The organism is uncultured Microbulbifer sp., assembly GCF_947498635.1.
Lineage (GTDB): Bacteria > Pseudomonadota > Gammaproteobacteria > Pseudomonadales > Cellvibrionaceae > Microbulbifer > Microbulbifer echini.
The window spans coordinates 1-57,671 of the sequence record NZ_CANMKV010000026.1; the positions used below are offsets into that span (position 1 = coordinate 1).

At 52.6% G+C, this 57,671-nt stretch carries 45 protein-coding genes (1 of these 45 running past the window's edge); 16 read left to right on the top strand and 29 right to left on the bottom strand.

The window, feature by feature from the left end; all coding sequences use genetic code 11:
• Window positions 1-389: 389 nt before the first annotated feature.
• Window positions 390-1,370 (top strand): integron integrase, encoded by a 981-nt coding sequence (locus tag Q1A69_RS13700; RefSeq protein ID WP_299586341.1) that lies wholly within the window; start codon window positions 390-392, stop codon window positions 1,368-1,370.
• A 90-nt stretch (window positions 1,371-1,460) separates the two neighbouring features.
• Here Q1A69_RS13700 and Q1A69_RS13705 read toward each other — a convergent pair whose 3' ends face one another.
• From Q1A69_RS13705 to Q1A69_RS13760, 12 genes are all read right to left on the bottom strand, one after another.
• Window positions 1,461-1,907 carry a GNAT family N-acetyltransferase gene (locus Q1A69_RS13705; RefSeq protein ID WP_299586344.1) on the bottom strand — a complete coding sequence of 149 codons (447 nt, stop codon included), beginning with the start codon at window positions 1,905-1,907 and terminating at the stop codon, window positions 1,461-1,463.
• 88 nt (window positions 1,908-1,995) lie between these two features.
• Window positions 1,996-2,460: a thioesterase family protein gene (locus Q1A69_RS13710; RefSeq protein ID WP_299586347.1), complete on the bottom strand. Its 465-nt coding sequence runs from the start codon at window positions 2,458-2,460 to the stop codon at window positions 1,996-1,998.
• Window positions 2,457-3,854, bottom strand: coding sequence for a Si-specific NAD(P)(+) transhydrogenase (gene sthA / locus Q1A69_RS13715; RefSeq protein ID WP_299586350.1), 1,398 nt, complete (start codon window positions 3,852-3,854; stop codon window positions 2,457-2,459). The genes Q1A69_RS13710 and sthA overlap by 4 nt, the downstream gene beginning before the upstream one ends.
• A gap of 145 nt (window positions 3,855-3,999) precedes the next feature.
• Window positions 4,000-4,242 carry a (Na+)-NQR maturation NqrM gene (nqrM, locus tag Q1A69_RS13720; RefSeq protein ID WP_299586455.1) on the bottom strand — a complete coding sequence of 81 codons (243 nt, stop codon included), beginning with the start codon at window positions 4,240-4,242 and terminating at the stop codon, window positions 4,000-4,002.
• Window positions 4,242-5,300 (bottom strand): FAD:protein FMN transferase, encoded by a 1,059-nt coding sequence (locus tag Q1A69_RS13725; RefSeq protein WP_299586353.1) that lies wholly within the window; start codon window positions 5,298-5,300, stop codon window positions 4,242-4,244. The genes nqrM and Q1A69_RS13725 overlap by 1 nt, the downstream gene beginning before the upstream one ends.
• 14 nt (window positions 5,301-5,314) lie before the next feature.
• A complete protein-coding gene (gene nqrF, locus Q1A69_RS13730; RefSeq protein WP_299586355.1) occupies window positions 5,315-6,538 on the bottom strand; it encodes an NADH:ubiquinone reductase (Na(+)-transporting) subunit F in 1,224 nt (407 codons plus the stop codon).
• 17 nt (window positions 6,539-6,555) lie between these two features.
• Complete coding sequence (nqrE, locus tag Q1A69_RS13735) at window positions 6,556-7,164, bottom strand: NADH:ubiquinone reductase (Na(+)-transporting) subunit E (protein WP_020413086.1); 609 nt, start codon at window positions 7,162-7,164, stop codon at window positions 6,556-6,558.
• Between the two features lie 3 nt (window positions 7,165-7,167).
• Window positions 7,168-7,824, bottom strand: coding sequence for an NADH:ubiquinone reductase (Na(+)-transporting) subunit D (locus tag Q1A69_RS13740; RefSeq protein ID WP_299586358.1), 657 nt, complete (start codon window positions 7,822-7,824; stop codon window positions 7,168-7,170).
• Window positions 7,825-7,826: 2 nt separating this feature from the next.
• A complete protein-coding gene (locus tag Q1A69_RS13745) occupies window positions 7,827-8,609 on the bottom strand; it encodes a Na(+)-translocating NADH-quinone reductase subunit C (RefSeq protein WP_299586361.1) in 783 nt (260 codons plus the stop codon).
• Window positions 8,602-9,813: an NADH:ubiquinone reductase (Na(+)-transporting) subunit B gene (locus Q1A69_RS13750; RefSeq protein WP_299586363.1), complete on the bottom strand. Its 1,212-nt coding sequence runs from the start codon at window positions 9,811-9,813 to the stop codon at window positions 8,602-8,604. Before Q1A69_RS13750 ends, Q1A69_RS13745 begins: the two co-directional genes overlap by 8 nt.
• Before the next feature lie 2 nt (window positions 9,814-9,815).
• Window positions 9,816-11,156, bottom strand: coding sequence for a Na(+)-translocating NADH-quinone reductase subunit A (locus tag Q1A69_RS13755; RefSeq protein ID WP_299586365.1), 1,341 nt, complete (start codon window positions 11,154-11,156; stop codon window positions 9,816-9,818).
• 393 nt (window positions 11,157-11,549) lie between these two features.
• Window positions 11,550-13,013, bottom strand: a complete 1,464-nt coding sequence (locus tag Q1A69_RS13760) for a glyceraldehyde-3-phosphate dehydrogenase (RefSeq protein ID WP_299586458.1) — start codon at window positions 13,011-13,013, stop codon at window positions 11,550-11,552.
• A 303-nt stretch (window positions 13,014-13,316) separates the two neighbouring features.
• Between Q1A69_RS13760 and mfd the strand changes: the two genes are divergently transcribed.
• Both mfd and Q1A69_RS13770 read left to right on the top strand, forming a co-directional pair.
• Entirely contained in the window at window positions 13,317-16,796 is a 3,480-nt protein-coding gene (gene mfd / locus Q1A69_RS13765) for a transcription-repair coupling factor (RefSeq protein ID WP_299586367.1), read from the top strand.
• A gap of 152 nt (window positions 16,797-16,948) precedes the next feature.
• Window positions 16,949-17,809: a CsiV family protein gene (locus Q1A69_RS13770; RefSeq protein ID WP_299586369.1), complete on the top strand. Its 861-nt coding sequence runs from the start codon at window positions 16,949-16,951 to the stop codon at window positions 17,807-17,809.
• Window positions 17,810-18,455: 646 nt separating this feature from the next.
• Here Q1A69_RS13770 and Q1A69_RS13775 read toward each other — a convergent pair.
• From Q1A69_RS13775 to Q1A69_RS13795, 5 genes are all read right to left on the bottom strand, one after another.
• Entirely contained in the window at window positions 18,456-18,671 is a 216-nt protein-coding gene (locus Q1A69_RS13775; RefSeq protein ID WP_020413094.1) for a cold shock domain-containing protein, read from the bottom strand.
• Window positions 18,672-18,970: 299 nt separating this feature from the next.
• A complete protein-coding gene (locus Q1A69_RS13780) occupies window positions 18,971-20,077 on the bottom strand; it encodes a mechanosensitive ion channel family protein (RefSeq protein ID WP_299586371.1) in 1,107 nt (368 codons plus the stop codon).
• A gap of 92 nt (window positions 20,078-20,169) precedes the next feature.
• The gene (gene nagZ, locus Q1A69_RS13785; RefSeq protein WP_299586374.1) at window positions 20,170-21,186 is read right to left on the bottom strand and encodes a beta-N-acetylhexosaminidase; all 1,017 of its coding nucleotides are present in this window, start codon (window positions 21,184-21,186) and stop codon (window positions 20,170-20,172) included.
• A gap of 34 nt (window positions 21,187-21,220) precedes the next feature.
• Window positions 21,221-21,853, bottom strand: a complete 633-nt coding sequence (locus Q1A69_RS13790) for a TetR/AcrR family transcriptional regulator (protein WP_299586376.1) — start codon at window positions 21,851-21,853, stop codon at window positions 21,221-21,223.
• Window positions 21,854-22,264: 411 nt separating this feature from the next.
• Window positions 22,265-22,903 (bottom strand): TIGR00730 family Rossman fold protein, encoded by a 639-nt coding sequence (locus Q1A69_RS13795; protein ID WP_299586378.1) that lies wholly within the window; start codon window positions 22,901-22,903, stop codon window positions 22,265-22,267.
• Between the two features lie 164 nt (window positions 22,904-23,067).
• Here Q1A69_RS13795 and lexA point away from each other — a divergent pair, with 164 nt between their 5' ends.
• The gene (gene lexA, locus Q1A69_RS13800) at window positions 23,068-23,673 is read left to right on the top strand and encodes a transcriptional repressor LexA (protein WP_299586381.1); all 606 of its coding nucleotides are present in this window, start codon (window positions 23,068-23,070) and stop codon (window positions 23,671-23,673) included.
• A gap of 99 nt (window positions 23,674-23,772) precedes the next feature.
• On the opposite strand, the gene Q1A69_RS13805 is transcribed toward lexA, so the two are convergent.
• The 4 genes from Q1A69_RS13805 to Q1A69_RS13820 form a co-directional block, all read right to left on the bottom strand.
• On the bottom strand, window positions 23,773-24,027 hold the full coding sequence (locus tag Q1A69_RS13805; RefSeq protein WP_299586384.1) for a hypothetical protein: 255 nt from the start codon (window positions 24,025-24,027) through the stop codon (window positions 23,773-23,775).
• A gap of 101 nt (window positions 24,028-24,128) precedes the next feature.
• The gene (locus Q1A69_RS13810; RefSeq protein ID WP_299586387.1) at window positions 24,129-24,614 is read right to left on the bottom strand and encodes a DUF6586 family protein; all 486 of its coding nucleotides are present in this window, start codon (window positions 24,612-24,614) and stop codon (window positions 24,129-24,131) included.
• Entirely contained in the window at window positions 24,615-27,299 is a 2,685-nt protein-coding gene (topA, locus tag Q1A69_RS13815) for a type I DNA topoisomerase (RefSeq protein WP_299586389.1), read from the bottom strand.
• A 214-nt stretch (window positions 27,300-27,513) separates the two neighbouring features.
• Complete coding sequence (locus Q1A69_RS13820) at window positions 27,514-28,038, bottom strand: hypothetical protein (protein WP_299586392.1); 525 nt, start codon at window positions 28,036-28,038, stop codon at window positions 27,514-27,516.
• Between the two features lie 146 nt (window positions 28,039-28,184).
• On the opposite strand from Q1A69_RS13820, the gene Q1A69_RS13825 reads away from it, so the two are divergent.
• Window positions 28,185-28,628 (top strand): universal stress protein, encoded by a 444-nt coding sequence (locus tag Q1A69_RS13825; RefSeq protein ID WP_299586395.1) that lies wholly within the window; start codon window positions 28,185-28,187, stop codon window positions 28,626-28,628.
• 61 nt (window positions 28,629-28,689) lie between these two features.
• Here Q1A69_RS13825 and Q1A69_RS13830 read toward each other — a convergent pair whose 3' ends face one another.
• A complete protein-coding gene (locus Q1A69_RS13830; RefSeq protein WP_299586397.1) occupies window positions 28,690-30,555 on the bottom strand; it encodes an ATP-binding cassette domain-containing protein in 1,866 nt (621 codons plus the stop codon).
• Window positions 30,556-30,718: 163 nt separating this feature from the next.
• Here Q1A69_RS13830 and Q1A69_RS13835 point away from each other — a divergent pair, with 163 nt between their 5' ends.
• Window positions 30,719-32,713, top strand: a complete 1,995-nt coding sequence (locus Q1A69_RS13835) for a transglycosylase SLT domain-containing protein (protein WP_299586399.1) — start codon at window positions 30,719-30,721, stop codon at window positions 32,711-32,713.
• 195 nt (window positions 32,714-32,908) lie between these two features.
• Here the strand turns inward: Q1A69_RS13835 and Q1A69_RS13840 are convergent, their stop codons facing one another.
• Entirely contained in the window at window positions 32,909-33,166 is a 258-nt protein-coding gene (locus tag Q1A69_RS13840) for a glutaredoxin family protein (protein WP_299586402.1), read from the bottom strand.
• Window positions 33,163-34,038 carry an FHA domain-containing protein gene (locus tag Q1A69_RS13845; RefSeq protein ID WP_299586404.1) on the bottom strand — a complete coding sequence of 292 codons (876 nt, stop codon included), beginning with the start codon at window positions 34,036-34,038 and terminating at the stop codon, window positions 33,163-33,165. Before Q1A69_RS13845 ends, Q1A69_RS13840 begins: the two co-directional genes overlap by 4 nt.
• Before the next feature lie 328 nt (window positions 34,039-34,366).
• On the opposite strand from Q1A69_RS13845, the gene Q1A69_RS13850 reads away from it, so the two are divergent.
• Both Q1A69_RS13850 and Q1A69_RS13855 read left to right on the top strand, forming a co-directional pair.
• Window positions 34,367-35,299 (top strand): protein phosphatase 2C domain-containing protein, encoded by a 933-nt coding sequence (locus Q1A69_RS13850; RefSeq protein WP_299586407.1) that lies wholly within the window; start codon window positions 34,367-34,369, stop codon window positions 35,297-35,299.
• Between the two features lie 17 nt (window positions 35,300-35,316).
• Complete coding sequence (locus Q1A69_RS13855; protein WP_299586410.1) at window positions 35,317-37,725, top strand: bifunctional serine/threonine-protein kinase/formylglycine-generating enzyme family protein; 2,409 nt, start codon at window positions 35,317-35,319, stop codon at window positions 37,723-37,725.
• A gap of 453 nt (window positions 37,726-38,178) precedes the next feature.
• Here the strand turns inward: Q1A69_RS13855 and rlmKL are convergent, their stop codons facing one another.
• Window positions 38,179-40,380 carry a bifunctional 23S rRNA (guanine(2069)-N(7))-methyltransferase RlmK/23S rRNA (guanine(2445)-N(2))-methyltransferase RlmL gene (gene rlmKL, locus Q1A69_RS13860; protein ID WP_299586414.1) on the bottom strand — a complete coding sequence of 734 codons (2,202 nt, stop codon included), beginning with the start codon at window positions 40,378-40,380 and terminating at the stop codon, window positions 38,179-38,181.
• Between the two features lie 461 nt (window positions 40,381-40,841).
• Here rlmKL and Q1A69_RS13865 point away from each other — a divergent pair, with 461 nt between their 5' ends.
• Window positions 40,842-41,093 carry a ribosome modulation factor gene (locus tag Q1A69_RS13865; RefSeq protein ID WP_299586416.1) on the top strand — a complete coding sequence of 84 codons (252 nt, stop codon included), beginning with the start codon at window positions 40,842-40,844 and terminating at the stop codon, window positions 41,091-41,093.
• Between the two features lie 108 nt (window positions 41,094-41,201).
• Here Q1A69_RS13865 and Q1A69_RS13870 read toward each other — a convergent pair whose 3' ends face one another.
• Together Q1A69_RS13870 and Q1A69_RS13875 are read right to left on the bottom strand one after the other, a co-directional pair.
• Window positions 41,202-42,239 (bottom strand): quinone-dependent dihydroorotate dehydrogenase, encoded by a 1,038-nt coding sequence (locus Q1A69_RS13870; protein ID WP_299586419.1) that lies wholly within the window; start codon window positions 42,237-42,239, stop codon window positions 41,202-41,204.
• A 150-nt stretch (window positions 42,240-42,389) separates the two neighbouring features.
• A complete protein-coding gene (locus Q1A69_RS13875; RefSeq protein WP_299586460.1) occupies window positions 42,390-47,306 on the bottom strand; it encodes an NAD-glutamate dehydrogenase in 4,917 nt (1,638 codons plus the stop codon).
• 315 nt (window positions 47,307-47,621) lie between these two features.
• Here Q1A69_RS13875 and Q1A69_RS13880 point away from each other — a divergent pair, with 315 nt between their 5' ends.
• The 6 genes from Q1A69_RS13880 to Q1A69_RS13905 all read left to right on the top strand — a co-directional run bounded on the left by Q1A69_RS13880 (window position 47,622) and on the right by Q1A69_RS13905 (window position 54,873).
• Complete coding sequence (locus tag Q1A69_RS13880) at window positions 47,622-48,593, top strand: MoxR family ATPase (protein WP_299586422.1); 972 nt, start codon at window positions 47,622-47,624, stop codon at window positions 48,591-48,593.
• The gene (locus Q1A69_RS13885) at window positions 48,593-49,564 is read left to right on the top strand and encodes a DUF58 domain-containing protein (RefSeq protein ID WP_299586425.1); all 972 of its coding nucleotides are present in this window, start codon (window positions 48,593-48,595) and stop codon (window positions 49,562-49,564) included. The genes Q1A69_RS13880 and Q1A69_RS13885 overlap by 1 nt, the downstream gene beginning before the upstream one ends.
• A 100-nt stretch (window positions 49,565-49,664) precedes the next feature.
• On the top strand, window positions 49,665-50,216 hold the full coding sequence (locus Q1A69_RS13890) for a DUF4381 domain-containing protein (RefSeq protein WP_299586428.1): 552 nt from the start codon (window positions 49,665-49,667) through the stop codon (window positions 50,214-50,216).
• Window positions 50,209-51,249 (top strand): VWA domain-containing protein, encoded by a 1,041-nt coding sequence (locus Q1A69_RS13895; protein WP_299586430.1) that lies wholly within the window; start codon window positions 50,209-50,211, stop codon window positions 51,247-51,249. The genes Q1A69_RS13890 and Q1A69_RS13895 overlap by 8 nt, the downstream gene beginning before the upstream one ends.
• Window positions 51,246-53,102 carry a VWA domain-containing protein gene (locus Q1A69_RS13900; protein ID WP_299586432.1) on the top strand — a complete coding sequence of 619 codons (1,857 nt, stop codon included), beginning with the start codon at window positions 51,246-51,248 and terminating at the stop codon, window positions 53,100-53,102. The genes Q1A69_RS13895 and Q1A69_RS13900 overlap by 4 nt, the downstream gene beginning before the upstream one ends.
• A gap of 127 nt (window positions 53,103-53,229) precedes the next feature.
• Entirely contained in the window at window positions 53,230-54,873 is a 1,644-nt protein-coding gene (locus Q1A69_RS13905; RefSeq protein WP_299586435.1) for a BatD family protein, read from the top strand.
• Window positions 54,874-55,065: 192 nt separating this feature from the next.
• Here Q1A69_RS13905 and Q1A69_RS13910 read toward each other — a convergent pair whose 3' ends face one another.
• Both Q1A69_RS13910 and Q1A69_RS13915 read right to left on the bottom strand, forming a co-directional pair.
• On the bottom strand, window positions 55,066-56,166 hold the full coding sequence (locus Q1A69_RS13910; protein WP_299586437.1) for a glycosyltransferase family 1 protein: 1,101 nt from the start codon (window positions 56,164-56,166) through the stop codon (window positions 55,066-55,068).
• A complete protein-coding gene (locus tag Q1A69_RS13915) occupies window positions 56,166-57,284 on the bottom strand; it encodes a glycosyltransferase (protein ID WP_299586439.1) in 1,119 nt (372 codons plus the stop codon). The genes Q1A69_RS13910 and Q1A69_RS13915 overlap by 1 nt, the downstream gene beginning before the upstream one ends.
• Before the next feature lie 98 nt (window positions 57,285-57,382).
• Here Q1A69_RS13915 and Q1A69_RS13920 point away from each other — a divergent pair, with 98 nt between their 5' ends.
• On the top strand, window positions 57,383-57,671 hold the 5' portion of the coding sequence (locus Q1A69_RS13920) for a glycosyltransferase (RefSeq protein WP_299586441.1). The gene runs 956 nt beyond the window's last position; 289 of the gene's 1,245 nt are visible here — the first part of the coding sequence; it begins with the start codon at window positions 57,383-57,385; its stop codon lies beyond the right edge, outside the window.

The following is a 57,671-nucleotide window of genomic DNA, read 5'->3' on the forward strand; positions in this document are numbered from 1 at the left end:
TACCCGGTTATGCATTTTCTAAAATGCCTCTTATAATTTAAAAGTGGCACCACTCCCGCGCAGCGGGTTTGTACAACATTTACATAGTGATCATCATGACCACTATCACCCTGATTACTATCCCAAAAACAATTCTACGTCAAAACACTCAAATTATTAAGACAATCAATTAGTTACGAATCTTTGGTACGGCCGTAACTAGTAGAAAAATGATCATCGTGACCACTATCCCAGAATTTACCACCATATGTAACCCACTGTATTTGTTCATTTTTTGGGCGCAATTCTCTTCCCTGCCAAAATAACAGTCACGATGATCAAAATTTCGGCTCGCATCTGGTCACATTTCCCGTAAACTGTATATATATCCACCCTGCAGGTATGTTTAAATGGACGACATTCCTATACCAGTCCCGAAAAACTCATCTCGCTTTATGGATCAATTGCGGATCTTTATGCGATCGAAGTACCTGGCTTTCAAGACTGAGAAAACTTATTGTTATTGGGTTAAAGACTTTATTCGTTTTAATCGAATGCGCCATCCAAAAGAGCTTGGCAAAGCAGAGGTGAATAACTGGTTAAGCTATTTGGCTACCAATCGATCTGTATCGGTCAATACCCAAAGAACAGCTTTGAATGCCGTTGTGTTTTTATATAAGCAGTTTATGAGCATTGAACTGGGTGAGTTAGAATTTAGCAACAGTCACCGCCCACGAAAGTTACCCGTGGTTTTCAGCCATGAGGAGGCTACAAATATTTTGGAAAGGCTTACAGGTCCAGCAAAAATTGCCGCATCACTAATGTATGGATCTGGCCTTAGGGTCATGGAAACGGTAAGGCTTCGGATTAAAGATATTGATTTTGCGGAGCAGTGCCTATTCGTACGAGAGTCCAAGGGGGAAAAATGGAGAAGAACACTGCTCCCCAAATCCCTAATCGGACCCCTGAAAACTCAAATTCGCTATACGCTCTCAGTGCATCAGCAGGATCTCGATGAGGGATTTGGAGAGGTCTATCTACCCTTCGCATTGTCCAAAAAATACCCAAAGGCCGCGACCAGTCCCTCCTGGCAGTATGTATTCCCGGCCAAGGAGCGCTCTCGTGATCCTCGTAGCAATGTCATACGGAGGCATCATATTGGAGAGCAACAGATACGGCGGGCAGTTACCAGTACTATTTCTAGTTTGGGAATACGAAAAAAGGCAAGCTGTCATACCTTTCGCCATTCATTCGCTACCAACCTACTGCGATCGGGTACAGACATTCGGAATATTCAAGAATTGTTGGGCCATAGTGATATTAATACTACGATGATCTACACCCATGTTATTGGTGTACATGAGCGCGGAATTAGCAGCCCATTGGATTAGATTGGAAAGTAGGCAATACCTCGGTTCACAAGCTCTAGGCAAGTGGGCGATGCTTCCTGCCCCATTTGGCTCTAGCGGGGTGGTAGATCTTTAAAAAGGCACTCTGTAATACACATTATCATGATCAACTTCAAAGCCTAAAGACTGGTATAGCTGCCGCGCGCGAACATTTCTTTTCTCTGTTTTTAGCTCAATACGAACAGCTTTAGTTTCCTCAGCAAAATTCATCGCAGCCTGAATCAGCTTTTTAGATACCCCCCTCCCCCTAAAGCGGCTTGATACCCCTAGATCATTAAGAATCCACAGGCGTGTAAGTGCAAGAGAGGAAAAACATGGATAGAGGTTTACAAACCCCATTACCTCACGACTCTTCGAGTCCACCGCTATAAAAAGTGTAGAGAGTTGGCTACCAACCAAATTGTTGAGAAATTTTTCAGTTTTCTCTAAATCTGACTTATAGCCGCAGAATACCCTGTATTCATCAAACAACAGAGCGACCTCAGGAATATGGCTGTCTTCACAGTGAATTATTTGCATTCTGTGATACCGGGATATTGCCAAGCCTAATACAGAGTTCAGCCGCTTTCTTTGCAGACTATGTTAAACCGTTAAGTACAAAGCATGATTAATAGAGAAAAGTCGCCGTGCCGGTAGCAATAAGCTCTTCTTTGTCATTGCTCAACTCCATTCGGGCAACCACCAATTTGTTGCCAGTGCGTAAAATAGAACCCTCACAAAGAAAGTGCTCCCCCCTGCCCGGCTTTAGGTAGTCCACGCGCATGTCCACTGTACCGAGTTTCGATAGGCGATCGGCCTTTTCTTTCCAGTGCATATCTCCCATACGCTGGTAGGCCGCCACCATCGCAGTGAGACCCCCGACAGTATCGAGGGCGGTGGCGATCACGCCACCATGAAGAATATTCTTCCAGACATTGCCGATCAACTCTGGCCGTAAATCAAATCCGGCAGAAAGCGTAAGCGCTTCCAGGTCGAGAGAGCGCATCTCAAGGCCGATTTGCTGGTTGAAAGGGATTTTTTCAAAGAACCCCTTTACCAGCTCCTGGAATTCACTCGGTGAGGGTTCTGTCATAGTCGTGCAACCCGATTGAGCCCATCCAGGGCGGCACTACGATAGGCCTCTGCCATGGTGGGATAATTGAAGGTGGTATTCACGAAATAATCGATCGTATTGTTAGGTACGGGTTGTTTCATAATGGCTTGGCCAATATGTACAATCTCGGCAGCTTCAGCACCAAAACAGTGGATACCGAGAATTTCGCGGGTCTCAATGTGGAAAAGAATCTTGAGCATACCCACTCGCTCGCCAGAAATCTGTGCGCGCGCCGTGTGCTTGAAGAGTGCGCGCCCTACCTCATAGGGCACTTTCGCCGCTGTCAGCTCGGATTCAGTTTTACCGACTGAGGAAATTTCCGGTAGTGTGTAAATCCCGGTTGGAGCATCCTCAATAACACGGTGGCCACGACCGGCAAGAGCAGCAGCTACCGCCCTCCCCTGGTCATAAGAGGCGCTGGCAAGACTGGGCCAACCAATCACATCACCAACCGCAAATATATTTTCCACTTCAGTGCAGTAATGCTCATCGACGCTGAGTTGGCCGCGGTGATTTGCTTCCAAGCCAACATTATCCAAGCCGAGCGAATTGGTATTACCCGTACGGCCGTTACACCATAGCAGCGCATCGGCATGGATGCGCTTGCCAGACTGCATCTCCATGATCACACCCTGATCATTAGGAACTACACGGGCATACTCTTCCTGGTGGCGGACGGTAACGCCCATATCCCGCAAGTGATAGCTCAGCGCATCAGAGATCTCGTCATCAAGAAATTCCAGCAGGCTGCTGCGAGTATTAATCAGATCTACCTTGATACCCAGCCCAGCAAAAATAGAGGCGTATTCACAGCCAATCACGCCCGCACCATAGATCATGATCGAGTGTGGGGTATGTTGCATATCCAGAATCATGTCACTGTCGTAGACCCGTTCATGGTCGAAGTCGACATCGGCGGGACGATAGGGGCGGGAGCCAGTGGCAATAATAAATTTTTTCGCGGAGACGATTTCTGTAGCCCCATCCGGTAGCTGCACTTCTACGCTGTCAGCATCGCGAAAGTTTGCCGCACCTACGATTAATTCTACCCGGTTGCGCGCATAAAAAGAGGTGTGCATTTCCACCTGGTAGGAAATCACTTTATTGACAGTTTGCATCACCTGGGGGAAAGTCAGGCGGCGCGGTTCCCCCAGCGCGCGAAAAACGCTTTGGGTGTTATAGCGCATTAGTTGTTTGACAGAGTGGCGCAGTGCCTTTGAGGGGATGGTACCTTTGTGGGTACAGTTACCGCCAACCGCCTGGCGCTTTTCGATCACCGCTACACGCATACCTTTTTTCGCTGCGCTCATCGCGGCGGCCTCACCAGCCGGGCCCGAACCAATTACAACCAGGTCAAACTTTTGCTCTGCCATCTATAGCTCTGATTCTTTTTTCCAAAACAGGGTGCAAGGCAGAATACCACCTTCCACTCGCTATTTAATTTACGCTTACCGGCACAGGTTGTGCCAATGATATAAAACAACAAGCCCGTTGATCACGGGCTTGGAAAGGGGTGGATTATTTGCTCTTGGTTGCGTCGTAAGCAAGATCTTCAGCAGCTACCTTTTCCTGCCGCTGCCTCTCCTGTTCTTTTTCACACGCATCATCGTTACCGCCACAAATCGTGCAGTCCTGCTTCATGCCGATATTGTTAAGACCACCACAAGAGCCTTTCAATGGCTTATTTTGCACCATGGCACCGAGTGCCATTCCGGCAACAACAAGTAGCATGGCAACAAAAGCAAAGATAAATATTGTCATCACTCAGACCTCTCTAGGTAAGGAGAAAAAGCGGAACTGAATCGCTCTTCAAATCCTTTTTCAGTTTTTACCAACATGAAAGCGGCTAGGTTATCACGCTGAGCCAAAGCCATACCCGCATCGGCCCCAAGTACATTGAGGGCTGTGGCAAGAGCATCCGCCTCGGCACAGGTTTCTGCAATCACCGTAACAGAGGCCAACTTGTGCTTGAGCGGTCGCCCCGTGCGGGGATCAATACTGTGGGCGTAACGCACCCCATCCCGTTCGTAATAATTGCGATAATCGCCACTGGTTGCTACCGCTTTCCCACTCACATCAATCGGTTGTTGTACCATTTGGCCAAATGCGTTGGGCGTTTCGATGCCGATTCGCCAATCCTTACCCTTTGGATTCACGCCGAGGGTGCGCAGTTCACCACCAATCTCGACCAGGTAGTTCCGTATTCCCTGCTGTTCCAGAAGTAGTGCTACCCGGTCAACACCGTGCCCCTTAGCAATAGCCGAGAGATCAATCTCCACGGGCCGTTCGCGGGTGATGGTATCCGGATCACGCGTCAACTTAAGTGCATCGGAGCCCACTACCTGCTGCAAGCGGATAATTTCCACCTCAGAGGGAATATGTTCCGGTTCCGGCTGGGGGCCGAACCCCCATAAGTTAACCAGGGGGCCGACTGTCACCTCGAAGGCACCATCGCTGCGGCGGTGGATATCCAGGGACATCTCCACAACATCGGCAAGCGACTGACTTACCGGCACGGCCTTACCCAAAGCGCTGCGATTGAGCCGCATCAACTCGGAGTCATCGATATAAGTGGACATCTCCTGGTTAACCTGTTGCAGCTCGCTGTCTATCAGCGCCTGCAACACAGTAGACTCCATATCTGCGGGGACATCGACAACCGTAATGTGATAACTGGTGCCCATGGTGCGGCCGCTCAGCTGCCAGTTCTCCGGTGCCGGAGTGCAGGCAGAAAAAATAGCGACCACACAAAGCAAAAACAGGGCCGGAAGAACGGGCCCTGTTTTCGCTTTTTTCGGGGCTTTGAATGCGTTTAGCAAACTAAGCTCTCCGTTTAACCACCGAAGTCGTCGAGGAGGATATTTTCATCCTCTACACCCAGGTTTTTGAGCATATTGATGACTGCAGCGTTCATCATGGGCGGTCCACACATGTAGTACTCACAGTCTTCAGGCGCCGGGTGGTCCTTCAGGTAGTTTTCATACACTACGTTGTGAATGAACCCGGTATAACCAGTCCAGTTATCTTCCGGCTGCGGGTCGGAAAGAGCCACATGCCACTTGAAGTTATCGAACTCAGCGGCCAGACCGTTATAGTCATCTTCGTAGAACATCTCGCGCAGCGAACGAGCGCCATACCAGAAACTGATTTTGCGGGTGGAATTCAAACGCTTGAGCTGATCGAAGATATGCGAGCGCATCGGTGCCATACCGGCACCACCACCGATAAAGACCATCTCGTTGTCGGTTTCCTTGGCGAAAAATTCACCGAAGGGTCCGTACACCTTGATCTTGTCACCGGGCTTCAGGCTGAACACATAGGAAGACATCTGACCCGGTGGAATGCCCTCGGTGCGGGGCGGCGGGGTCGCGATACGGATGTTGAACTTAACTACACCCTTCTCTTCCGGGTAGTTGGCCATGGAGTAGGCGCGAACCACAGGCTCAGTCACCTTGGACTCCAGCTTGAAGAAACCGAAGTGTTCCCAATCACCACGGTACTGATCTTCGACTTCAAAATCAGCAAATTTTACATGGTGAGCCGGAGCTTCCAGCTGTACATAACCCCCAGCACGGAAATCGACACTCTCACCTTCGGGCAAACGCAGGGTCAGCTCTTTAATGAACGTGGCCACGTTGGGGTTGGACTCCACAGTGCATTCCCATTGCTTCACACCAAACACCTCTTCAGGTACTTCGATTTCCATGTCCTGCTTTACAGCAACCTGACAGGAAAGGCGCTTGCCTTCTTTGGCATCGCGCGGAGTGAAGTGTGCCGCTTCAGTCGGCAGCATATCGCCACCGCCGGAGTTCACTTTACAGATACACTGCGCACAGCTGCCGCCACCGCCACAAGCAGAGGCCAGGAACAGGTTATTCGCAGCCAGGGTTTGCAGCAGCTTGCCGCCGGCCGGTACGGTAAGAGTTTTCTCACCGTTAACCAGGATATTGACGTTGCCGGTGTTTACCAGGCGCGAGCGGGCAGCAAGGATCACCGCTACCAGCGCCAGCACGATGACGGTAAACATCGCTACGCCGAGGATAATTTCAATACTCATTCTATTGTTTTCCCCGCTTAGATATCGATGCCGCCGAAAGACATGAAGCCCAGGGACATCAGACCAACAGTTACGAAGGTAATGCCCAGGCCTTTCAAGCCATCCGGTACATCGCTGTACTTCAGCTTCTCGCGGATACCCGCCAGAGCGGTAATCGCCAGGGCCCAACCGAGGCCAGCGCCGAAGCCGTAGGCAACACTCTCACCGAAGGCGTACTCACGCTCCACCATAAACAGCGAGGCACCCATAATGGCGCAGTTCACTGTAATCAGCGGTAGGAATACACCCAGTGCGTTGTAGAGAGCCGGCACATATTTATCCAGGAACATTTCCAGGATCTGTACCAGCGCTGCGATAACGCCGATGTAGGACAGCAGGCCGAGGAAGCTCAGGTCTACATCGGGATAACCAGCCCAGGCCAGTGCGCCATCTTTCAGCAGGTAGGTGTAGATCAGGTTGTTCACTGGCACTGTCAGCGTCAGTACCACAATCACCGCTACACCAAGGCCGATCGCAGCTTCGATCTTCTTTGATACGGCAAGGAAGGTACACATGCCGAGGAAGAAGGCCAGCGCCATGTTTTCAACGAAAACCGCGCGGATAATCAAAGAAATATAATGTTCCACGGCTTAGGCCTCCTGCGCGAGAGAGTTGGGCGCAATCTTGAACTCGTCTTGCTCCACCTGGGTAGGTTTCCAGGCGCGGATTGCCCAGATGAACAGACCGATCAGGAAGAACGCACTGGGCGGCAACAACAGCAGACCGTTGGGGATGTACCAGCCACCGTTGCTCACGGTGGTCAGAATATCGACACCGAACAGCTTACCTGCGCCGAAGAGTTCGCGAATAAAGGCCAGGCCGATCAGGATTACGCTGTAACCCAGGCCATTGCCGAGACCATCGAAGAAGCTGGGCAGCGGCGGGTTCTTCATGGCGAAGGCTTCCGCGCGGCCCATTACGATACAGTTGGTAATAATCAGACCAACGAATACCGACAGCTGCTTAGAGATATCGTAAGCCAGAGCCTTAATCAGCTGATCCACCAGAATTACCAAAGAGGCAATCACGGTCATCTGCACGATGATGCGGATGCTGTTCGGAATCTGCTTGCGAATCAGGGATACCGCAACGTTGGAACAGGCCACAACCGAGGTCAGGGCGATACACATGACCAAGGTAACCTGCATGGAACTGGTGACAGCCAGTGCCGAGCAGATACCCAGGATCTGTAACGCGATCGGGTTGTTGTTAAAAATCGGGTCTAGCAGAGTCTCTTTAATTTTCATGCTTATGCCTCCCCTACTTTCAGGTTTTTCAGGAAGGGACCGTAGCCCTGGTTACCTAACCAGAAGTTCACCAGGTTATCCACGCCCTTGCTGGTCAGAGTCGCACCAGACAGACCATCGACTTCATGAATCGCGTCAGGGCTGTTGGGGTTAACCTGCCCTTTGATTACATTGATGTCGACATTGCCCTGGGTGTCGAAGACTTTCTTACCAATCCACTGGGCTTTCCAGTTGGGATTGTCCACTTCACCGCCGAGTCCGGGCGTTTCTTTGTGCTCGTAAAAGCCGAGGCCCGCTACGGTGTCGAGATTACTCTCTAGAGCGAGGAAGCCGTACAGGGTGCCCCACAGACCATAGCCGCGAACAGGCAGGATAATCTTGTCCAGCTCGCCATCTTTCTCTACCAGGTAGACCTCTTTGATGTTTTCCCGACGGATTATCTTGGCCGTGTCCTCATCGGCCGGCAGCTTTTCACTGGCGGACGCGATTTTGGATGCAGCGCGACCGCTGCCACCTGCCGGTGCTTCATCGGTGAATTTACCGGTGTTCAGGTCAACGTATTTGATCTGAATATCAGCGAAGGCTTTCTCTACTACCGCTTTGTTTGCGTGAGAGTCCTTCAGTAGGCCACCGGCCATCAGTACATTGCGCTTCATGTCCAGCTCGGCATTGGCCTGCTGAGCAGGCTTCAGCATTACCGCAGCGGTGGACACCACTACGGAGCACACCAGGCACATTACCAGCGCGACAATCAGAGTACCGGTTACGGAATCTTTATTAGCCACGTGCCAACCTCCGTTTGATATTGGACTGCACCACAAAGTGGTCAAACAGCGGAGCGAACAAGTTAGCGAACAGGATCGCCAGCATCATGCCTTCCGGGAAGGCCGGGTTCACAACACGAATCAAGACAACCATCACCCCGATCAGGATGCCGTACCACCAGCGACCGGTATCGGTCATGGCTGCGGATACAGGATCGGTGGTCATAAAGATCAGGCCGAATGCAAAACCACCGACCACCAAATGCCAGTACCAGGGTACCTGGAACATCGGGTTAGACTCGGAGCCGATCAGGTTGAACATGAACGCTGTCGCCATCATGCCCAGTAAAGTACCGGCCACAATACGCCAGCTGGCGATCTTCATGCCCATCAGGATTACACCGGCAATCAGAATAGCCAGGGTAGAAGTTTCGCCGATGGAACCATGTATCTTGCCGAAGAAAGCGTCGAACCAAGTTACCTGGCCAACCGCAGCATTCACGATACCATTCTGGATACCTTCGCTAGCCATTACAGACAGCGCAGTTGCGCCGGTGTAACCGTCAACCGCAGTCCAGACCGCATCGCCAGACATGGCCGCCGGGTAGGCGAAGAACACGAACGCACGGCCGGTAAGGGCTGGGTTGAGGAAGTTTTTGCCGGTACCACCGAACACTTCCTTACCGATAACCACACCGAAGCTGATCCCCATCGCCACCATCCACAACGGCAGATCTGGCGGACAGGTCAGGGCGAACAGAATCGAAGTTACAAAGAATCCTTCGTTCACTTCGTGACCGCGCACCGCGGCGAACAGCACTTCCCAGATACCGCCCACAATGAAAGTGACCAGGTAAATCGGCAGGAAGTACATAGCCCCGTAGACAAAGTTGTCCCATAGGCTCGCCGCATTATAGGAAGTCAGAGCACCGATCACCGAATGGCGCCATCCGGACAGATCCGGGTTGGTCATCCCCTCGAGAATGGTGTTGGCCTGGAAACCAATATTCCACATACCATAAAAGGCCGGGATCATGGCACAGGCCCACACGGTGATCATGATACGTTTCAGGTCGATGCCGTCGCGCACATGAGAGGTGGTCTTGGTTTTATCGGCCGGTTGGAACAAGCCGGTATCAATAGCCTCAAAGAGGGCATAGAACTTTTCGAATTTGCCGCCTTTGTGGAATTTTGGTTCGATCGAATCGAGGAATTTACGCAACATACTTACCCCTCCTTCTCAATACGGGTCAGGTTGTCCCGCAAAATGGGGCCGTACTCGTACTTGCCCGGACACACAAAAGTACACAGTGCCAGATCTTCCTCGTCCAACTCCAACGCACCCAGTTTCTGGGCCATGGCGCTGTCACCAACAATCAGCGAACGCAACAATTGAGTGGGCAGTACGTCCAGCGGCATCACCTTTTCATAGGTACCGATCGGCACCATGGCACGCTCGGAACCATTGGTGCTGGTGGTGAAGTCGAACAGCTTGTTTTTGAACAGGCGCGACAGATAGATCGGGAAAATGGAGAAGCGCTTGTTACCGGCACGCAAGTAGTGCAGGAACGGGCGCTCGTCGCCCTCTTCCAGAATCGTTATCTGGTTGTGGTAACGGCCCAGGTAGGCCAGGGGACCAGAGGCCGATCGACCGCCGAATACGGAACCGGAAATAACGCGATCGTTATCGCCTTTCAGCTCGCCCGCGATCAGTTTGTCTAAGCTGGCACCGAGACGAGTGCGCAGCAGACGCGGCTGCTTGGCCTGGGGACCGGCCAGGGACACAACACGATCGGTAAACAGTTTACCGGTGGTAAACAGTTTGCCCACGGCGATCACATCCTGGTAATTGATAGTGAATACACTGCGGGAGCCGGATACCGGACTGAGGTAGTGGATGTGGGTACCGGAAAGCCCGGCCGGATGGGGACCGGCAAACGCTTCACGGCGGATATTAGCGGCGCTCGGCACAGGAATATCTGCATCCGGAGCCGTGCACACGTAAGTGGTCTCCGCCAGCTTAGAGAGCACCTCAACGCCCTGAGAGAAGGCTTCGCGGTTCTCAGCAATAACGACTTCCGGATTCGCCGCCAGAGGGTTGGTGTCCATCGCATTGATGAACACCGCTACCGGCTCGGCATCCAGGGCGGGAACGCGGCTGAATGGGCGGGTACGCAGCGCGGTCCACAGACCGGACTCAACCAGGTTCTCAACCACTTGAGTACGAGTAAGCCCAGACAACTTGCCTGCGCTATAGCTCTGGAACTGTTCCGCGGCATCGCCGTCTATCTCAATCACGACAGACTGCAACACGCGACGGGCACCACGATTAATAGCGACAACACGACCGGCGGCCGGCGCTGTGTAGCGCACACCTTCGGTTTTCTTATCGCTAAACAGCAGCTGACCAAGTTTGACGCTATCCCCTACTGCCACCTCCATTGTCGGCTTCATCCCGTGATAATCGGGGCCGAGAACAGCGACGGTCTTGAGTGCAGGACCCTTGTGGATCACCTGCTCGGGCGCGCCGGATATGGGTAAGTCCAATCCCCGACGGATCTTTCTCATACGCCTATGCCTAAGTTTCTAGTTTAAAAAATTGCAATATGGCCCACCGGCCCGGGTTCAGACTGACAGGCAGTCGACCCCGGGCTAGCGAGCCATATTGTGGAATTATGTGCTGCGAGGGCTTACACCGTATCACCCGAAGACCGGGCGGAAGGAAGCTAAACACGGTTTGCGCACGCTAACTTCTCGGCGCACGGTCGCCTCGCAAAATCGCGCGCATTATAAAGACGGGGCAAAGTCTTTACCAGTCTGGAAGCGCCCAAAGTGGCACTGAGATAAGAAATTTCTGCTGAAAAAACAGAGATTTGGGGAGAGGCGGGCGGGCGGCCAGGAAAGCCGCCGCACCCCTGCAGCCAGCCTCTACGGCCGACTGCAAGACTTTAGCTTGACGCCTTAGTCTTTTTTCGGGAACAGCTCATAACGGACGCCGGCCATATCTTCCAGGCAGCGAACCACCTGACAGCTGTAGCCGAACTCGTTGTCGTACCAGCAGTAGAGCACAGCGTTCTTACCGTCCACAATAGTCGCAGTGGAATCGAATACACAGGCAACGCGAGAGCCGACAAAATCGCTGGACACCACCTCTGGGGAGTTGGTGAAATCAATCTGTTGACGCAGCGGAGAGTGCAGTGCCACATCGCGCATGTATTCGTTCAGCTCTTCCTTGGTGGTCTCTTTACCCAGATTCAGGTTGAGAATCGCCATGGAAACGTTCGGTGTTGGAACGCGGATCGCATTGCCGGTGAGCTTGCCTTTCAGTTCCGGCAGGGCCTTGGCCACCGCTTTGGCGGCACCGGTTTCCGTCAGAACCATGTTCAGCGCTGCAGCGCGGCCGCGACGCTCACCCTTGTGGTAGTTGTCGATCAGGTTCTGGTCGTTGGTATAGGCATGGACAGTCTCTACGTGACCGTGCTCCACACCGTAGCCGTCCATCATCGCCTTCAGGACCGGCACAATAGCGTTGGTGGTACAGGAAGCGGCTGACAGCACCTTGTCTTCCGGCTTGATATCGCTGCTATTGATACCGTAAACGATATTCTTAATGTCGCCCTTGCCCGGTGCAGTCAGAAGCACTTTGGAGGCGCCTGGGCTCTGCAGGTGCTGGCTTAGACCTTCTTCATCGCGCCATACACCGGTGCTGTCAACGATAATCGCATCGTCGATACCGTGCTGAGTGTAATCCACCTCCTGAGGGGAGTTGGCGTAGATGATCTTGATTTCATTGCCGTTGCAGATCAGGGAGTTGGTCTCCTCGTCCACACGAATAGTGCCCTGGAAAGCACCGTGCACCGAGTCGCGACGCAGCAGCGAAGCACGCTTCACCAGGTCGTTCGGGGCCTTGCCCTTGCGCAGTACGATCGCTCGCAGGCGCAGCACATCACCACTGCCGGCTTTATCGATCAACAGGCGCGCAACCAGGCGGCCGATACGACCAAAGCCGTAAATCACAACGTCCTTGGAGTTCGGCAGGGGCTTGCCGGCACCAGAGGCATCAGACAACTCTTCACGCACAAAGTCATCTACAGGCAAGTTGCGTGCGTCGCGCATAAACTTGTTAGTCAGGGTTCCCAGGTCGATGTGTACAGGACCCAGATCCAGCTTGCAGATAGCTTCCAATACAGGGAAGGTTTCAAACTCGGAGAGTTCGTTTTCCTCAACCTGGCGCACAAAGCGGTGCGCTTTCATAATGCTCAGAACAGAGCGATTAACCAGGTTGCGGCCATACATATAAATACCGACGTTTTGCTCGCGGTTGAGCTTTCCGATCATCGGGATCATGGATTCGGCTAGCGCTTCACGCTGCTTCCAGTCCTTGAAAAAGTCCGCGGGCTTCGGTCGCTTCTGAGTCACTGTCAGACACCTCTGCAATAGGTTTAATAGGCAGGAAATCACGGCCCGCAAACCACTCGGGGCCGTATGGCTGCGCATTATCAGGATTCGCCTATCTCTACGCAACTGCGCAAAAAAAAACCAACAAAATGTAGTAAAACTACCTTTTTGTTGTTTGCAGGCCTTTCCGTGCACAATCCCCAAAAAAGCGTAGCCGTTCGAGAGGAAATCCATCGACGCCGTTAACATAGACTGCAGCCCAATCCGATCGCGGCTACAATAGTCGCCCCCTGCACCACAGCAAATGAAAGCGCGGATATTTAAGGAAAGATGACCGATATACAGCCCCTGACTCCCCCCAAATTCCAAAGCGGTAATGACCGGCAATTCTGGGGACAACTACACGGCGCAGCGGCCGCGCTCGCCATCCTAAATGCTGCACGCAACAGCCAATCCCCCACCCTACTGGTTACCAGGGATAGCCTTGAGGCGCACCGCTTAGAGGTACAACTGAAATTTTTTAACAAAGCGCGGAGAGATGGGGGCCCTAGCGACGACTTTGAGATTTTCTATTTCCCCGACTGGGAAATCCTGCCCTACGATACCTTCTCACCACATCAGGATATTATCTCGGACCGTTTGGCCACGCTCTATCGCATGCCGCAAATGGGAAGCGGCATTGTCATAGTGCCTGTAAGCACGCTGATGCACCGCCTTCCGCCCTGCGATTATGTCGCCGGCAATGCCTTGATCCTGACCGAGGGGCAGCAATTTGATATCGATACTCAGCGACGCCTGCTGGAGCAGGCCGGCTATCACTGTGTAGATACCGTCTACGAACACGGTGAATTCGCTGTGCGCGGTTCGCTGATGGATATATTTCCTATGGGCAGCTCCCTGCCCTATCGCATTGATCTGTTTGACGATGAAATCGAATCCCTGCGCACCTTCGATCCGGAAACCCAGCGCACGGTGGATAAGGTGGAAACCATCCACCTACTACCTGCGCGGGAATTCCCCATGCACAAGGCGGGCCTCTCTGGGTTTCTACAAAACTGGCACGAACAGTTTCAGGCCGACCCCAGCCTCGCTCCCATCTACCAGGATATTAACGCCGGTATTGCGCCTGCAGGTATCGAGTATTACCTGCCTCTATTTTTCGATAATCAATGTGCGAGCCTGTTCGACTACCTCCCGAAAGGCAGCCAAGCATTTTTGCAGGGAGAGATTCAAGCTCCCGTGGAGAGTTTCTGGCGGGAAGTCGGCAATCGCTACGAGAGTCGCTGTGGCGATCTGACCCGCCCAATCTTGCAACCCCGCCAAATACTGCTGGATATCGACGAGTTTAATGGCGCACTTAAAGCCATGCCGCGCGCGATCTTTTCCGCGGAAGTGCTGCCGGAGGCCAAAGGCAATTTTAACTTTGCCACCCAGCCCCCACCCTCCCTACCAGTTGACGGCAAGGCCGAGCAACCTATGGCAGCCCTGGAAAGCTACCTGGCGGGGCACTCCGGGCGGGTGCTCTTCTGTGCCGAAAGTGGAGGGCGACGCGAGGCACTGCTGGAACTGCTCAAAGGTATACGCTTAAGCCCCCCGACCTTCCCGAGCTGGGAGGAGTTTCTACACAGCAATGAAACGATCGGCATCACTGTAGCCCCCCTGGATCAGGGGCTGCTACTGATAGACCCGGCCATCAACTTAATCGCAGAACCACAATTATTTGGTGAGCGTGTTCTGCAACAGCGTCGCCGGAAAAAAGCCAAGGATGACGCCGACAATGCCGTAAAAAACCTGGCAGAGCTGCGCATTGGCACTCCGGTTGTCCATATCGACCACGGCGTGGGGCGCTATCGTGGCTTACAGCACCTGGAGATCGACGGGCAACCAGCGGAGTTCCTGACCCTGGAATATGCCGACGAAGCCAAACTCTACGTCCCTGTGGCCAGCTTGCATCTCATCAGCCGCTACTCCGGCGCCGATGAAGCCCTCGCACCGCTGCACAAAATGGGCAGCGAGCAATGGCAGAAAGCCAAGCGCAAAGCCGCCGAGAAAGTGCGCGATGCCGCCGCCGAACTGCTGGACATTTATGCCCGCCGGGAGGCCCGCATCGGTCATGCCTTTGCCGACCCCAAGCTGGCCTATCGCGAGTTCTCCGCAGGCTTCCCCTTCGAAGAGACCCCGGACCAGCAGCAGGCCATCGAAGCTGTAGTCGGCGACATGCTGTCAAAAAAACCGATGGATCGCCTGGTGTGTGGCGATGTGGGGTTCGGTAAAACCGAAGTTGCTATGCGCGCCGCCTTCGTCGCCGCCCACGCGGGCAAACAGGTGGCCATGCTGGTACCCACCACCCTGCTGGCACAACAGCACTTCCAATCCTTCCAGGACCGCTTTGCGGATTGGCCCATCAATATCGAAGTCATCTCCCGCTTCCGCTCAGGCAAAGAAGTGGACAGCGTGAAAGAAAAAGTGGCGAACGGAAAAGTGGATATTCTGGTCGGCACCCACAAGTTGCTGCAGAGTGACCTGGACTTTAAAAATCTAGGACTACTCATTATCGATGAGGAACACCGCTTCGGCGTACGCCAGAAAGAGCGCCTCAAGAGCCTGCGCGCCGAGGTGGACATTCTCAACCTCACCGCCACCCCAATTCCAAGAACCCTGAATATGGCCATGGCCGGTATTCGCGACCTCTCCGTGATCGCCACCCCGCCGGCGCGGCGCCTATCGGTGAAAACCTTTGTCCGCGAACGCGACGAAGCCCTAGTGAAGGAGGCGATCCTCCGGGAGATACTGCGCGGTGGTCAGGTATATTTCCTGCACAACGAAGTGAAGAGTATCGAGCGAGTTGCCCGCGAACTGCAGGAATTAATTCCCGAGGCGCGCATCGGTATTGGCCACGGCCAGATGCGCGAGCGCGAACTGGAGCAGGTGATGGGAGACTTCTATCACAAGCGTTTCAATGTACTGGTCTGCACCACGATTATCGAGACCGGTATCGATGTGCCCACGGCCAACACCATTCTGATCGAGCGTGCGGATAAATTCGGCCTAGCCCAGCTGCACCAGCTGCGCGGCCGCGTGGGCCGCTCCCACCACCAGGCCTATGCTTACCTGCTGACCCCCAACAAGCGCGCCATGACCGGCGACGCCGTAAAGCGCCTGGAGGCCATCAGTGAAGCCCAGGACCTCGGTGCAGGTTTTACCCTCGCCACCCACGACCTGGAAATCCGCGGCGCCGGTGAATTACTTGGAGAAGAGCAAAGCGGTCAAATTCAAAGTGTTGGCTTCAACCTGTATATGGAAATGCTCGATCGAGCGGTAAAAGCGATTCGCGAGGGGCGCACACCCAACATCGATGAACCACTGGAATCACCGTCCGTGGATGTAAACCTGCGAGTGCCCGCTCTGATTCCCGAGGATTACCTACCGGACGTGCATGGCCGACTGATGATGTACAAACGGATCGCCAACGCCGCCGACCACCAGCAACTCAAGGAGTTACAGGTGGAAATGATCGATCGCTTCGGCCTGCTACCCGAGCCGGTCAAGCACCTGTTCCGCACCACCGAGATAAAGCTGAAGGCCGACGCAATGGGAATTCGCAAGCTGGAAGCCTCCGCAGCCCGCGGCCGCATCGAATTTTCCGAAAACACCCAGGTTGACCCACTCACCCTGGTAAAAATGGTGCAGACCCAACCGGGCCGCTACCAACTGGCGGGCGCCAATCAGCTGAACTTTAGCCTCGACGAGGGCGGCCCTGACCGCAAGTTGCAAGAAATCAATCAAGTACTGGAGCGCCTGGCACAGTGATACCATTTTTGCAGCCGGTGATGTGATCGATCGACACAGGGCCTCCCCCCCTGCCAAAATCGCCAACACAAACAACCGACTGCGAAATGCTCCCGTAAGACTCCACCGATAGCGCTAGAAAGACGGATAAAAGTGGTAACCCCATGACCATAATGAAGATAATTCGCCTCTGCTCAACTTTAGCCTTGGCCCTCTCCGCCACGGCAACCCAGGCGGCCAGCTATGCCGGCAACACATTTGAGATCGAAATGATTGTGTTCGAGCGCCCTCAAGGCATGGCTCAAACCAGTGAAACCTGGCCCGCGGAGCCCAAGCTTGTATACCCTTCCCGCTGGGTTGATTTCGATACCCCCAAGCACGCAAAGCAAACTCAGCCCGAGCAAAACGACGAACCAATCAGTTTTGAGCCAGAGGGCCTCAATGTTAGAGCTCGCAAGGAGGCACCCTCCACCGGATTGCGCCTATCCCCAGCAGCCACCAAACTCGACAACAAAGCTGCTGCATTAACCAGAGAGGGAGATCGCATTCTCTTTCACAAAGCCTGGCGCCAAGTACTGGTACAAAAGCATAGGGCTCCGGCAGTCCTCATTGATGGTGGTGAGGCTTTCGCCGGGCACCGACAACTGGAAGGCTCAGTGACCCTGAGCGTCTCTCGCTACCTGCACTTGAGCACCAACCTCTGGCTTAATGACTTTTCAGCGCCCCCATCGGGCAAAGGCCTGCAGCTGCCTCCGCGGCCAGGAACTACAGCCACCTCTCACGCCGACCTGACGCCCCGTGATCAGCCAAGCTCTCAAGGAAACTACGAGCCGATAATCCTGGGCGAGCCCCCCCAGGCTGCCGAGCAGCCAACTTTTGTCAAGCGCGCAGCCCACCTTGAGCACGAACGGCGTATGCGCAGCGGCCAGCTGCACTATATTGATCATCCAGCCTTTGGCGTGCTGATTGAAATTCGCACTGTAGCCAACCCCGAGACGGAAACGGCAGAGAATCTCCGCTCCGACACGCCCTAGGAAGCCCGCAATATCCCTCTTACGCTGGGGGATATTGCATTCTCTGCCCCAAATTAAAATACATATAAGCCTTAACCAGATTGCCCACCATAATTGGGCGGACAGTTACCAATAGGCCTAGCAGCGAATCAAAGCAATTTGATTCATCCACTAAGAAAACAAAATAATTTCATAAATAACGATTAAGTAGGCATGCTATAACACTCAAATATACAATCCAGGACTGCATATACCGGCCAACATACACCGCACCTGAAAACTTCCAGAATCCCTAGAAATCGAAATCAATTAAGCGATTAAATACTGGCTAAAAGAAATTTTTCCCTTACCCTGCCCAAACAAACCCATATCCCGCCTACCATTACATTGATGACAGAATTATTTAATGCTCGGGGAAAGTTAAATAATCTCAAAAAAGCAGGGCGTCAGTTTTAAGAATTGGAATATTAAATAAAACTAAGGTGATTAAATCAGTCACAAACAAAGGGAGCGACTAAATTTTACGAACGGTATCAGGGAAAGTGGTACAGGATAGGGAAATAGAAAAGCGAGCCGAGCAGCCCGCTTTAAGAGGCGCTGGCAGAGCTGGCGGCTGGCAACCGCAAACTCTACACGATAACAGTTCTTTCAACGAGCGATCCTAGAATCACTCACAGGGAACAACATCTTCCGCCAGCAGTCCTTTGTCACCTTGTTGCATTTCGAACTCAACCGCCTGCCCCTCGTTAAGAGTTTTATAACCCTCACCGCGAATGCTGCGATAGTGTACGAAAATATCTTCAGTTCCTTCTCCACAGGTGATGAAGCCATAACCCCGTGCGTTATTAAACCACTTCACAGTACCTGTAACGCGATCACTCATTGAGAAAACCTCATTATTGTTATTGCGCCTACCTCTATCACCTCATAACTACATTCGGCAAGAGGGGCAAACGCCACCCCATTGTTAACAAACTGCTCCATGCAGAATGCTATCTTGCTTCACCCTTTTGATAGATACCAAAAAGGCGTAACCTGATTCTTAGATAAAACAGCGCCAGTGTCTAGGTTTCTATGTGAAATAAATACTACGTTTTTACCAGTATGCGTAATTAACCGACAGAACCCTGATTAACACCAACATATAAACTAAGCATTTGTACCTTATTGCACTCCCAATACTCAACTGTCTAACGCGGCCTCGCGGGCTAATGAAGGAATATCGGCAATATGAATTGTCGAAGTTGGGAATGCGCAAGAAGCACCGTGCCTTTCGACAACTTTAAGGACATTCAATAGAACATCCTGCTTGATTTCATGATATCTCACCCAATCCGTTGTTCGCGTGAACGTATAAACAAAGAAATCCAAGGATGAGGCGGCAAAACTATTAAAATTTACAATGAGAGTCCGATTGGCATCGATTTCAGGGTGCTGCTGTAACATTTTCTTAACATCAGCCACTATCACTGCCATCAAATGGGCATCCTCATAGCGGATACCAATCGTTTCGAAGATTCTTCGATTGAGCATCCTCGAGGGATTTTCAACAGAAATCTGGGTAAATACACTGTTGGGCACGTAGACGGGACGCATATCAAAGGTACGAATACGTGTCAGGCGCCAGCCAATGTCCTCGACAGTTCCCTCAATCTGCCTATCTGGAGAGCGAATCCAGTCACCAACCGCAAAGGGCCGGTCCAGGTAAATCATCAACCCACCAAAGAAGTTCGCCAGTAAATCTTTAGCGGCAAAGCCTACCGCCAGCCCACCGATACCACCAAAGGCCAACACACCACTAACGCTATACCCCAGGAACTGCATGATAACGATGCCGGCCGTGATAGCGATTGAAGCCCTCACCAACTTGCCGATCGCCCGCACCGTAGTGGCATCCATCGGTTTGCCGATATAGCGGGGATTGCACAAATTGCGCTCAGCGCTGTGGGAGAAGCGCCAGGCGAACCAGGACATCACCAGGATAAGGCCAATCTCGCGAGCGGGCTCTGCCAGTGCGAAAATTTCCGCCCCCGTCGCCTGGCCCGCGCGCTGTGCGGCAACCGTCAGCCCCAAAAGCCAAAGAAACACTTGCCCAGGTGGGGACAGCGCCCCAACCAGTGCATCATCCCAAGGGTTGACAGTTTTCTCGGCTCTGAGAGCCAACTTCTGAACAAAACGCCCAAAGGCCCAGGCCGCCAGAGCTGTGGCCAGTACAATCAAGAAAACAGAGACTACCCAGACCCGATTTTCACCCAGCCAGGACAACAGCACACTCTCTATGGACTCCACGAAATCCCCCTACTCAAACAACCAATTCAGCCTCGCCCAGAGGTATCTCGAAGCGAGCTCTGCTACAAGTATTTACTACCGATCTCAGTGCATCAGTGCATTATCGAAGCTAACCAATCACGGGTTCTGCGTCGGCGCTCACTTTTTTCAAGTTCCTGCCAGGAGGTAATCAAAGGTCGGCCGCGCATCGCTTTTAGGCGCTCTTTAGATTCCGCTGCCGGGGTAAAATCCTGTAGGGCGGCCAGAGATTCCAAGGCACCGGTGCGATTGTTACAGATCACCCCCATATCGCAGCCCGCTTCCAGCGCAGCACGAATTCTTTCTCCATAGCCGCCGGCGGCTCCCGCACCCTCCATCGACAGATCGTCACTGAAGATAACACCACTAAAACCCAGCCGTCCCCGCAAAATATCCAGCAACCAATACCTGGAGAAACCCACGGGCTGACTGTCGATATTGACAAAGCGTATATGGGCAGGCATCACGGCATCCAGTTCACCGGTTCCAATGCAATCGATAAAGGGTAAGGCATCAGACTCCAACACCTGCTCCAAGGTCCGCTCATCCTGTGGAAGCTCCACATGACTGTCTTCAAGGACGTGTCCATGCCCTGGAAAGTGCTTACCGGTGGTGGCCATGCCCGCCTCACGCATCCCCTGAATAAACGGCCTTACAATGGCAGTCAAGCGCTTGGGGTCAGAACAAAAACTGCGGTCCCCAATCACCCGACTGTGCCGGTCATCGGCATCCAAAACTGGGGCAAAACTAAAATCAACACCCACCGCCAGCAACTCGGCCGCAAGCAACCAGCCTACATCCCGTAATTGAGCCTCTGACGCCAGGGCAGATAACTTCTGCATGGAAGGCAGACGGGTAAACCCCTCTCGGAACCGCTGCACTCGGCCCCCCTCCTGATCAACTGCCAGCAGAATATCGGGGCGAAGCGAACGGATAGAAGCGATTAACGCCTCCAGCTGGACGCGATCTCGATAGTTACGCGCAAAGAAAATCAATCCACCTACTAGAGGATTGCGTAAAAGCTCACAATCTCCACTGGTGAGTTCCTGTCCCTCGATATCAATCATCACCGGTCCAAGTGATGTAGACATATACAGTTCCTCGATGATTCACCCACTACGGGGCTCAACCCACCTCTACCTTCAGCATTGCCGAAGCCGCGGGCACCAAGCGCTCCAGAGTTTCTGACAAACTGCTCTGAGCACCAAAATCCTCTTTCAGGATAGCTTCTATGGCATCGTAGCTCGACAGGGTAAAGATGGTGGCGCCCAGCATAAAATACAGCCGCCAATAGAAAGTAACCGGATCTACACCCGGCAAGGCTTCAGCCAGTAGGCCGGCAAAACGGCGATAGCTCTCACCATACCGAGACACAATAAAACGGCGTAAGTGCCCCTGGAACTGTGTATAAGCCAACCCAAGTAGCCGCATAAAGCGCTGGGGGTCGAGGCCGCGCGCGCGCAGGCCGCCCAGACCCACTCGGTATAGGCTCTCCAGCAAGCCCTCGACCCTTAGGGGCTGACCTGAGGCAATACGCCGGTCAAGCTCCGCCTCCAATGCGCCGGTAAAGGGGGTCAGGAAGCGTTCAAAAACCGCCTGTATCAGCTCCTTTTTGGAGCCAAAATGGTAGTTTACTGCCGCCAAATTGACACCGGCTGTACTTGTGATTGTTCTCAGGGATGTCTCGGTAAAACCTCGTTCAGCGAACAGAACCTCTGCCGCGTCCAAGATGCGGCTAACAGTATCGGTCTGGCTCATAGGTATCAAACCACCATTTAAAACAGCTGTTTAACTCTGGCCAGAGTAGCATATTCCGCCGCCAGTCTGGCGGCATATCACACCAAACAGACTCCCTTTACCTTGGAAGCAATCGCTTGAGATGTTGAAAATAGAGGGAATAACCTGAACGCTTAACGCCACCAGCCTGAGCACACCGCTTTCCCAACATAGGCAAACTAGTACGAAAGGCGCTGAGGCTTTCTTTGGGGGAGCGCGGGGAACGACGCGTTAAGTCATAGCGAGAGATCGCCAGAAGTCATTAATCAAAACGATGAAACGCCTGACTCACTGTTTGATCCGCCGAATAGGGATGTATATCACTACACCGGTAAGCTGTGTTTTCCTGTGCGGAGTTAGACTCTGAGCGCCTTGAAAACCCAGGCCAACGGCTTAGCCGGGACCACGCATGTGCTGCAAAATTAAATCGGCGGCCTCTTCCACTGTGTCGACCACCTGGAACAAGTGCAGGTCTCTCTCATCAATACAATTCCGCTCTAGCACCGTATCTACAAGCCAGTCATACAGACCACTCCAATACCGTTTTCCAACTAAAACAATTGGAAAGTGCTGCACCTTTCTAGTCTGTACTAATGTGAGCGCCTCAAATAATTCATCCAGTGTACCGAAGCCCCCTGGCAACCCCACAAAGCCCAGCGCCTGCTTCACAAATAAAAATTTGCGCACAAAGAAATATCGAAAATGTAAATTAACATCTTGATAGGGATTGGCCACCTGCTCAAAAGGCAGTTCAATATTCAAACCAATTGAAGCACCAGGTTGATCGAAAGCACCTCGGTTACACGCCTCCATCAGGCCTGGCCCGCCACCAGTAATTACCGGTATCCCTTCCGCAGCCAGTAGTTTCCCCAGCTTAACCCCTTGTTGATATTCCTGGCTTTGCTCGGAGAAACGCGCACTGCCAAATACCGTTACCGCCCCTCTAAATGCGATTAAACGCTCAATGCCATCCACTAATTCAGACTGTATACGAAGAACTCTCCAAGCTTCGGCCACCTTGGCATCCAGCATTATCACTTTCCCTCGCTGTCAGCTCTTTCAACTTTTTCTTTCATTCCTTGTTTTCATAAACACTGTAGCAGCTCATACAGGAACCGGTGATAGGATTGCGCGAGCCCCAAATCTGTATATAATCCCAGCACCTGTATAAAAATACAGAAACGCTAGGTAATTCTATGACCAATCTCACCGCACGACAGACTCAAGTATTAGAGCTGATTAAAGCCTACCTGGATGATACGGGTTATCCCCCTACTCGCGCGGAGATTGCCCAAGAACTGGGCTTCCGTTCACCAAATGCGGCTGAGGAACACCTTAAAGCACTGGCGCGGAAAGGAGCCATTGAAATGGTTGCCGGCGCTTCGCGGGGTATTCGGATTCCAGATCACCAGTCGGGGCTGCCGATTATCGGACGTGTCGCCGCAGGTCACCCCATCCTTGCGACAGAGCACATCGAAGATTATTGCGACCTACCCTCCAGTTTTTTTCATCCGCCGGCTGACTACTTACTACGAGTGCACGGCATGAGCATGCGCAATGCCGGCATTCTCGATGGCGACCTCCTTGCCGTGCAGAAAACAGAGCAAGTTAGGAACGGGCAGATTGTAGTTGCACGGATTGATGAGGAGGTGACCGTAAAACGCTTCCGCCGCAAGGGCAATCAGGCAACGGTACAACTCCTACCGGAAAACGAAGATTTTGAGACCATCCAGGTAGATATGCGGGATAAGAACTTTATCATTGAAGGCCTGGCCGTTGGCGTTATTCGCCAAACCCCTTAAGTGCCCTCTTAAAGCCTGCGGACTCAAACCAAAACTATCCCCCAAAAACAACAACAGCGGCTTATAGCCGCTGTTGAATAGTTTTAACCGATACTCTGATCAGTGAATCGTATGATTCACCGGCATCGATTCCTCCTCCTCGAAGTAGCCCGGCTCCAGGTCTTCTAGATTTTGCACAGCTTCAATACCGGCTTCTAGCATTGCCCGAGCGACTGCCACTTTATGCTTTCGCAGAAACTGTAGACTCTCCGCCGAGAATTGAATGCTCACCAGAGGGTCCTCCTCGTGGCCGGCACGGCGCAATGCCACCTCGCCATTGGCCAGCTCAATAATCTCAAAAGTTTCGGAGGACATTTGCTTTCCCTTCACCGCACATCAGTTTGCGCCCAGTGTACCACAGGCAATTTAGAAGTTTCAGTGGACGCAAACAGATAGAGGAAGTGCGCTGTGTGACCTCAGCACTCTTCAAGGTTAGTACGCTGCCTGCGTACCAGTTCACTCAAAGAGGCATGCCACTCAAGAAGCACTTCAAGGGATAGAGTAACTGGCCTAGGGCCCGCAATATTCTGGGTCGGGATTAGATTTTCCTGTCCTTGCACTTCTTCGGCCAGAGAAAGCTGCAGAAGTTGTTTCCATGCGCACAGCATCGCACTCAACCAGCTCTCGGGCTCTGAGAGCAGTAACTGTAATTCCCTCACCTCGCTACTGGCCCTACCTTGGCTTTGCAGGCTATCGCCGATAACCTGCAGGGATTCCGCCTCAAAACCTAACTGCAACTGCTGGGAAAGTTCTGCCAGGAAAGCCCGGTAGGCTTTCCATAACTGCAGCAGTGCCCCCTCTTCAAGCGCCAGGCGATGAAGAGGGGAATCATAGTGGCTCGTGGAGAGCAATTGACTCTTGCGAAGAGCAGAAGTGACGAGTCCAGTATAGGGGTTACTCATTTACTTTTTCGCCGCTACTTTCTTGGCTGCTGGTTTCCGCTTGGCCGTAGAGGTCTTGCTACCGGCTTCAACCTTCCAGGCTCCATCGCGGTAAAAGGCCTTCCAACCGGTTGCCTTACCCTCCTCCTCAGACTGAACATATTGCTCTTGGGTCTTACGGCTGAAACGAATTACAGTATCTCGGCCCTGATCGTCTTGCGCGGGTGCCGCGAACAAGAAGCTGTACTTCGGATCAATCTCACTTTGGTGAGGCAGTAGTTCTTTTACCAGGGGAGCGCGGGTTTCACGATTTTTGGGGAACTGGCTGGCGGCCAGGAACAATCCGGAGGCACCATCGCGGAGAATATAGTGATCCTCAACCTTTTGACAGGCCAACTCAGGCATAGGTACCGGGTCCATCTTGGGAGGCGCCGGTTGACCGTTTTTCAGTAGCTTGCGCGTATTTTTGCAGGCTTCATTAGTACAACCGAAGTATTTCCCAAAGCGGCCGGACTTCAACTGCATATCGCTACCGCATTTGTCACACTCAATAATCGGCCCATCATAACCCTTGATTTTGAATGTGCCCTGCTCCACTTCGTAGCCATTACAATCGGGATTATTGCCACAAATGTGCAACTTGCGCTGCTCATCGAGCAGATAGCTATCCATGGCAGTACCGCATTTACCACAGCGGCGCTTCTCACGCAGCAGGCGGGATTCCGCCTCCTCATCCTTATCGGCATCGACAGCTTCATCACCAGAAACCAGGTTCATGGTGTTGGTACAACGCTCCTTAGGAGGTAGTGCGTAGCCAGAACAGCCGAGAAAAACACCGGTAGAGCCGGTACGAATCTGCATGTGACGACCACATTTATCGCACTCGATATCCGTATCCGTCGGAGCATTGCGGCGCATGCCCGCTTCGCTGGATTGGGCTTTCTCAAGTCTCGAAGAAAAGTCCTGATAAAACTCATCGAGGAGCTGCTTCCAGCCCTTATCACCATCGGCCACCGCATCCAGGGATTCTTCCAGGCTTGCAGTGAAACCATAATCCATCAGGTTTTTGAAACTTTCGCTGAGTCGATCGGTGACGATGTCACCCATTTTTTCAGCATAGAATCGGCGATTCTCAAGGCGCACATAACCGCGATCCTGAATCGTGGAAATAATCGAGGCATAGGTGGACGGACGGCCGATACCACGCTTCTCGAGTTCCTTCACCAGGGCGGCTTCACTAAAGCGTGCTGGCGGCTTGGTAAAGTGTTGCTTCGAATCCAGTTGTTGCAGAGAGAGCTTTTCCCCAACCTTCACGTCAGGCAGCAGCAAATCTTCATCTTTCTTACCGGAAGCGGGCGCAACCTTAAGAAATCCATCGAAGCGAATCACTCGGCCACGAGCACGTAATTCAAATTCACCGGCACTCACCACAATGGAGGTCGAAGTGAACTGTGCTGGAGTCATTTGACAGGCGACAAACTGCTGCCAGATTAAATTGTAAAGGCGCTCCGCATCGCGCTCGACACCGGAAAGCATATTTGGGGCAATACGCACATCGGAAGGGCGAATTGCTTCGTGAGCCTCTTGCGCGCCCTCCTTGCTGCTGTAGCTGTTCGCTGTTTCCGGAAGATATTTACCCCCAAAATTCTCACCAATATAGTCGCGTGCAGACTCAACGGCCTCTTTGCTCAGGTTGGTAGAATCGGTACGCATGTAGGTAATGTGACCAGCCTCATACAAACGCTGCGCCAGGGTCATGGTTTTCTTAACACTAAAGCCCAAACGGTTACTTGCCGCCTGCTGCAGTGTCGAAGTGATAAACGGAGCCCCCGGTTTGGAGCTTGTCGGTTTGTCGTCCCGGCTGCTGACGACAAACTGGCCGCCCTGCAGTGCTTTAACCGCACGGCTCGCATCCGCTTCATTGGTTGGGCGAAAAGCCTCCCCAGCCTGCTTTTTCACTTCAAGACGCAGCTTGTTGGCTTTGCTGGTCTCGGTATCAGCAAAAAGCGTCCAGTACTCTTCCGGGATGAACGCGCGGATTTCACGCTCGCGCTCGACTACGAGCCGCACCGCCACCGATTGAACCCGACCCGCAGAAAGGCCGCGGGCCACCTTTTCCCACAAGAGCGGGGATACCATGTAACCCACAATGCGATCGAGAAAACGGCGAGCTTGCTGCGCATGTACCCGGTTAATATTCAGGCGCCCAGGATCTTTGAAGGCCTCCTGGATCGCAGATTTGGTTATCTCATTAAAAACTACACGACGATAGCGCTCATCGTTACCACCGATTGCTTCGCGCAAGTGCCAGGCGATTGCCTCTCCCTCGCGGTCCAAATCCGTTGCCAGATAAATATGATCGGCATTCTCGGCAAGCTTTTGCAGCTCACTGACTACCTTTTCTTTGCCCGGCAAAATTTCATAGTGAGCCTGCCAGCCATGATCGGGATCAATACCCATACGCTTGATCAGCTGCTCACGATTTTTCTTGCGCTTATAGGCCTCTTTCGCCTCGGGGGCGAGTTTACGTGTTTCAGCCGCACGCCTTGCCCGCTCTTTTGCGTCGACAGGCTGCTTATTGCCCCCACCGGTAGGCAAATCGCGAATATGACCGACGCTGGACTTAACAACGAAGTCCTTGCCGAGATATTTATTGATGGTTTTCGCTTTGGCCGGTGATTCGACGATGACCAGTGATTTACCCATAAGCCTTTGATTTCAAATGAAAAATTTACTGCTTTTAAAAGCATTTCAGTCCCTTCAATCGGGCCTGCGCTGCGCGAATATATAAGCCTCACTTAGTGCGCGGTCAAGCAAAGCTGACAATTTTTGGTGTCTATTCGCCAATTTTTACCCTCCAACAGGGGCAAAATTGTGACATTTTCCCCTTTTTCAGACGCCTGGTGATACGGCTAACGCCTTAGTCCTCAGGGAGTTTGATCGGGCTAACTTTGCGGACAGCACTCTCTATAAGAGGGGCGTACTCCGCCAAACTGTCCGACAACTGAGAAAAAGCCTTTACCCCGCCATTCTCACGCCACTGCACTCCCAATCCGACATCGGTTGCGATAATTGCGCAACAATCCGCCGGGAGACTATTCAACAACTGATGCAGATACGGCCATGCTGCCTGAGGTGCCTTGACACTGCTGCCCCAATCCCAACTACCGGAAAAATTTAATTCGTGCAGAATACGCTGGCGCTGTAATACCCAGCCAATCTGCAAGCGCTTTCTTTCGCCCCATCGGTAGTAATACACCGCTGCTGTTCCCTCCCCTAGTGCCGCTGGTAACGTCTGGATCTGTACGGTAATGCCCTGCCTAGCTGCGCGGCCGCGCAAATCTGCCAGGCGGCTGTCGCGCTGGCTGGGCTTAAGCCACATTACCGGCCCAAGCACCAGGGCAATAGCAAAGCCAATAATGATTACCGGAAGCCACTCGGACATAAAGATTCCTTAAAGGGTTTCAAAAAGCGGCCTATTCTGCGTCGTCTTATATGATCCATGTCAAACAGTTTTTTTTACGGTAGACTGAAAATGGCTGTCGAAAGAAGCCCCTTCGGGCAAAAAGAAAAGGCAGGAGTTAATGGATCATGACGAAATATCAACGAATTTTGGTGGGGCTGGACCTCTCGGAAGAGTCCTCACAGGTACTGGAAAAGGCGGCGGCCCTGGCCGGGGCATTCAATGCCGAGCTGAGTTTAATGCATGCTATTGAGCCCCTGACATTTGCCTATGGCGGCGATATCCCCATGGACTTGTCAGAGGTACAGGATCAGCTACAAAACCAGGCCAAGGAACAACTGCAAAAAGCCGCACTTTCTTTAAATATTCCCACTGAACGGCAACACGTCATTCTGGGCCAGCCATCCACTGAGATACACCGCTTAGCCAAAGAGCTGGACGTCGATCTTATTATTATCGGTAGCCATGGGCGTCACGGTTTGGCGCTACTGCTCGGCTCAACCTCCAATGGCGTCTTACATGGCGCCAAGTGCGATGTTTTAGCCGTCAGGGTGTATGTAGACGAAGAGTAACGATTACCTCCCCTGTCATAGGGAGTGGTGGCAAGCACCACTCCCCTGAACTGCCCTGACCCTACTCATCGCCCCCCTCGAGTTCAGACCAGCGATCGAAGGCCACTTCCAGCTGTGACTGCTTGTCTGCGAGGAGATTCAATCGCTCCTGCATCCCGGCTTGCTCCTGCTGGTAGAACGCTGGATCGGCCATTTCAGTCTCTATAGCGTTAACTTCCCCTTCAAGCTGTTCAATCAGAGCCGGTAAACCATCCAGCTCCCGCTGTAATTTGTAGCTGAGTTTCTTTTTCTTAACCTGGGGGCTCTCCGCTTCAGCAGGTTTGGGTTTTCCCTTGCTCTCAGAGAGTTTTTCCTCTTTAGACTCCTGCTCGAAACTGCCTCCCTGACGAACAAAATCCGCGTATCCACCAACATATTCGCGGATGCAGCCCTGCCCCTCAAAGGCCAGACACGAATCCACCACATTGTCGAGAAAGGCCCGATCATGGCTCACCAGCAAAACAGTACCGCTGAAGTCCAACAAGAGCTTTTCAAGCAGTTCCAGGGTTTCCACATCCAGATCGTTGGTGGGCTCATCGAGCACCAAGATATTGGCCGGCTGACTGAATAGCTTGGCCAAAAGAGCACGGTTACGCTCTCCCCCGCTCAGTGCCCCAACCTTGGTACGGGCCTTCAATCCGGTAAATAGGAAGTCCGACAGGTAGGACATAATGTGTCGACTTTTTCCACCAACCGTAACTGAATCACGCCCCTGCCCCACATTATCAAGCACGGTGAGTTCAGGATTCAGCTGGTCTCTACGCTGATCAAAGTAGGCGACCTGCTGCTTGGTACCCAAGCGTACCTGCCCAGATTGCGGTTCAAGGTCCCCGAGTAAAACCCGAATCAGAGTACTCTTACCAACGCCGTTGGGACCTATCAGGCCAACCTTGTCACCGCGCATTAAAGTAAATGAGAGGTCTCGGATCAACGGCGCCTCATTGGGGTAGGCAAAAGAGACGTTGCTGAGCTCTGCCACCAGTTTACCGGAGACCTCTCCACTATCGAGGGACATCCGAGCGATGCCCTGCTGAGTTCTACGCGCCTCTCGCTGGCGCCTGAGCCCCTGTAAAGCGCGCACACGCCCTTCATTGCGGGTGCGCCGAGCCTTGATTCCCTGGCGAATCCAGGTCTCTTCCTGCGCCAACTTCTTGTCGAACAGCGCTTCATTCCGAGCCTCCTCCTCCAGCAGTTTTTCCTTTTCCTCCTGGTATCGCTCAAATTGGCAGCGGAATACGCGCAAATACCCGCGATCCAAATCCCACACCGTGCGAGAAAGGCGCTGCGCCAAAGCCCGGTCATGACTTACGAATAACAGCGCGCCTCTATAGGTATCCAAGAAACCCTCGAGCCATTCCACCGCGGCAATATCCAAGTGGTTGGTTGGCTCGTCGAGGATGAGGAGATCAGGTTCCGTCACCAGCGCTCGGGCAAGGGCTGCGCGGCGTTGCCAGCCACCAGAGAGATCCGCCACAGACTCCTCCGGGTCCAGACCCAAGCGATCGAGCACACTGTCAACCCTGGGCAGGAGATCCCAGCCGTGTCCCGCTTCAATCTTGGCCTGCAGTTCAGCCGAGGGCGTGTCCCGGTAGCCGGCCAACACCTGACCTATAGACCCCAGACCCTCGGCGACATATTGGTAAACGGAGTCGGGGCAGTCCGCTGGCAACTCCTGCTCAAGAGTTGCCATAACCAACCCACTGGCACGCACAACCTCTCCAGCATCTGGGTCCACTCGACCCGCAATTAACCGCAACAGGCTGGATTTCCCCTCCCCATTGCGCCCTACAAGGCAAATACGGTCGCCCCGTTCAATTTTTGCGCTGACATTGTCAGCGAGTATTTGGGCTCCGTAGCGAAGACTGACCCCATCCAATAGAAGCAACATAATTAGGCACTACAATTAACAAACCCGGTTAACATTCTCGCTCGATAAATGAATGAAACGAAAAATGATGCTACGGGTCCTGTGAAAAGTTCGCTATTTTACGCATTTTTGCCAAGCCGTCTCGTAAACTTACGCGACTAGGCTCAACATTGGGATATCTGACATGCCAGTTAGCATCAAGGCGCTCCCCCTACTACTCGCCTCCCTGCTCGCCTGGATCAGTCTCAACTCCCAGGCAACAACGCCGGAGCCAGAACGACAAGAGGAAATACAGGCCACTGATACCACTAGCCAGCGTCAGCTACTGCAAAAAGCCCGGCTCGCCATCCAGCGTGGCGACAAGAAACAGCTAAAACAATTGAAAGCCTTATTATCGGATTACCCCCTGGCCCCCTACATCGACTATTGGGCGATTGGTAGAAATTTGCGCCATTTACCCTTGGTAGAAGTCGACCGATTTCTTTCCCACAATCAAAATACGGCCCTGGGTGACTGGATGCGCATTCGGTTACTCAAAGAGCTTGGCCGACAGGGTCGGTTTAAGACCTACCTGAAATATTATCAGCCCGAGAAACACCGTCGCGCAGCTTTGCGCTGTTACCATGCCGATGCCCTATCTCGACATGGAGATAAAGAAAAAGCCAATCAGCTCATCAACGAACTCTGGCTGGTTGGCCGCTCCCAAGCTGAGGAATGCGATCCTGTCTTCGCTCGCTGGATGCGCAGTGGCGGCCTCACGCAAGAGAAAAGCTGGGCGCGTCACCTGCTCGCCCTCAAGGAAGACAATCCTGAACTGGCCACCTATATTGCCAGAAAAATGGAGCCCCCCTTTAAGCGCAAAGCCACACTCCTGCGGGAAGTACATAAATCCCCAAAGCTTCTTCTCAACTACTCCCGATTCCTACAGGCTCCCGAGCAAAACCGAGACCTTATTCTGCATGGTTTGCATCGTTTGGCCCAAAAAGAGGCCTCCATCGCCGAGGAGGCGTGGCGGCGCTACAGTGCAAGTATCCTGTTTAGCGATAGCGAACAAGCTGAAATGTTGCGCCATCTTGCACGGCAGTTCGCTCGTCAGGATGATATCCACGGACTGCTCAACCTGACCAACAATCAGGCTATCCGCGATGAGCGCTCAATTGAGTGGTTGGCACGACAATCCCTGCGCAAGCTCGACTGGGAGCAAGTCGCCTACTGGATTGACCGACTCCCTCCAAAGCGGCAGCAGCGCGACCGCTGGCTCTACTGGAAAGCCCGCTCACTGGTAGAACTCTACGGCAACTCCCAATCTGGAGCGGCATCCATGCTCTACGGGAAAGCCGCTCGCGAACGCAGCTATTACGGCTTCCTTGCCGCCGATGCCCTTGGGCAAAACTACAGTTTCGTACATCGACCTGCACCAATCACACCGGTGGAGGTACAGAAAATTGCACAGCGTGCCGGCTTGCAAAGAGCTCGCGAACTGCAAGCCATTGGAGAGCTATTTCATGCGCGTAGGGAGTGGAACTACGCAACCAAGGGAATGGATCACGGGGAATTACTTGCGGCGGGGAAAGTGGCCAGTGCCTGGGGCTGGTATCATAAGTCCATCCAGTCTGTGCTCGCTGCGGATTATCTGGATGACCTGGAGCTGCGCTTTCCCCTCGCCTTTGCAGATATCGTTCAAAGTGTGAGTGCGCAGGTCGGTCGACAAAGTGCACCACTGGAACCCTATATGATTTACGCTGTCGCCCGACAAGAAAGTCACTTTAGCCACGATGCAAAATCCAGTTCCGGAGCACTGGGGCTAATGCAACTACTCCCCTCCACCGCCCGCGCAACGGCACGCCGCTCAGGCGTTCGCTACCGCCGCAGCTGGGATTTGCTCAGCCCCAAAACCAATATCGCTTTGGGCAGCTTTTACCTGAGCACCCTGTTACATCGCTTCGATAACAACCGTTTCCTTGCAGCAGCCGCTTACAACGCCGGGCCGACACGGGTCGCCAAATGGCTGAAGGAGACCCGCCAGCGCCTTCCCCACGACGTCTGGATCGAGACCATTCCCTACAGCGAAACGCGAACGTATGTACAGAACGTGCTCGCTTACACCGTAATTTATGCTTATCGAAGTGGGACAAAATTACAACTGCTGCGGGCTAATGAGGCGAGCAGTAAGCTCTAGGAAGCATCTGACACACTCAGTGATAACCCAATTTTCACAGCAACTCGCGCACCCTAAATGGAGTTGGTGATCAAGCTGTTCGGGGCACTTAGGATCTATACACTGTCCTATGAATCACATCGCGAAAGAAGGCCTCTGAGAAATACCCTTACAAATTTCGAAAGCTGCGGAGTACCTGGGAGCTCTCGGAGCTTCCTAGATCAACCGCTTGCTCAACCATTCTTCCAGCTGCTCTTTTTTAAAGGGCCAGGTACAAACTTCTGTCGGGTCGCCAAGCCCCACGACGGGAATTGATAGGCTAAAACGCTCAAATAAAGCTTCGTTATCGGCAATATCCACCTCCCGTAGCTGCAACCCAAACTGAGTCAGTAAAGGCCATATCTCCAACTTGGCCTTTTCGCACAAACTACACCCAAGAGTAGTGTAAAGAATAAGCTCGCGGGGCTGAGTCATGCGAACACTCCCTGAGTATTTACCCATAAATAACCGGCAACGCCCACAACCAATAAAAGAGCCAGCCCAATCGCCCTCAACGACATCCGGGACTTTGGCTCCCTCGCCACCCGGTCGCCTTCCCTATTTTGTCCGACCTCCTGCGGCTCTGAGAACGAAGACCTTTGGGTTACATCTTCACCAGACATTTCACCAGCGACAAACCCTGAGGACTTCATCAATTGAGATGAAATCGCCGGGCGTACTGCTGTTCGATCAAGGTCATCTGCAGGCCCCACTACCGAAAAACTCAAAGAGTCAAAACGCAACTCATCTCCTCGACGTACACGACTTTCTGTAATCCGGCGACCATTGACGAAAGTGCCATTAGCCGAACCAAGATCGACCGCAAATAGAAGACCTTCGCGCACCTCAAGCCGCGCATGACGACGCGAAAGATGCGATAGAGAAAACGTGATATCGCACTCGTCGGAGCGTCCAACCACCGCCCCCCCTTTTACCGGGAATACTTTACCGGCTATCACTTTATGGTTGGCCCTCAGTGCCCAGGCATTATTTTTAGCTTTTCCTACGGCAAGTTTAGTTACCTTGGGATCAACAATTTGTAGCGTTCGGGTACCAATTGCCACTCGATCATTCAGTTTTAATTGGCAAATTGACGCTACTGGCTGGCCATTAACCAAAACCTTAGCGCTACCTGAGACATTCGCCAAGGTCAGCTGATCCCCTTTAATCGCGATCTTTAAATGCAGCTTCGCTATCGAGTCATCTGGTATACACAGATCACAGCTTTGGTCGCGCCCCACGGTTACACCGGGCGGCACCAGCCAAACACTCTGACCGGAATTATTTACATCACAAAGTTTGAACATTGATCTCGCTCCTCAGCCCCAAGGAGATTGAAAAAGGGATACCCTAAATGTGGGGGCAAGCTCCAATTAATGGTAAAAACTGTAAAAATTTGCTGACTAATGACAGGGCCAAGTTTAACACGGGGCATATCATCAGCGTGTGATTCGGTTTGCAGCTTACAATGGCTTAAAAGTCTAATATGCTAACCAGGCAAGGATAAGCATTTCTGCTGTTACAGGCATCGATGGATAAAGTACACTTGCAGCGCCATAAGGAAAAGACAGGCTTTGCCATAGCGGCGGCCGCCGTCAATTATAATGAGAAACCATTACAGGTAGTTGCACGCCAGTGAGTGAAGCCAAAGTACGCGAAGTATCGCGGCACAGCGAAGTAGTTCAGCGCCCTCCGAGTGCTACGCGTAGCGCTGGCGCCACCCATCCTGGCTATCGGCGTGAGCAGAACGAAGATGCCTACTGGGGTGATGAAGATAAGGGGATTTGGATTGTCGCTGATGGCCTGGGTGGCCACCACGCCGGTGAGATAGCCAGCCAGACAGTAGTCGAAGAAATTCAAAAATCTGCTGCCACCGATCGCCACTATGAGCGGGCCCTGCAAAAAGCCCACGCCTTACTCCTGGGAGACGAACACAGTACAGCCAATATGGGCTCTACCGCGGTGGTTCTCGCCGAGGAGGGGGATTACTATCACATCTATTGGGTTGGAGATAGCCGAGCTTACCTCTGGACACAGGGCGACAAAGGCGGGGAGTTGAGCCAGCTAACCAGTGATCACTCCTACGTCCAGATGCTGATGGATTCCGGTGCGATTAACCCTGAAGAGGCCGCTGCACACCCCAACCGCCACGTGATCACCCGATGTATTGGCGGCAGCACCAACCCCAAACTGGAAGTTGATCGAGTATCTTACCGTTGGAGCGCCGGACAAAAGTTGCTACTTTGCAGCGATGGTCTTAGTTCAGAAGTCCCCAGTGAAAAAATAGCCCGAATCATTACCGAGAATACCGACAACGAACGTATCGTAGCACTTCTTGTTCACGCCGCCCTTGATGCTGGCGGCAAAGATAATATCACCGTACAAGTTATCGACGCTCCGTCTGAGGCCCAAGCTATTCACTCCTCCGTAAACCTTTCGCAAGAGCCTCACAAAAAAAATACACCATTCAAAACGCCCAATAACAGAGGCTGGCGCCTGCTCCTGACTTTAGTTATTGCCTGCGGAGTAATTGCCGCACTGGCCGGTGGAATATCTCAGCTGCTTTGATCGAGCGACAAAACACTATGGAAGTCGTCAACAGTGGCAACTCATCGCTACAAATACCCGGCTATCGCATAGTCCGCAAAATTAATCAGGGTGGCATGTCCACAGTATACTTAGCCATCCAACGCAGCGTGGGTCGCCAAGTAGCCCTAAAAGTTATGTCGCCGGTGCTCAACGCGGACCCCATTTTCAGCGAGCGATTCCAGCGAGAAGCTAATATCGTCGGGCAGCTCTCCCACCCCAATATTGTCGGCATCCACGATATCGGGCGTTATCGCAGCCTCAATTATATCGCTATGGACTATATGTCCGGGGGCTCTGTTGCCGAAAGGCTTGCCCGAGGCCCGATGGAGCCCCTCGAAGCGCTGAATGCTGTACGACAAATCGCCATGGCTCTGGACCATTCCCACAGCAAAGGGTATGTGCACAGAGACTTGAAACCGGAAAATATCCTGTTTCGCGAGGACGGCTCTGCGGTATTAAGTGATTTTGGTGTGGCCCGCGCAGTGGCACACACGACCCGAATGACCAATAGCGGCATGGTGGTGGGAACGCCCCACTATATGAGCCCCGAACAGGCCAGAGGCAATGCCATTGATGGTCGCGCCGATCTGTACAGCCTCGGCGTAGTTTTTTATGAAATGCTCAGCGGTGCCGTGCCCTACCTGGCCGAGGAAGCGGTGGCTATCGCCATCAAGCACTTGACCGACCCCATCCCTAAGTTGCCCGCCCGCTATGCGCTATATCAGTCGATCATAGATCGCGCCCTGGCGAAGGACCCGGTCAAACGCTTTCAAAGGGGTTTAGAAGTTGCCGATGCGATCGATCAACTGGTTGCGGCTCTGGCCGGTAAACCCAGCCAGCAAATCAGCCAGCTCAATAATGTTTCTGTCGGAGTATCCAGTCTGGCGCGCGCACTTTTCCTGACTCTATTCAGCGATCTACGAGACCGGTTCAGCAAAATCTGGCAGGTGAAGCAGGGAGACCCCGAAGAGGCTAGGCATGCGCGCAAAGAACAGGACACCGTTGTGCGATTACGTCAACTGGTCAATGAGCCCATGAAGCACAAACGCCCATGGATACTTAGTACGATCACAGCCGCTTTACTAGTGGGCTGGGCTTCTTTTTCCCTGTTCAGCCCCTGGGAACCCCAGCACAGTGAAATTCCAATGTTGGATAACGTCAGTCGCCTTACTGGGGATACCAAAGCGGGGGCAAACAGCCCTGACATACAGCAAGTGAACGAAGAGGAAGCCCCAGCCGCATTGAAGCTAGCCAGGCACGATTTGGCCAATAATGGGATTCACTCTGTTGAGGCAGCTCGCGCCCGCGCGCAAAGCCGCTCTCTCAATCCGCCCCAAGTCAGCAAAACTCCTGATACGCAGCCTTCGGCCATCGCCCCAAGAGAAAGCGTGATCTCACAGGAAAACGCCTCCGCAACAGTCTTCGAAAAGTCTGAAAATGAGGCCAGCCCCACACCATCTTATGGACTCACCGTAAAGACCGAACCGGAAACGGCCCGAGTTCGCATTATGAATATTACCCCACGCTACCAACCCGGTATCCGACTTAAACCCGGGCTATACGACGTGGAAGTCAGCGCAGCTGGCTTCATCCCTTATCGCCGCTGGGTCCAAGTTGGTGATCGAGGCTTGAAACTTACTGCAAAGCTACAGAAGTCTTATATTGCCGGTAAAACAATTCGCTCAAAACTCAACTCAGGCGGCTTTGGGCCACAAATGATTGTGATTGACTCCGGGGAGTTTTCCATGGGCAGCGAGAAGTTTAAAAATAGTCGCCCAGCGCACAGGGTGAATATTTCGAAACCATTTGCCATTTCAATCCATGAAATTACGTTCGCGGAATATGACCGCTTCACCCTGGCTACAGGTACCAGCCAGCCAAGTGATGCAGGCTGGGGCCGCGGGGAGCGACCGGTAATCAATATAACTTGGCAGGAGGCACAGAAGTATGTTGAGTGGCTTTCAAACGAGACCGGAAAAAAATATCGCCTGCCCAGCGAGGCCGAATGGGAGTACGCCGCTCGCGCAGGTATAGACCATCCATTTTGGTGGAACCGTGCCGATGCACGGGGCAAGGCCAACTGTAGACGAGGCTGCGACAGCGAGTTTAATAGCCTGTTTACGACAAAAAGCGGGCCCGTCGGGCACTACCAAGCCAACCCTTTCGGTCTTTATGACACCGCGGGCAATGTTGCTGAGTGGGTACAAGATTGCTACCAACCCGGCTACGATAAAAGCCGCACTACCGCTTCCCCAGTATCCATTAAAAACTGTCAATTACGGAGTGTTCGCGGTGGCTCCATGCGAGAGCCTTCTAATCGGATCGGGGCAGATTACCGTAAAGGCCTGGATGAAAACAGTCGTGCGAAGGATATTGGAATACGTGTGATAATGGAGCTGAATTGACAGCCAAATAATTAGACTCCGGACTCTTATCAATTCCCTGCTGCCACATACGGCTTTAATAAAAGCGGGGCCATGGTGGAAAAGCTACCGTTTTAATTGCGTTCGTTATTAGCTTTCACAGAGCACTTACCCAACAAAAGACATCAGCTGTTTTATAGCTAATGCAAAGCAAAATACAAAAAACCATCCACACTTAAAGCCCTCCAGCGTACCCGATAGTTAGCCCACTAGCTTTTAGCAGAGCGGTACAAGTGATACCACCAAAAGCCTAGCCGAATGTACAGGCATCCATACACTATTACTCACACCCAATGTCCATAAAATACTGATATAGATATATCACTCGGCAGACATTTTCCGGAGAAAAAGTGACGCCGGCCACTGGCCGGCGACAACACACCCCTGCACCACATTAGCCCTGTGGATTTTTAGTGATCCGCTCTCAGCCTGTCCTTACCCCTTCGCCCGAATTTCCCAAACATTATGAATTTTGGGGTTGCGCTGAAAGTCTTTATCCAATAATGACAACTGCTGTACGGAAAATGCTTCGGCAACGGACTGATCCATTTTGAAGCTACGCAGGTTATTGGAAAAAATAAGGGTCCCTCGCGGTGTGAGTAGAGACATGCACTGAGAAATCAAACTATTGTGGTCGCGCTGAATATCCAGCACCCCACGCATTTTGGCCGAATTCGAAAAGCTCGGGGGATCAAGGAAAATCAAGTCGTAATGTCCCTTGCGGTTTTGCTGAGCCGACTCCAGCCACTGCAAGCAATCCGCCTCCACGAGCTGGTGCTGATAGGGGTTCATATCATTCGCACGGAAATTTCGCGCAGCCCAGGATTGATATGTCCGGGACATATCCACACTGATACTCTGCGCACAGCCTCCCAAAGCCGCCTGGACCGTGGCGCTTGCGGTATAACAAAACAAATTGAGAAACTTTTTCCCGGAGGCCAGTTCACGTAGGTATTTCCTTACGGGACGATGGTCGAGGAACAGGCCGCTATCGAGATAACTCCACAAATCCACCTCCAGCTCTGCACCAAACTCTCGCACCTGCAAGGTCGATCCTGCCTCAGCCTGTTTTTGGTACTGACCAGCCCCTTTTGGGCCACTTTTGTGGCTGTGACGACGGCGCTCTTTAATACTGACCCTGCTTCTCGGTAGATCCAGTACTGATTGCACCGCGCGAAGCAGGTCCCTCAAACGGTTGCGCGCTTTGCCTTCATCAATACTGGCCGGTGGGCGATACTCCTGCAGGTGAGCGTATAAAACCCCCTCCTGGGTCTTGTATAAATCTACCGCAGCGGCGTACTCAGGCAGGTCAGCATCGTAGAGACGGTAACAGTCAATACCGTTTCTAGCGGCCCACTTTCCTGTAGTGCGCAGGTTTTTACGCAAGCGGTTGGCCACCATTTCTACCTCGGGAGAGAGCTTTCGCTCCCTCTCAGAGTCGTCGCCTCGCTCACTGTGCTCACGCACCTCAAATAGCAGTAGCTGACTGGGAATGGTACCGTTGTACAGCTGGTAATGCTTATGGGAACGCAACCCGGTGGAGTAACCCAGCTCGGGGTTGCCGGTAAAAATACCCACCTGCCAGCCGGGGAACTCCGCCTTCAGCTGGCGCCCAAGTTCCGCATATGTTTCGCGCAACGCTTCCTGCTCCCCGAGGCGCTCACCGTAAGGCGGGTTGCTCAGCACCAAGCCGACCTTAACCTCCCGATGACTTGGCACCTTGAAGGCATTAACAGGCCTGCAGCTGACCCGAACCTGGCGCTCCAGTCCCGCTCTGGCAATATTGGCCTCGGCAGCAAACAGCACCTTGGCATCGGCATCGTAACCGCGAATTTCGGGAAGCGACAATGCTAAGCCCGCAGCACGACGCTGCAGGGCCTCTTCGCGAAGCTCATTCCAAATATCGTTCTGGTGATTGAGCCAGCGCTCAAAGCCAAAGCTCTCACGGAATAGGCCCGGTGCGATATCTGCCGCCATCATGGCCGCCTCAATCAAAATGGTGCCCGAACCACACATGGGGTCCAGGAGGGCACCGCCTTCCGCCGCAATCTGCGGCCAACGGGAGCGCATTAGGAGCGCTGCCGCCAAGTTCTCTTTTAGCGGTGCTACACCGACATGGGTTCTATATCCTCGCTTATGTAAACTTTCACCGCTGAGGTCTATGGCGATATCCAGGCGGTCCCGATGGAGTCGCAGAGCGACAGTCAGATCAGGATTGTGCTTTTCTATACTGGGTCTCTCCCCAGTCTGCTGGCGCAAACGGTCTACGATGGCATCTTTTGTCTTTTGCGCACCGAACTGACTATTACGAATTTCTCGGTTCGTTCCTGAAAACTGCAACCACAGCTTTCCCGAGGGCCCGATATGCGCCTCCCAGGGCTGTTCGGAAACGGCTCGATAGAGATCTTCCGCACCGTCGATACGCACCTGGTCGAGTTGTAGGAGGATTCGGTTGGCCAAGCGGCTCCAGAGGCAGCAGCGATACGCGACTTTCAGTGAACCAGAAAAAGAGATCGCCGCGGGTTGCTCCCGCAGAATATTGGCGCCCAGTGACTTCAGCTCTCCTGCGAGCAGGTTCTCCAGTCCCCTAGGGCAAGTCGCGGTGAACGTAAATTCTTCTATATGTGAGTCGGTCAAAACTTTTACTCGATGAACCCCATTCGGCGGGGTGAATTTAGCGCCTATTGGCGCCATTTAGAATAGTAGGTGATCGGTCAAAGGTGCCGGTATGTAGTATCCACTTCCTCTGACCAACCTTATTTGGCGCGATTATCCCATTTTGTAGCGGCTGAGCCTATGACAGACAGCTTCGGGGCTGTCTCAATAGTCATCTCCATTGCTCTCTTGGCATCCAGTAACGATGCCCCATAAGGCCACCTAATAAGAACTGGCGAGAGGTCCCAGACATTGCCCAGCCCAGCTTTTTCCGATTCCCTTCAACCCACCATATTCTTGCAATGTGAGGATGCGAAGGGAGTCAAGCAGCTGCCCGCGGAAAAGATTCGCTAAGCTTTAGTTGTCGATGCAACAAAATCGTAATAAAGCATCCAACGGGCCGCGCAGCAGTCCGTAAATCTACAAGCGGAGGTGCCGTATAGATGAAACGCCAAAAACGCAATCACGCCGATAGGGCCTTTTACAAAGGATATCTTGCAGCCTTGAACAATAAGTCTATTGATAGCTGCCCCTTTGTGGAAAGTGACCCTCACCAGGAGTGGGTAAACGGCTGGCGTGAAGGGCGGGAAGACTACTGGAATGGCTTTGACAGGACCACCAAGGCGCAAAAACTGGAAATTTATGGCGCCATTTCTACCGATATTCAGTACCCAGACGGCTGGAGTACCATTTAGTCAAAAGGGGTGATGCCGTAAAACCTGCATCTTTTTAAGGCCACCACGATCAAAGCGCGCCTTAACGGCGCGCAAAGCCCGAGGATTCTACCAGGCAACTTTATCTCTTTATTTACTCGCGCTGCGTCGGCGCTCCAAAGCAATTGCTTCCACAGCTTCACGAATCAGTTGGGGCCCGCGGTAAATAAACCCGGTATAAACCTGAACAGCCGTTGCTCCGGCGCGAATCTTTTCAGCGGCGCTATCGCCCTCAAAGATACCACCCACGCCAATAATGGGGACCTGCTTACCAAGAACCTTTGATAATTGTGCGATAACCTCTGTAGAGCGCTGCTGAAGCGGCTTGCCACTGAGCCCACCCTCTTCACGACCATGGGGCAAATTGGCCACTGAGGACTTGTCGATCGTCGTATTTGTGGCGATAACGCCATCTATACTGTACTCACAGAGCGCTTCGGCAATCTGCTCAATAGCCTCTCCCGCTATATCTGGAGCAATTTTCACCGCAACCGGCACGTAACGATCGTTCTTTTGCGCAAGCTCTGCCTGCTTGTCCTTGATACGACAAAGGAGCCTGTTCAGGCTCTCACCGAACTGCAGGTCCCGCAGCCCCTTGGTGTTGGGCGATGAGACATTGGCAGTAATGTAATCGGCATAGGGATAGACTTTTTCCATGCACAAACAGTAATCGTCAGCCGCGCGCTCTACGGGCGTATCAAAATTTTTGCCAACATTGATACCCAAGACCCCCTTATAGCGGCGATGCTTCACCCTTTGAACCAAGTAATCAACCCCCAGGTTATTGAATCCCATACGGTTGATAATGGCCTCAGCTTCCTCCACACGAAATAGGCGCGGCAACGGATTTCCCGGCTGCGGGCGAGGGGTCACGGTACCCACCTCCACAAAGCCAAAGCCCAGGGTACCCAAACCGTTAAACGCCTGGGCATTCTTATCGAGCCCCGCTGCCAAACCAACCGGGTTCGGCAGGGTCAGCCCCATCAATTCTACCGGGTCATGCGTGACGGATTTTTTGAAAAAAGACATCAGGCCGAGGCGTTCGGCGGCACCAATTGCGTCCAAAGAGAGGTGGTGAGCTCGCTCGGGATCGAGCGCAAATAGGGCTTTACGCAGAGTTGAATACATACCTTTCCTTACGTGGGAGCAGAATCCGCTCGCCCGGTACAAACGTGCGGATATCGTGGTTCAATGTGGCCCGTGAAGTAGTGACGCGGATTCGCAAATCTGCGTATATTTCACGGGCTCGCGCCGGTCTCTTCCCGGCACATTAACGGCCTATTCTGCCAGGGACTCGCGGTCTGCTGTGGCGTGGGCAAGATACATCAACTCACGCAACGCAACAGTAAACATCGCAAAATCACTCACAGCGGCCGCCTTCAGCTCAGCAATCATGTTATGCCAACGCTGAATAGCCGGCGCCATAATAGCGCTCCAGCGCGACATTGCACTATCTACGTCCAAATTCTCCGCACTAGAGAGGCGCAGGATATTTACCGCCAGAGTGGCGAGCTGGCTATCCAGGTCATCCATGCTGGTCTCGCGGGCCTGAGCCTGCCAGAAGCTATCCACCGGTAGATCCACGATCAGGTTGCCAAACCAGTGCAGGTTCAAAGCATCGGAGAGGCTGAAGTAAACTTTAGCCACCTCTTCAACCGGCCGATCACTGGCATAGGCAGACTCAGAAATCCCAAGCGCCGAGTACAAGTAAGTTGGAGAGGCTGACAGCAATGCGACATCTTCTGGTAAGCCCGCCTCCAACAGCTTCTGGTAGCGCTGCTCCCACTCGCCCAGCGGAGCCCCACTAAGTACTTTAGGCAACGCCTTAATCACCCTTTGCACCTGGGACTGGAACAGTGCGCAATTCTGCGCGGGCTCCAAGTCACTGCGGCGATTGCGCAAGAACCAGCGCGCGGCGCGGCGAACCCGGCCAATCATAGAGTTGAGTAGCTCGGTCTGCAGCTCGGCTGGCACCTTGTAATCCAATGCGGCCAATTGCTGTTGAAATTCCACCATCTGATACACATCGCGGGCGCTGATATAAGCAGCCGCGACATCGTTGACATCGCCCCCTGTTGCACTGCTAATGCGGCTGTAGAAGGTGATCCCCATGCTGTTCACCATTTCATTGGCTACCTGGGTGGAGACAATTTGGCGCAGCAGTGGATGCTCGTATACCTGGTCCTTGTAGCGTTCAACCAATGCCGCAGGGAAGGCAGATTCGGCCGCTTCGCGCACGCGGGGGTTATTGGTAATTTCCGCCTCCTGAAGCTCTTCCTTCAGTTTTACTTTCACATAGGAAATTAAAACCGAAAGCTCCGGTCGAGTCAGGGTTTGTCCTTTGTGCACCCGCTCAGAGATTTGCTCATTGTCAGGAATAAATTCCAACGCCCTATTTAAGCGGCCATCGTCCTCGAGGCTGTTAATGGTGCGACGATACTCATCCAGGCGCTTTGAGACCTGATATTCAGCCACACTCAAGGCGCGGGTCTGGTCGTAGTTGTTATGCAACACCAGATCGCTCACGGAATCCGTCATGCCATGTAACAACTGGTTGCGCTGCTTCTCGGTGAGATCACCATTAGCCACCACTTTATCGAGCAGCACCTTGATATTTACCTCGTGATCAGAGCAATCCACCCCGGCGGCATTATCAATAAAGTCGGTATTACAGCGACCACCCTTGAGGGCAAATTCAATACGCCCACGCTGGGTCATCCCCAGGTTGCCGCCCTCACCAAAAACTTTAGCGCGCAATTCAGAACCATTCACGCGCAGGTGATCGTTGGATTTGTCTCCTACCTCACTGTCGGATTCGGTGCCGGCCTTCACATAGGTGCCAATGCCACCATTCCAAATCAAATCTACCGGCGCACGCAGTAGCGCACTAATCAGATCATTGGGCGTCAACCGGTCTTCCTTGATATCGAAAGCCGCCTTCATCTCCGGACTGATACTGATCGCTTTGACCCGGCGCTCAAAGATACCGCCCCCCTTGGAGATCAACTTGCGATCGTAATCCCGCCAGCTGGAGCGAGGCAGCTCAAAAAGTCGCTGGCGCTCTTCGAAACTGATCGCCGCATCAGGGTTCGGATCGATAAAAATATGCATATGGTTAAAGGCGGCCTTCAACTGGATGTGCTTCGAGAGCAGCATACCGTTGCCAAAGACGTCTCCCCCCATATCGCCAATACCGATTACAGAGAAGTCCTCTTTCTGAACATCCACTCCCATCTCACGGAAGTGTCTCTGCACAGATACCCAAGCCCCGCGGGCGGTAATGCCCATTTTCTTGTGGTCGTAGCCCTGACTTCCTCCCGAGGCGAAGGCATCACCCAACCAAAAGCCGTAATCCCCTGCAATACCGTTGGCGATATCCGAAAAAGTGGCCGTCCCCTTATCCGCGGCCACAACCAGGTAGGGGTCATCCTCATCTCTACGCACCACCAACTTGGGCGGGTCAATTTCACCATCTTTTAGGTTGTCGGTAATATCCAGCAACCCGCGGATAAAGGTTTTGTAACAGGCAATGCCCTCTTCCATCATGGCTTCGCGACTACCATCCACCGGGGGACGTCGTACAACAAATCCACCCTTGGCCCCACTGGGGACAATCACCGCATTCTTCACCGCCTGGGCCTTCACCAAACCCAATACCTCAGTGCGGAAATCTTCCAGGCGATCAGACCAGCGCAGCCCGCCACGGGCCACCTTGCTGCCGCGCAGGTGTACACCCTCTACTCTTGGGGAATAAACAAAAATCTCAAATTCTGGACGCGGCTCGGGGATACCGGGAATATCCCGCGGGCTGAATTTGATGGAGATATAATCTTTAGGCTGCCCATCCGCTCCCGTTTGGAAGAAGTTGGTGCGCAAGGTGGCGAGGATCAACTCAAGATAACGACGCAGTACCAGGTCTTCGTTGAGGTTTTCAACCGCATCCAGGCCATCGTGAATCTTTGCGATCAAGCGCTCGACTCGGGTTTGCTCCTGCTTACCGCTACTCAGGCGCGGATCGAACAATGCGCGAAACAGCGCTACCAGGTTACGGGTAATTTCCACCTGGCTGGCTAGGGTTGCGGCAATATAACTCTGGCTGGCACCGGACTTTGTCTGCTTCAGATAGCGGGCATAGGCGCGCAGCATGGTAACTTCACGCCAGTTCAGGCGCGCGGCCAATACCAGGCGATTGAAGGCATCACTCTCCGCGGTGTGGTTCCAAATCGCCGCAAATGCATCCTGGAAAAGCCCGCGCGATGCCTGCGCATCGATTTTCGTTGGAAGACCAAACTCCAAGTGGAACTCATGCATCCAAACATCGGTACTACCACTGGGGCGAATGGTATAGGGGAACTCTCCAATTACCCGCAGACCGAGATTCTCCAAGACCGGTATCACATCGGAGAGGGTCAAGCCGCTGCCCCAGTTAAATACTTTGAAGCGCAAACTGCCCTGGGGCGCACCAACCGGCTGATAAAAGCTCATCGCCACCCGATTGTTTTCGTTGAGGTCCTGAATTGCAGCCACATCCTGAACGGCAATGCGCGGTTCAAAGTCCTCCCGATAGCCCGCCGGGAAGGCGCGGCCAAAAGTTCGGAAAAGACGGTTACCCTGCTCCTCTCCGCTGCTGTCAATTAAGGATCGTTGAAAAATGTCTTCCCAGGAGCGGGTTATGTCCACAATTTGCGCCTCCAGCAGCGCTACATCGATATCGACAGGTTCATCAGCCGAAACGCGGAAAACAAAGTGCACCCGCGCGAGAATCGATTCGGAAAAATAAGTCGTAAAGTCAGACTCTTTGGCCTTAATCGCTTTGGAGATATGGGAGCAAATGACTTCGCGCACATCACTGCTAAACTGATCTCTCGGCACATACACGGTGGCGGTAACAAACTTGCCAAAGAGATCCCTGCGCATAAACAGGCGAACATGGGCGCGCTCATTCAGGCTCAGCACCCCCATCACCACATCAAACAACTCCTGAGAGCTGCTCTGAAAAAGTTCATCGCGGGGGAACGTGTCCAGAATACGACGTAACGCCTTGCCATCATGCCCATACCCAGTCAAGCCGCTGGACTCAATAATTGAGGCCATCTTGCGCCGGATAATCGGAATCTTGGCCGGACTCTCTGTATACACCGGTGAGGTATAGAGGCCCATAAAGGCCGACTCGCCAATCACCTCGCCCTCTGCGTTGTAGCGCTTGATCATCACGTAATCTGAATAGGCACTGCGATGTACACGGGATTTCACCGACGACTTGGCAAAAGTCAGGTAGTTGGGCCCCTGGTAAAAGCGTTGCTTGCCCTCGCTGAACGAGGTTTCATTCATGGGCGCAGCAGCTTCCTCCAGCTTCTTGAAGATCCCCAGACGGCGGTTTTCAACCTCTGTGAGGATTTTCTTGTCGTCAACTTGGCTGAATTCATATTCCCGGTACCCCAGGAAGGTAAAGTTGCCATCGCGCATCCACTGCAGGAAGGCGCTGGCCTCGAGGAGATTGGTATCGTCCTCCGAGATACCCGCCTTCAGCTGCCCTTCCATCGTGCCACAGGTCTCAAGCATCGGCGCGTAGTCATCAACTACCAACTCCACATCCCCGAGCACATCCTTTAAGGCCGCACTCAGGCCCGAGGCAAAGTCGGCCGATGTATCCCGGTTGACCTCTATATAAATCAGCGCCTCACTGATGAGCTTCGATCCTTTGGCAGACTTGCTCTCCTTCGCCGTGACATGATCAAAGCTCAGACTCTGGATGGCGTCTCGAGAAGGGTGTAGGTGTTTTAATTTGCCACTGGCACTGCGCTCAAGGTGAAACACCGTACTTATTATCGAGTGGATAACAGTATTTTTCTGATTGACCTCCATTCGCACCGAGTCCACCAGAAAGGGCATATCGCGCACCAGTAACCCTATTACCGTGTGCGGACATTCCCAGCCGTCATCCTCCAGGCGTGGGTTAAAAATCCGCACCTTGGGCAAACCATCAGAGCGTTGCTGGATAAAGTTCCACCAGGAGTAAATGCAGCCGTAGACATCCACCAGGCGCCGGCCCTGCAGGTCTTCCAGCGGGTACTGGTGCAGAAACTGCTGAGCAAAGACCACAACGGGCTCGGCATCAGATGCCAACGTATCGCGAATCAGTTCACAAACCTGTGCGACCAACTCTTCACGGCTATCGGTAATCACCGTCGCCATATTCACGGGGAACCTCCCAATCTCATTTTTGTCACATCGAATCTAATGACAGTAGATCCGAAAAGATCGTCATCTCATCCCCTAAATACTGCAGGGACGAGTCCTAAAAATTAAACTTTCCATTAACCTTTGAAGTGGCACCAGAGCCCCTCAAAAGAATGTCGCCTATCAATGGGCGTAAGTTCGGTGGTTGCCTCTTTATTTGGTGCCGCTAAAATCAACAAGTCCCACCGCTTTGGCGGCGACTATATATAAAAGATGGTAGATAGCCACCCGTATCGACAGGTCGGGCACATTTATAGAAGAAGAGACGCTATGGAAGCAAAACGGAATATCAGAGATCGTATCACCGCACTGGGCGACTGGCTGGAAGAACAGATCATCGGCCAGGAGACACTGGTTAATCGCATCTTGATTGCTCTGCTTGCCGATGGCCACCTTCTCGTGGAGGGGGCCCCAGGCCTGGCCAAAACCAAGGCGATCAAAACACTGGGCGAAGCTATTGAGGGAGACTTCCATCGAGTTCAATTCACGCCAGATCTACTGCCGGCAGATATTACCGGCACCGACATTTACCGGCCGGAAACCGGAGAGTTCCATTTTCAACCGGGACCGGTATTTCACAACCTTATCCTAGCCGATGAAATAAACCGCGCGCCCGCCAAAGTTCAATCGGCGCTGCTGGAAGCCATGGCCGAACGACAGATTAGTGTAGGTCGCAAAACCTATCCGCTGCCGCAATTATTTTTAGTGATGGCCACCCAAAACCCTATTGAGCAAGAGGGGACCTATCCTCTACCTGAAGCGCAATTGGACCGATTTCTTATGCAGGTAAATCTTGCCTACCCCGGCGCCGAGGCGGAAGCAAAAATCCTGCGCCTGGCCAGATCCGAGGCCACGCTTGGCGAAAATCGCCCTACAGAAACTATTAGCCAAGAGACGATTTTCCAGGCCCGTAATCAGATCCTGGAAATGCAAATGGTCGAGGCCGTGGAGACCTATACTGTCCAACTTATCATTGCTACGCGCGAACCGGCGAAGTATGACAGCGAGCTGGCGTCATGGCTAGATTTTGGTGCAAGCCCCCGAGCAACAATTGCACTCGATCGCTGCTCCCGTGCACATGCCTGGCTTGAGGGCCGAGACTTCGTAACACCCGATGATGTAATGGCCGTAGCACCGGATATTTTACGTCATCGCCTGCTGCTTAGCTTTGAAGCCGAGGCGGCGGGTATCACTACAGATCAGGTGATTCAGCGCCTATTGCAACAGGTACCGACGATCTGATGCAAACGGCAATACCCCCTTCAGATTTAGATTTGCGCGGAGCCTACCCTGAAGTGAGCTCGCTGGTGCAGATGCGCTACATCGCGCGCCAGCTACAACTCTTTAAACCGCGTCTGGTGCGCAGTGATCAAGCCGGTAATTTACTCACCCGCTATCGCGGACGCGGAATGAATTTTGAGGAGGTCCGGGATTACCAGCCTGGCGATGACGTGCGCACAATTGATTGGCGTGTCACTGCACGCACGGGTAAAACCCACACCAAGCTTTATCAGGAAGAGCGGGAAAGGCCTATTGTTATACTGCTCGACCTCCGTTCGCCGATGTTTTTCGGCAGTCATCGGGCATTTAAGTCTGTGGCCGCAAGCGGAATCGCCGCAGCATTGGGATGGGCCGGGCTGCAACATAGCGACCGCATAGGCGCGCTGCTCTTCTCCGACCACGACATAGACACCGTGCGCCCAAAACGCAGCCACCACGCCGTTTTGGCAATGATCCACAGCGCTGTAGACCGAGCCGCCAAATTGCAAAGCCCAATCCCAGAGCACGGTAGCCAGTCCATGCAAACACTGCTGGAGGAGGCCCGCCGTATCGCTCGCCCAGGCAGCGCACTGTTTTTGATCAGTGACTGCCACGACCTCAACCAGCCGTGCTCTCAATCCTTATACTTACTTTCAAGGCATGCTGATCTACAAGTGATCCGGATTACGGACCCCTTAGAGATGCAGTTACCCAGTCAGTCTCTAACGATTTCCGATGGCCACCGACGCACTTTCCTGAATACTGGCAATCGCCCATTGCGTGAGTACTTTGCTGAAAAACAGGCTCAGGCTCGGGCCGATGTAGAGCAGCTATGTCGAAAGCATCGACTACCACTGCTGGACTTTGACAACACCAAGCCCCTGGTCGGGGAATTAATGTCTTTTTACGGTTCTCGCCAGCAAAATGGTTGGCACAAAAACAAAAGGCAGTAGCCGTGATCGATATGAAACACCCTTTATTTTCGCCATATAGCATTTATTTGACCGTTTCAATTCATAGTGTCGGCAGCCGCATTCTGACCGGGGGAAAACCGTGCTGAGAAAACAACAGCAACTACAACCTCCCTCACCAGAGACGCAGGAGTTGTTAGCACAGCTCCACGACATCCAAGAGCCTCCTCCTGTGAGCTGGTGGCCACCCGCCCCAGGCTGGTGGCTGCTCGCCCTATTGATATTCGCCTTTCTGCTAGGGCTCACCCTTTGGCTTCACCGCAAGAAAAAACAGGCCGAACGCAATCGCTACCGGAAAGAAGCTGTCGCCTTATTGGAGACGATAAATACACAGAAGCCAGAAGCCGCCGAAGAGATCAATGAAATATTAAAGCGCGTCGCGGTAACCACGTTCAGCCGAGCGCGCTGCGGCAACCTCACCGGTAATGCCTGGCTCAAATTCCTCCAAAACAGCGCCCTCTTGGAACCCCCTCACCAGGTGCATGCAGTGTTACTCGAAGAACTTTACCGAGGCACATCCGAACCAGAGAGTAGCCAGGTTTTTTGCCAATATGCCATTCAGTGGGTCCAGCAACACCAATATTCAGAACAAGCGCCTGCCCCCCGCGTTGACAAGGAGCCTGCCAGTGTTTGAGTTTGCCTGGCCCTGGGTATTTCTACTTGCCCCACTACCACTGCTTGCACGACTACTATTAGCGCAGGCCAAACCTTTGAGCAGCGCACTCAAAGTACCCTTTTACTCGGAGCTTTCCCAACGCGGTGGCGGGGAGCAAAACAATCCGATCAATCTCCTATTGCTCACCTTGATTTGGCTGCTGCTTATTTGCGCAGCAGCGCGCCCGCGCTGGTATGGAGAGCCTATTTCCCAGGCCAGTAGCGCACGGGACCTGCTGGTTGCGGTAGATATTTCCGGCAGTATGGAGACCCCAGACATGCTTTTAGGTGGCCGCCCCGCGATGCGCATCAATGCGGTCAAGCAGGTAGTGGGCGACTTTGTCGAGCGGCGCCAGGGCGATCGTCTGGGGTTGGTGCTCTTCGGCACTCGCGCCTATTTACAGGCGCCGCTGACTTACGATCGCGAAACGGTAGGGACACTTTTACGTGAGGCTCAAATCGGTTTTGCCGGCCAAGGTACTGCCATTGGTGACGCTATCGGTCTGTCGGTTAAACGCCTCACCCAGCGTCCTGCAGAACAGCGCGTATTAATTCTGCTTACCGATGGCGCCAATACCGCAGGGGAAGTCTCCCCACTGAAAGCCGCAGAACTGGCGCAGCAGGCTGGAATTACGGTCTATACCATTGGCGTGGGTGCCGAAGAGATGGTTCAACCGGGCCTTCTGGGCAGCCGTTATGGTAGCCGGCGGATCAACCCATCAAGAGATCTCGATAGCAAAACCTTACAGGCGATCGCCGATACCACCGGTGGGCGCTATTTCCGTGCACACAACCCCCAAGAGCTTGCAGAAATCTATTCAGAACTGGATGAATTAGAGCCGGTGGAACAAGAAGCGGAGAGTTACCGCCCGCTAAAATCCCTGTTTGTCTGGCCTCTGGGCCTTGCCCTACTATTAGCGGCAGTCTGGGCATTAACCCCTCTCTGCATAAATTTTCGATATCACTCGACCACCAACAAACCCTCAGCTACGAACGGAGGCCGGGCACAGTGAGTTCACCTGAACTACTCCAGTCTTTTCACTTCCTGCGTCCCTATTGGCTTTGGCTGCTGATTCCGGCTGCAGTACTTTGCTGGAATCTGAGCAAAATGTTCTTAAACAACGCTCAGCTACAAAAGGTAATTGATGCAGATCTATTACCACATCTCTTAATGCGCGGTGGCGCCAAGCGCCCATGGCTGTTCGGATTGATCTTCGCTCTGCTCGCCGCCATGATTCTCGCAATGGCCGGGCCCACCTGGCGAAAGCTGCCAACACCGGTCTACAGCAACCAAGATGCCCTGGTGATCTTGCTGGACCTATCACCCTCCATGATGGCGACGGACCTCTCCCCCAACCGCCTCACCCGCGCAAGGTTGAAAATTCTCGATATATTGCGCGAACGAAAGGACGGGCTGACGGCCTTGGTAGCCTACGCCGGCGAAGCTCATGTGGTGACACCACTGACAGAGGACACCGCCACTATTGCCAATCTAGTACCTTCGCTATCACCAGCCATTATGCCCGTACCCGGCAGCAATATAGAGATGGCGGTAAATACTGGTATTCGCCTCCTTAAAGATGGCTCTGCAGGGCGCGGGCAACTGCTCTCTGTCACCGACGGTATTGATCCAAGCGCTGTAAGTGTCATCGCCAAATCCCTGGCCGATGCTGACGTTGAGCTCAGTATTCTTGCGGTCGGCAGTGGCGAGGGAAGTCCAATTCCCCGAGGCAACAGTGGGGGGTTTGTAACAGACAGCAACGGAGCCATTGTCATTTCCAACTTTGACCCGCGAGAGTTGCGTAACCTGGCCCGCGACAGTGGTGGCCGCTATGCAAAAATCACAGTGAATGACTCAGACATTGAACATCTACTCCCGCAGGATGAAAATCCGGAGCAGGCTGAGCTGACCGAAAGGGAATTCGATCAGTGGCGCGATGAAGGACCCCTTTTAGTTCTGCTCCTTCTGCCATTTGCCGCACTACTGTTTCGTCGTGGCGCTCTCGCCTGCGCCTTGCCCCTTGTTTTAGTGATCAGCTTCCCCAATGAAAGCCAGGCATTGGAGTGGAAAGATCTCTGGCAACGCAAAGATCAACAGGGGCAACAGTTGTTAGAAAAAGGGGAAACCTCTAAAGCCGCTGAAACATTTCGCAACCCTGAATGGCGCGGCGCGGCAAATTATCGCGCAGGCGACTATGCCGCTGCTCAGCAGGATTTTTCTCAACAAAAAGATCCACAGGGTCTCTACAATCTGGGGAATAGCCTTGTACAGCAAGGCGAGTATGAGCAGGCCATAAAAGCCTATGACCAAGCCCTAACAGAAGCGCCCCAATTCGCAGATGCACAGCACAATCGGGATATTGCGGAAAAACTCAGAGAGCTTCAGAAACAGCAACAAGAACAGCAACAGCAGTCACAACAACAGGCCGGGGATCAGGATAAAAAACAGCAGCAGGAACAGCAAGCTGGTAACCAGCAACAAAATCAGCAGGGCCAGCAGCAGGAAAACCAACAACCACCACCCTCAGGTCAACCCCAAGAGCCCTCCAGCCAGGAAGCTGAACAGGAACAGGAGCAGTCTGCTCAACAACAAGCTCCTGAGTCAGAACAGGAGCAGGAACAGCGCGCACAAGACGGGGAGAAAAAACCAGGGGAACCTCAGGAAGAGTCCAAGGGGGCCGGTGTAGAGGAAGGCCAGTTAGACCCTGAAACCCAACAGGCCTTGGATCAATGGCTACGGCAAATCCCCGATGATCCCGCCGGCCTGATGCGAGAGAAATTTAAATATGAGAGTTTACAGAGGCGACGTGCCTACCGCAGTGGAGAATGGGAACCCCCTGAAAACGGAGCCACCCAGCGCTGGTAGAAAATGATCTCCGAAGCCTAGTTTTTATGTCTGGTTTTAAATGTGTTCAAACCCAGGGAAGCTCATGGAAAGCTTTTTAAGAAAAAATAATTCAAACAACCCTGTACATTTATCAGGGGTCCGTTATTTGCTTCTTTTGCTCGCACTCTTTTGCCTGCCTGTAAATAGCCAGGCAAGTGACCTCAGCGCAAATGTCGATAGAAATAAAATTGGTATCGATGAAACCCTAAACCTAAGAGTGCGTTATTCTGGCGATGAGAATGGCGGCCAACCCGATTTCGAATTACTAGAGCAGGATTTCGACATTCTCTCTCGCCAGCAATCCAACCAATATCGAGTCATCAATGGCCGTGCAGAGAGCTTCGTAGAATGGATACTCACACTCGCACCAAAACGTGAGGGAGAGTTATTTATCCCCTCCCTACATTTTAAAGGCCAAGTCTCCGACGCAATCCCTATTAAGGTCAGCGAGGCCGGGAGCGCACCCGATGGCGCCAAGCGCAAAGCCTTTATGGAGATTGAGCTGGACAAGGATGAAGTCTTCGTACAAGAGCAACTACTAGTAAAGGTCCGCTTGTACACTACCATTGGCCTGCACGATATCGCTACCGAGCCCCTGCAGGTAGCCGGCGCACATGTAGAGAAAGTTGATGAGCAACGCTATGAACGAAAACTGGATGGTGTCAGCCATGCCGTCTATGAACTTACCTATGCGGTTTTTCCCGATAGCTCCGGGCAACTCTCTATTCCCGCGCTAACTTATGTTGCTGTTGCTGGACGTCGAGATCCCTTCTCGCTATTTAATCGTAACAGCCAAAGACTGCGCCTACGCTCCCAGGGAAAAACCATCGAAGTGCTCCCCAAGCCCGATAGCTACAGTGGCGCTCACTGGCTACCTGCGGCAAGCCTGGGAATTGTGCAAACTTGGAGTCAAGACCCAGATACCTTTGCGGTCGGTGAACCTATCACTCGAATCCTTACCATTCGGGCCGAGGGCCTGCGCGCAGCCCAGCTACCCCCTCTTCCCAAACTAGACCTGCAGGGTCTTAAAACCTATCCGGACCAACCACAACAGGAAGACCAAGTTGGCCCGAATGGTGTCACTGGCAGCCGCATAGAAACCACCGCAATCGTCGCCACTCAGCCCGGCGATTATCAACTACCCGCCATCACCCTCACCTGGTGGGACACTAAAAATAAGAAGCAACGCACCACTCAACTCCCCGCATTCCGCTTTAAGGTCAGCGGCACTGCAGCCACAACACCACCGTCACAAGAATCCGGAAATCTGCCCACTTTAGCGACGCCTAGCACCATAAACTTAGAAAAGCAGGGTCATTTCTGGCGCAACCTAGCTATTGCTGCCATTGCCTCCCACCTATTGTGGATTCTTTATTTTTATCGGCTCAACCAAAAGCGAACCAAACTTCAAACAACGAATCCAAATTCAGAAAAAAAAGAACAGCATGAAGGCAAGTTGAAAAAAGCTATTGAAAGCGAAGACCCAATACACATCCAACAAGCCTTACTGGAATGGTTACAACAACGATGGCCACAAGCCAGAGGGAATAATCTAAGTGAGATGTCTCATCAATTAGGATTTGAGGAACTAGTAGAACTTCAGTCACTACTTAGCGCAGCCATCTACCAAGAGCCAATTAAACCGCTAAATACTGAGAAATTAAAAATACTAATTAGGCAGTTAATGGAGAGAAATAGTGATTTGAATACGGCCTCTGAACAGGGAGAGCTACCAAAGCTGTTTACATAAATTGAGCCGGTTCGTACAATTTCTGAAATCGTGACACCGGTCAACTCGATAGAGGTTGAACTATCTCTATCCTGAAGTAGGTCAGCCTCTTTACAATAGTAGTCTGCTAAAAAATAGGATTTTCCTACAGTTCATACAACGACCAACCCTGGTATTTCAGACTTGATTTACCACAACCAAATCACTAAGTCACTACCGTTCTCGAGCTCGATTGAGGATAGACTCGACCAGCGAAAGGGTTTCTGCTGCTGCTTTATCCCAAGAAAATTTCTCCGCCCTTTGCAATGCACGAAGTTGCAACTCTGAAACCTTTTCACGATCTTGTGTCAACAAAGTTAATGCGCGCGCAATTTCTGTTGTGGAGGCTGGATTGACCGTCAATGCCGCATCCCCGGCAACTTCAGCCATTGCGCCCAGATTAGCCGTCAATACGGGAGTTCCTTGGCTATAAGCTTCAACAATTGGTAAACCGAACCCCTCATAGAGCGAAGGAATTAACAGCGCCCTGGCTTCTCGATATAGTTTTGGCAATTGATCGTCGGCCACATAACCGAGAAGCTCGATACTTTCCTCAAGTCCTAACTCTCGGATCTTCCCCTGCAACTCCGGTAAACCCCAGCCCTTACCTCCACATATTTTCAGTGGCAGTGGCCCGGCTATTTCTTTCCGATATGAGCTATAAGCATCCAACAAACGTTTGAGGTTTTTGCGTGGTTCAATGGTACCCACAAAAAGAAAATACTCTCCCAAAGGGCTAGGTGTATCGGCAACCTCTAGAAAAGGGGCTTCGTAAATTGTCACAATCTTTTCAGCACACGCGGGAAATGATTGCCGTAATTCACTTGCCGTAGACCTTGAAACAGCAATAACTGAGTCAGCTAACTTAACTGCCGGGGGCATCAGCATTCTCTCAAGCTGCAGACCAAGACGCGGCATAGTCTCAGGAAATCGTTGCCATACCAAGTCATGTACTGTAAGTACTTTAGATACCGAGGAGCCGAGACAAAGCGGCAGGTGGTGGCGTGGGGACCAAAACAGATCCGCACTATCCCTCCAAGCCCAAAAGGGAAAAACCGCCTGAGCAAAGAATGAACTTAAGCTCCCCCTACGAACATTTCCCGACCTAACCGTCACATTAGGAAGCGACTGTAAATCAACCAGAAGGGGCTGATGGCTATATAGGTACCATTCATGCTCACTTACGATCATGCGCTCTAAAATTGCACGGGTATAGCGCCCAATTCCCGTCGTGGGAATTGAGAGTGGCCGAGCATCCACAGCTATTTTGGCCATTACGGCGTCAACCCCCTCTCCAAAAGCACCTCCTGATAGAGCTTCTGGTAGGCGTTGACCATTTTGTCAGCAGTAAATAACTGCTCGTAACGACAACGACCAGCACGACCCATCTCTTCTGCTTTCGCTGGATCGGACCAGAGGTCATCCATACCCTTTCGCAGAGCGAGGTGGTCCGCCGCCTTCACAACAAACCCTGTTTCTCCATCCAGATTGACAAAACTGGTTCCGGTTCCGATTTCGCAGGAAATGAGAGGCTTGCTACTCATCAACCCCTCGATCAAGGTTACTCCGAAAGCCTCCGAGCGCAAATGAGATGGGAAGACCACCGCCCTGCACAACTTCATCAGCACGACTTTTTCTTCATCACTCACGAAACCAGCAAAGTAAATATTGGTAGCACCGAGCTCATCCGCAAGGAATTTTAAGCGATCAGCCTCGGGGCCCTTACCTGCAATAACAACACAATAAGGCTGATTTGCGGCGGCTCGAATTAGATACTCCAATCCCTTGTAATACCTGAGAACACCAACAAAAAGCATAAAGTCACGACCAAATTGCTTCTCAATGTTTAGGAATGCCTCTTCAGATGGATCAGGATACCCCTGCTCGGAGATTCCTAGAGGTATCACCTTTACCTTGTTCCGATATTTCTTCAGGACTGGGCTGGTTTCCAGGTAGTTATCAGACGTTGCTACGATGCGGTCTGCTCGTGCCAGGAACCAATACATTAAGGGTCTATATAAAGCACCCAGCAGCCTCTGCCTGACAATATCTGAATGATAGGTCACCACAAGTGGTCGTGACCGGCCAGCCAGTAAGTATGACAAATCACCAAACGGCCACGGAAAATGAAAATGCAATAGCCGAGCCTTCGAGCGGAACAGCTCCACCAAAAGCCCCGGCCCGACACAGCATGAAGCAATTGAGAACCAGCGTTTCCTTGCAATAACAGGAAGACTCCCGTTAAGTTTCAAGTTCACAGGGGAATCAGACAAAGTCAGAACACCACACTTGTTTGTTTTTTGTGCAACCTCTAAGATGACCTGCTCTAGCCCCCCCTGGGATTCAGGATAAAAAGTACGGTAGCAATGAAGGATCTGTAGTTCGGGAAACAATTGAGACTCGCTTAACTAGAGGGCCGTGACCTTACGGTAACCTGTTGTTTTATAACGTATTAAGGTATATTAAGACCCCCCAATAGCCCGGTGTCAACGTGAAAATACTATTCTGCACCATGCAATTCGGGCCCGGATATAATCAGGGGACCGAAAAGTACATACGCAATCTCGCTCACGATTTAAGTAAGTCGGGATGTGACGTTATAGTTGCAGGCGGTGACCCTGAGGGGATATTAACCGATAGCACTCATATTGACGATTCGGGGTTTCAGCTAATCAAGCTTCCAACTTTTGGCTGGAATACTACTGAAGGCGATTCAGTTGATAATTATCTAAACCTACTCACCGAGCTGAGCCCCGACCTCGTACACATGGTGAATCCAG

Excerpts from the sequence above, each read along its gene's own strand:
- Q1A69_RS13700 (WP_299586341.1), top strand. The coding sequence starts at position 390 with ATGGACGACATTCCTATACCAGTCCCGAAAAACTCATCTCGCTTTATG.
- Q1A69_RS13705 (WP_299586344.1), bottom strand. The coding sequence starts at position 1,907 with ATGCAAATAATTCACTGTGAAGACAGCCATATTCCTGAGGTCGCTCTG.
- Q1A69_RS13710 (WP_299586347.1), bottom strand. The coding sequence starts at position 2,460 with ATGACAGAACCCTCACCGAGTGAATTCCAGGAGCTGGTAAAGGGGTTC.
- sthA (WP_299586350.1), bottom strand. The coding sequence starts at position 3,854 with ATGGCAGAGCAAAAGTTTGACCTGGTTGTAATTGGTTCGGGCCCGGCT.
- nqrM (WP_299586455.1), bottom strand. The coding sequence starts at position 4,242 with ATGACAATATTTATCTTTGCTTTTGTTGCCATGCTACTTGTTGTTGCC.
- nqrF (WP_299586355.1), bottom strand. The coding sequence starts at position 6,538 with ATGAGTATTGAAATTATCCTCGGCGTAGCGATGTTTACCGTCATCGTG.
- Q1A69_RS13740 (WP_299586358.1), bottom strand. The coding sequence starts at position 7,824 with ATGAAAATTAAAGAGACTCTGCTAGACCCGATTTTTAACAACAACCCG.
- Q1A69_RS13750 (WP_299586363.1), bottom strand. The coding sequence starts at position 9,813 with ATGTTGCGTAAATTCCTCGATTCGATCGAACCAAAATTCCACAAAGGC.
- Q1A69_RS13755 (WP_299586365.1), bottom strand. The coding sequence starts at position 11,156 with ATGAGAAAGATCCGTCGGGGATTGGACTTACCCATATCCGGCGCGCCC.
- mfd (WP_299586367.1), top strand. The coding sequence starts at position 13,317 with ATGACCGATATACAGCCCCTGACTCCCCCCAAATTCCAAAGCGGTAAT.
- Q1A69_RS13770 (WP_299586369.1), top strand. The coding sequence starts at position 16,949 with ATGAAGATAATTCGCCTCTGCTCAACTTTAGCCTTGGCCCTCTCCGCC.
- Q1A69_RS13775 (WP_020413094.1), bottom strand. The coding sequence starts at position 18,671 with ATGAGTGATCGCGTTACAGGTACTGTGAAGTGGTTTAATAACGCACGG.
- nagZ (WP_299586374.1), bottom strand. The coding sequence starts at position 21,186 with ATGTCTACATCACTTGGACCGGTGATGATTGATATCGAGGGACAGGAA.
- Q1A69_RS13790 (WP_299586376.1), bottom strand. The coding sequence starts at position 21,853 with ATGAGCCAGACCGATACTGTTAGCCGCATCTTGGACGCGGCAGAGGTT.
- Q1A69_RS13795 (WP_299586378.1), bottom strand. The coding sequence starts at position 22,903 with ATGCTGGATGCCAAGGTGGCCGAAGCTTGGAGAGTTCTTCGTATACAG.
- lexA (WP_299586381.1), top strand. The coding sequence starts at position 23,068 with ATGACCAATCTCACCGCACGACAGACTCAAGTATTAGAGCTGATTAAA.
- Q1A69_RS13805 (WP_299586384.1), bottom strand. The coding sequence starts at position 24,027 with ATGTCCTCCGAAACTTTTGAGATTATTGAGCTGGCCAATGGCGAGGTG.
- Q1A69_RS13810 (WP_299586387.1), bottom strand. The coding sequence starts at position 24,614 with ATGAGTAACCCCTATACTGGACTCGTCACTTCTGCTCTTCGCAAGAGT.
- topA (WP_299586389.1), bottom strand. The coding sequence starts at position 27,299 with ATGGGTAAATCACTGGTCATCGTCGAATCACCGGCCAAAGCGAAAACC.
- Q1A69_RS13820 (WP_299586392.1), bottom strand. The coding sequence starts at position 28,038 with ATGTCCGAGTGGCTTCCGGTAATCATTATTGGCTTTGCTATTGCCCTG.
- Q1A69_RS13825 (WP_299586395.1), top strand. The coding sequence starts at position 28,185 with ATGACGAAATATCAACGAATTTTGGTGGGGCTGGACCTCTCGGAAGAG.
- Q1A69_RS13830 (WP_299586397.1), bottom strand. The coding sequence starts at position 30,555 with ATGTTGCTTCTATTGGATGGGGTCAGTCTTCGCTACGGAGCCCAAATA.
- Q1A69_RS13835 (WP_299586399.1), top strand. The coding sequence starts at position 30,719 with ATGCCAGTTAGCATCAAGGCGCTCCCCCTACTACTCGCCTCCCTGCTC.
- Q1A69_RS13840 (WP_299586402.1), bottom strand. The coding sequence starts at position 33,166 with ATGACTCAGCCCCGCGAGCTTATTCTTTACACTACTCTTGGGTGTAGT.
- Q1A69_RS13845 (WP_299586404.1), bottom strand. The coding sequence starts at position 34,038 with ATGTTCAAACTTTGTGATGTAAATAATTCCGGTCAGAGTGTTTGGCTG.
- Q1A69_RS13855 (WP_299586410.1), top strand. The coding sequence starts at position 35,317 with ATGGAAGTCGTCAACAGTGGCAACTCATCGCTACAAATACCCGGCTAT.
- Q1A69_RS13865 (WP_299586416.1), top strand. The coding sequence starts at position 40,842 with ATGAAACGCCAAAAACGCAATCACGCCGATAGGGCCTTTTACAAAGGA.
- Q1A69_RS13870 (WP_299586419.1), bottom strand. The coding sequence starts at position 42,239 with ATGTATTCAACTCTGCGTAAAGCCCTATTTGCGCTCGATCCCGAGCGA.
- Q1A69_RS13875 (WP_299586460.1), bottom strand. The coding sequence starts at position 47,306 with ATGGCGACGGTGATTACCGATAGCCGTGAAGAGTTGGTCGCACAGGTT.
- Q1A69_RS13880 (WP_299586422.1), top strand. The coding sequence starts at position 47,622 with ATGGAAGCAAAACGGAATATCAGAGATCGTATCACCGCACTGGGCGAC.
- Q1A69_RS13885 (WP_299586425.1), top strand. The coding sequence starts at position 48,593 with ATGCAAACGGCAATACCCCCTTCAGATTTAGATTTGCGCGGAGCCTAC.
- Q1A69_RS13910 (WP_299586437.1), bottom strand. The coding sequence starts at position 56,166 with ATGGCCAAAATAGCTGTGGATGCTCGGCCACTCTCAATTCCCACGACG.